General features: G+C 63.0%; 47 protein-coding genes, 2 pseudogenes and 1 riboswitch (2 of these 50 cut by a window edge). Of the genes and pseudogenes, 14 read left to right on the top strand and 35 right to left on the bottom strand.

Annotation, left to right across the window (positions count from 1 at the left end):
- On the top strand, window positions 1–174 hold the 3' end of the coding sequence (locus ACKFRT_RS07250; RefSeq protein WP_408924823.1) for a tetratricopeptide repeat protein. 2,598 nt of this gene lie to the left of the window's left edge; only the last 174 of its 2,772 coding nucleotides appear in the window; its start codon lies beyond the left edge, outside the window; its stop codon occupies window positions 172–174.
- 309 nt (window positions 175–483) lie between these two features.
- Here ACKFRT_RS07250 and ACKFRT_RS07255 read toward each other — a convergent pair whose 3' ends face one another.
- The 9 genes from ACKFRT_RS07255 to ACKFRT_RS07295 form a co-directional block, all read right to left on the bottom strand.
- Window positions 484–1,695 (bottom strand): acetate kinase, encoded by a 1,212-nt coding sequence (locus ACKFRT_RS07255; protein ID WP_296212299.1) that lies wholly within the window; start codon window positions 1,693–1,695, stop codon window positions 484–486.
- 142 nt (window positions 1,696–1,837) lie between these two features.
- On the bottom strand, window positions 1,838–3,220 hold the full coding sequence (gene pta, locus ACKFRT_RS07260) for a phosphate acetyltransferase (RefSeq protein WP_408926075.1): 1,383 nt from the start codon (window positions 3,218–3,220) through the stop codon (window positions 1,838–1,840).
- A 178-nt stretch (window positions 3,221–3,398) separates the two neighbouring features.
- The gene (locus ACKFRT_RS07265; protein ID WP_408924824.1) at window positions 3,399–4,412 is read right to left on the bottom strand and encodes a sulfite exporter TauE/SafE family protein; all 1,014 of its coding nucleotides are present in this window, start codon (window positions 4,410–4,412) and stop codon (window positions 3,399–3,401) included.
- A 48-nt stretch (window positions 4,413–4,460) separates the two neighbouring features.
- Window positions 4,461–5,189: a sirohydrochlorin chelatase gene (locus tag ACKFRT_RS07270; RefSeq protein ID WP_408924825.1), complete on the bottom strand. Its 729-nt coding sequence runs from the start codon at window positions 5,187–5,189 to the stop codon at window positions 4,461–4,463.
- Window position 5,190: 1 nt separating this feature from the next.
- The gene (locus ACKFRT_RS07275; protein WP_408924826.1) at window positions 5,191–6,450 is read right to left on the bottom strand and encodes a sulfate adenylyltransferase subunit 1; all 1,260 of its coding nucleotides are present in this window, start codon (window positions 6,448–6,450) and stop codon (window positions 5,191–5,193) included.
- On the bottom strand, window positions 6,450–7,364 hold the full coding sequence (gene cysD, locus ACKFRT_RS07280; protein ID WP_296212308.1) for a sulfate adenylyltransferase subunit CysD: 915 nt from the start codon (window positions 7,362–7,364) through the stop codon (window positions 6,450–6,452). The genes ACKFRT_RS07275 and cysD overlap by 1 nt, the downstream gene beginning before the upstream one ends.
- Window positions 7,361–8,161, bottom strand: coding sequence for a phosphoadenylyl-sulfate reductase (locus ACKFRT_RS07285; protein ID WP_296212310.1), 801 nt, complete (start codon window positions 8,159–8,161; stop codon window positions 7,361–7,363). Before ACKFRT_RS07285 ends, cysD begins: the two co-directional genes overlap by 4 nt.
- Window positions 8,162–8,409: 248 nt before the next feature.
- A complete protein-coding gene (locus ACKFRT_RS07290; RefSeq protein WP_408924827.1) occupies window positions 8,410–8,619 on the bottom strand; it encodes a hypothetical protein in 210 nt (69 codons plus the stop codon).
- Between the two features lie 4 nt (window positions 8,620–8,623).
- On the bottom strand, window positions 8,624–10,330 hold the full coding sequence (locus tag ACKFRT_RS07295; RefSeq protein WP_408924828.1) for a nitrite/sulfite reductase: 1,707 nt from the start codon (window positions 10,328–10,330) through the stop codon (window positions 8,624–8,626).
- Between the two features lie 397 nt (window positions 10,331–10,727).
- Between ACKFRT_RS07295 and ACKFRT_RS07300 the strand changes: the two are divergent.
- A pseudogene (locus tag ACKFRT_RS07300) lies at window positions 10,728–12,148 on the top strand (FAD-dependent oxidoreductase).
- 18 nt (window positions 12,149–12,166) lie between these two features.
- Window positions 12,167–12,757 carry a GNAT family N-acetyltransferase gene (locus tag ACKFRT_RS07305; protein ID WP_296212318.1) on the top strand — a complete coding sequence of 197 codons (591 nt, stop codon included), beginning with the start codon at window positions 12,167–12,169 and terminating at the stop codon, window positions 12,755–12,757.
- A gap of 14 nt (window positions 12,758–12,771) precedes the next feature.
- Here ACKFRT_RS07305 and ACKFRT_RS07310 read toward each other — a convergent pair whose 3' ends face one another.
- Window positions 12,772–13,704, bottom strand: a complete 933-nt coding sequence (locus ACKFRT_RS07310; RefSeq protein WP_408924829.1) for a rhodanese-related sulfurtransferase — start codon at window positions 13,702–13,704, stop codon at window positions 12,772–12,774.
- A gap of 16 nt (window positions 13,705–13,720) precedes the next feature.
- Entirely contained in the window at window positions 13,721–14,956 is a 1,236-nt protein-coding gene (gene purT, locus ACKFRT_RS07315; RefSeq protein WP_408924830.1) for a formate-dependent phosphoribosylglycinamide formyltransferase, read from the bottom strand.
- 155 nt (window positions 14,957–15,111) lie between these two features.
- Here purT and ACKFRT_RS07320 point away from each other — a divergent pair, with 155 nt between their 5' ends.
- On the top strand, window positions 15,112–15,546 hold the full coding sequence (locus ACKFRT_RS07320; protein ID WP_408924831.1) for a Rieske (2Fe-2S) protein: 435 nt from the start codon (window positions 15,112–15,114) through the stop codon (window positions 15,544–15,546).
- Window positions 15,547–15,621: 75 nt separating this feature from the next.
- Here ACKFRT_RS07320 and ACKFRT_RS07325 read toward each other — a convergent pair whose 3' ends face one another.
- The 3 genes from ACKFRT_RS07325 to ACKFRT_RS07335 form a co-directional block, all read right to left on the bottom strand.
- On the bottom strand, window positions 15,622–16,857 hold the full coding sequence (locus tag ACKFRT_RS07325; protein ID WP_408924832.1) for an ATP-binding cassette domain-containing protein: 1,236 nt from the start codon (window positions 16,855–16,857) through the stop codon (window positions 15,622–15,624).
- 79 nt (window positions 16,858–16,936) lie between these two features.
- The gene (locus tag ACKFRT_RS07330) at window positions 16,937–17,617 is read right to left on the bottom strand and encodes an energy-coupling factor transporter transmembrane component T (protein WP_408924833.1); all 681 of its coding nucleotides are present in this window, start codon (window positions 17,615–17,617) and stop codon (window positions 16,937–16,939) included.
- The gene (locus ACKFRT_RS07335) at window positions 17,614–18,408 is read right to left on the bottom strand and encodes an ECF transporter S component (RefSeq protein WP_408924834.1); all 795 of its coding nucleotides are present in this window, start codon (window positions 18,406–18,408) and stop codon (window positions 17,614–17,616) included. The genes ACKFRT_RS07330 and ACKFRT_RS07335 overlap by 4 nt, the downstream gene beginning before the upstream one ends.
- 465 nt (window positions 18,409–18,873) lie before the next feature.
- On the opposite strand from ACKFRT_RS07335, the gene metE reads away from it, so the two are divergent.
- Window positions 18,874–21,192, top strand: coding sequence for a 5-methyltetrahydropteroyltriglutamate--homocysteine S-methyltransferase (metE, locus tag ACKFRT_RS07340; RefSeq protein WP_408924835.1), 2,319 nt, complete (start codon window positions 18,874–18,876; stop codon window positions 21,190–21,192).
- Between the two features lie 140 nt (window positions 21,193–21,332).
- Here the strand turns inward: metE and ACKFRT_RS07345 are convergent, their stop codons facing one another.
- A complete protein-coding gene (locus ACKFRT_RS07345) occupies window positions 21,333–22,394 on the bottom strand; it encodes a nucleoside hydrolase (RefSeq protein WP_408924836.1) in 1,062 nt (353 codons plus the stop codon).
- 62 nt (window positions 22,395–22,456) lie between these two features.
- Here ACKFRT_RS07345 and ACKFRT_RS07350 point away from each other — a divergent pair, with 62 nt between their 5' ends.
- Entirely contained in the window at window positions 22,457–23,179 is a 723-nt protein-coding gene (locus ACKFRT_RS07350) for a TetR/AcrR family transcriptional regulator (protein ID WP_408924837.1), read from the top strand.
- Between the two features lie 61 nt (window positions 23,180–23,240).
- Here ACKFRT_RS07350 and ACKFRT_RS07355 read toward each other — a convergent pair whose 3' ends face one another.
- Window positions 23,241–24,008, bottom strand: a complete 768-nt coding sequence (locus ACKFRT_RS07355) for a histidine phosphatase family protein (RefSeq protein ID WP_408924838.1) — start codon at window positions 24,006–24,008, stop codon at window positions 23,241–23,243.
- 170 nt (window positions 24,009–24,178) lie between these two features.
- Between ACKFRT_RS07355 and ACKFRT_RS07360 the strand changes: the two genes are divergently transcribed.
- Genes ACKFRT_RS07360 through ACKFRT_RS07370 form a run of 3 tightly spaced genes read left to right on the top strand, consistent with a single transcriptional unit; the run spans window position 24,179 to window position 27,426 of the window.
- A complete protein-coding gene (locus tag ACKFRT_RS07360) occupies window positions 24,179–25,051 on the top strand; it encodes an SDR family oxidoreductase (RefSeq protein ID WP_408924839.1) in 873 nt (290 codons plus the stop codon).
- Window positions 25,052–25,058: 7 nt separating this feature from the next.
- Complete coding sequence (locus tag ACKFRT_RS07365) at window positions 25,059–26,321, top strand: acyl-CoA dehydrogenase family protein (RefSeq protein ID WP_408924840.1); 1,263 nt, start codon at window positions 25,059–25,061, stop codon at window positions 26,319–26,321.
- A complete protein-coding gene (locus ACKFRT_RS07370; RefSeq protein ID WP_408924841.1) occupies window positions 26,311–27,426 on the top strand; it encodes a phosphotransferase family protein in 1,116 nt (371 codons plus the stop codon). Before ACKFRT_RS07365 ends, ACKFRT_RS07370 begins: the two co-directional genes overlap by 11 nt.
- Here ACKFRT_RS07370 and ACKFRT_RS07375 read toward each other — a convergent pair.
- A complete protein-coding gene (locus ACKFRT_RS07375) occupies window positions 27,423–27,854 on the bottom strand; it encodes a pyridoxamine 5'-phosphate oxidase family protein (RefSeq protein WP_034987205.1) in 432 nt (143 codons plus the stop codon). The two genes, ACKFRT_RS07370 and ACKFRT_RS07375, sit on opposite strands and share 4 nt — an antisense overlap.
- Window positions 27,855–28,067: 213 nt before the next feature.
- On the opposite strand from ACKFRT_RS07375, the gene nrdI reads away from it, so the two are divergent.
- Window positions 28,068–28,511, top strand: coding sequence for a class Ib ribonucleoside-diphosphate reductase assembly flavoprotein NrdI (nrdI, locus tag ACKFRT_RS07380; protein ID WP_408924842.1), 444 nt, complete (start codon window positions 28,068–28,070; stop codon window positions 28,509–28,511).
- Window positions 28,512–28,569: 58 nt separating this feature from the next.
- Window positions 28,570–29,586: a class 1b ribonucleoside-diphosphate reductase subunit beta gene (gene nrdF, locus ACKFRT_RS07385; protein ID WP_408924843.1), complete on the top strand. Its 1,017-nt coding sequence runs from the start codon at window positions 28,570–28,572 to the stop codon at window positions 29,584–29,586.
- A 5-nt stretch (window positions 29,587–29,591) separates the two neighbouring features.
- Here the strand turns inward: nrdF and ACKFRT_RS07390 are convergent, their stop codons facing one another.
- Window positions 29,592–31,214, bottom strand: coding sequence for an AMP-binding protein (locus tag ACKFRT_RS07390; RefSeq protein ID WP_408924844.1), 1,623 nt, complete (start codon window positions 31,212–31,214; stop codon window positions 29,592–29,594).
- A gap of 155 nt (window positions 31,215–31,369) precedes the next feature.
- On the opposite strand from ACKFRT_RS07390, the gene ACKFRT_RS07395 reads away from it, so the two are divergent.
- Window positions 31,370–33,166: a choline/carnitine O-acyltransferase gene (locus ACKFRT_RS07395; RefSeq protein ID WP_408924845.1), complete on the top strand. Its 1,797-nt coding sequence runs from the start codon at window positions 31,370–31,372 to the stop codon at window positions 33,164–33,166.
- Between the two features lie 30 nt (window positions 33,167–33,196).
- Here the strand turns inward: ACKFRT_RS07395 and ACKFRT_RS07400 are convergent, their stop codons facing one another.
- Window positions 33,197–34,486, bottom strand: a complete 1,290-nt coding sequence (locus ACKFRT_RS07400; RefSeq protein WP_408924846.1) for an adenylosuccinate synthase — start codon at window positions 34,484–34,486, stop codon at window positions 33,197–33,199.
- A 173-nt stretch (window positions 34,487–34,659) separates the two neighbouring features.
- Between ACKFRT_RS07400 and ACKFRT_RS07405 the strand changes: the two genes are divergently transcribed.
- The gene (locus ACKFRT_RS07405; protein WP_408924847.1) at window positions 34,660–35,571 is read left to right on the top strand and encodes a hypothetical protein; all 912 of its coding nucleotides are present in this window, start codon (window positions 34,660–34,662) and stop codon (window positions 35,569–35,571) included.
- A gap of 7 nt (window positions 35,572–35,578) precedes the next feature.
- Here the strand turns inward: ACKFRT_RS07405 and ACKFRT_RS07410 are convergent, their stop codons facing one another.
- The 12 genes from ACKFRT_RS07410 to gcvP all read right to left on the bottom strand — a co-directional run bounded on the left by ACKFRT_RS07410 (window position 35,579) and on the right by gcvP (window position 53,019).
- Window positions 35,579–39,460, bottom strand: a complete 3,882-nt coding sequence (locus ACKFRT_RS07410; protein ID WP_408924848.1) for a Rib/alpha-like domain-containing protein — start codon at window positions 39,458–39,460, stop codon at window positions 35,579–35,581.
- A 167-nt stretch (window positions 39,461–39,627) separates the two neighbouring features.
- The gene (locus ACKFRT_RS07415) at window positions 39,628–40,863 is read right to left on the bottom strand and encodes an FUSC family protein (RefSeq protein ID WP_408924849.1); all 1,236 of its coding nucleotides are present in this window, start codon (window positions 40,861–40,863) and stop codon (window positions 39,628–39,630) included.
- A 10-nt stretch (window positions 40,864–40,873) separates the two neighbouring features.
- Window positions 40,874–41,818 carry an endonuclease/exonuclease/phosphatase family protein gene (locus ACKFRT_RS07420; RefSeq protein WP_408924850.1) on the bottom strand — a complete coding sequence of 315 codons (945 nt, stop codon included), beginning with the start codon at window positions 41,816–41,818 and terminating at the stop codon, window positions 40,874–40,876.
- 21 nt (window positions 41,819–41,839) lie between these two features.
- Window positions 41,840–42,340 carry a DUF3151 domain-containing protein gene (locus ACKFRT_RS07425; protein ID WP_408924851.1) on the bottom strand — a complete coding sequence of 167 codons (501 nt, stop codon included), beginning with the start codon at window positions 42,338–42,340 and terminating at the stop codon, window positions 41,840–41,842.
- 14 nt (window positions 42,341–42,354) lie between these two features.
- Complete coding sequence (gene fbaA / locus ACKFRT_RS07430) at window positions 42,355–43,395, bottom strand: class II fructose-bisphosphate aldolase (RefSeq protein WP_408926076.1); 1,041 nt, start codon at window positions 43,393–43,395, stop codon at window positions 42,355–42,357.
- A gap of 166 nt (window positions 43,396–43,561) precedes the next feature.
- Window positions 43,562–44,881 carry a glycoside hydrolase family 76 protein gene (locus ACKFRT_RS07435; RefSeq protein WP_408924852.1) on the bottom strand — a complete coding sequence of 440 codons (1,320 nt, stop codon included), beginning with the start codon at window positions 44,879–44,881 and terminating at the stop codon, window positions 43,562–43,564.
- 404 nt (window positions 44,882–45,285) lie between these two features.
- Window positions 45,286–45,969: a TrmH family RNA methyltransferase gene (locus tag ACKFRT_RS07440; RefSeq protein WP_408924853.1), complete on the bottom strand. Its 684-nt coding sequence runs from the start codon at window positions 45,967–45,969 to the stop codon at window positions 45,286–45,288.
- A 9-nt stretch (window positions 45,970–45,978) separates the two neighbouring features.
- Window positions 45,979–46,545, bottom strand: a complete 567-nt coding sequence (gene pyrE / locus ACKFRT_RS07445) for an orotate phosphoribosyltransferase (RefSeq protein ID WP_296212384.1) — start codon at window positions 46,543–46,545, stop codon at window positions 45,979–45,981.
- A 56-nt stretch (window positions 46,546–46,601) separates the two neighbouring features.
- Window positions 46,602–48,320, bottom strand: a complete 1,719-nt coding sequence (locus ACKFRT_RS07450; RefSeq protein WP_408924854.1) for a hypothetical protein — start codon at window positions 48,318–48,320, stop codon at window positions 46,602–46,604.
- 9 nt (window positions 48,321–48,329) lie between these two features.
- Window positions 48,330–48,713, bottom strand: coding sequence for a glycine cleavage system protein GcvH (gene gcvH / locus ACKFRT_RS07455; RefSeq protein ID WP_296212389.1), 384 nt, complete (start codon window positions 48,711–48,713; stop codon window positions 48,330–48,332).
- A 131-nt stretch (window positions 48,714–48,844) separates the two neighbouring features.
- Window positions 48,845–50,014: a glycine cleavage system aminomethyltransferase GcvT gene (gene gcvT, locus ACKFRT_RS07460; protein ID WP_296212392.1), complete on the bottom strand. Its 1,170-nt coding sequence runs from the start codon at window positions 50,012–50,014 to the stop codon at window positions 48,845–48,847.
- A gap of 53 nt (window positions 50,015–50,067) precedes the next feature.
- Entirely contained in the window at window positions 50,068–53,019 is a 2,952-nt protein-coding gene (gene gcvP, locus ACKFRT_RS07465) for an aminomethyl-transferring glycine dehydrogenase (protein ID WP_408924855.1), read from the bottom strand.
- A 67-nt stretch (window positions 53,020–53,086) separates the two neighbouring features.
- Window positions 53,087–53,199, bottom strand: a riboswitch (glycine riboswitch).
- A 227-nt stretch (window positions 53,200–53,426) separates the two neighbouring features.
- Here gcvP and ACKFRT_RS07470 point away from each other — a divergent pair.
- Window positions 53,427–54,296, top strand: coding sequence for an SDR family oxidoreductase (locus ACKFRT_RS07470; protein WP_408924856.1), 870 nt, complete (start codon window positions 53,427–53,429; stop codon window positions 54,294–54,296).
- A 6-nt stretch (window positions 54,297–54,302) separates the two neighbouring features.
- Here the strand turns inward: ACKFRT_RS07470 and ACKFRT_RS07475 are convergent, their stop codons facing one another.
- The 4 genes and pseudogenes from ACKFRT_RS07475 to ACKFRT_RS07490 all read right to left on the bottom strand — a co-directional run.
- On the bottom strand, window positions 54,303–54,761 hold the full coding sequence (locus ACKFRT_RS07475; protein WP_408924857.1) for a hypothetical protein: 459 nt from the start codon (window positions 54,759–54,761) through the stop codon (window positions 54,303–54,305).
- A gap of 46 nt (window positions 54,762–54,807) precedes the next feature.
- Window positions 54,808–55,410, bottom strand: coding sequence for a PTS glucose transporter subunit IIA (locus ACKFRT_RS07480; RefSeq protein WP_296212404.1), 603 nt, complete (start codon window positions 55,408–55,410; stop codon window positions 54,808–54,810).
- A gap of 11 nt (window positions 55,411–55,421) precedes the next feature.
- Window positions 55,422–56,309, bottom strand: a complete 888-nt coding sequence (locus ACKFRT_RS07485) for a sulfurtransferase (RefSeq protein WP_408924858.1) — start codon at window positions 56,307–56,309, stop codon at window positions 55,422–55,424.
- A gap of 17 nt (window positions 56,310–56,326) precedes the next feature.
- Window positions 56,327–57,671, bottom strand: a pseudogene (locus ACKFRT_RS07490) (sodium/glutamate symporter) (it continues 12 nt past the right edge of the window).

The following is a 57,671-nucleotide window of genomic DNA, read 5'->3' on the forward strand; positions in this document are numbered from 1 at the left end:
GCAAAGCGACGTGCAGCAGCGGCACCTTTATTCGACGTGCAGTTTACAGAGCGCGGCCTGCGTGCCGGCCTGGAAGCAAGCTTGCGCCAGCTGGCTCGCCAGGCTCCCTTCGCACGCCACCGCTACGACCTGGTGGACATGGCTAACCGCATCCGCCCCCGCACCTGGTTCTAGAGTTACCCCAGGCTCGCGAGACGCCCCTCACTACGCCCGTCCTTCAAGCCACTGCGCCCGTCCTTCAAGCGGAGAATGTCGGAAAAGTTGCAAAACGTGAAAAGGCAGAAACTGACTTCACCGAGCGCAGCCCCCTGACCTGCGACTTTAAATTAATGAAAAACACCACCATTAAGGAATTGCAACTTTTCCGACACTTCCGCCCAAACGAACACCAAACACACCGCCCACCGACGCACAGATTGCAACTTTTCCGACAGCTCGACCCCGCCAGGCAGCCCTTCTTGCTGCTGCGCGCCAGGCAGCCCCCTACTGCTGCTCGGCCAGCACCGTCGCCTGGCGGGCGATCGCCAGCTCCTCATTCGTCGGAACCACGAACACCTTCACCGTGGAATCGTCGGTCGAGATCTCACGTGTGCCCACGATCTCCTCGGAATTCTCATTCCGGGCCTCGTCGATCTCAATACCGAAGTTCTGCAGGTCAGCCATAGCATCACGGCGCACCTGGACCGCGTTCTCGCCCACTCCTGCGGTGAACACAATTGCGTCCACACCGCCAAGCACCAGCATGTACGAACCAATGAAGCGGCGCAGCGCGTGAATGTACACGTCGTAGGCCAGCTTCGCATTCTCATCACCGTCGTCTATCAAGGACTTCAGCTCGCGGAAGTCGTTCACTCCGGCCATCCCCTTCAGACCGGACTCGCGGTTCAGCAGCTTATCGATCTTGTCGACCGTCATCCCACCGGAGCGCGCCAGGTGGAAAATGATGCCAGGGTCAATGTCGCCGGAACGGGTACCCATGACCAGGCCGGCAAGTGGCGTCAATCCCATCGTCGTATCAACAGCCTTCCCGCCGCGAATCGCGGCGGCCGAAGCACCGTTACCCAAGTGCAGAGTGATCTGGTTGACCTCCTCGGCGGGCTTGCCCAGAAGCTCCGGCACCTTCGCGGACACGTACTCGTGGCTGGTGCCGTGGAAGCCGTAGCGACGAATGTCGTACTCCTCGGCAACTTCCTTCTTGATCGCATAATTTGCTGCGTGCTCCGGCAGAGTGGAGAAGAAAGCAGTATCGAACACAGCCACGTGCGGCACGTGTTCCAGCAGCGCACGGGCGTTTTCGATGCCGTCGATGTTGGCTGGGTTGTGCAGCGGCGCCAGCGGGATAAGCTCCTTGAGCTGCTCGATCACATCGTCGTCAATCAGGACTGGCTCTGTGAACGTTGCGCCACCGTGGACCACACGGTGCCCTGCTGCTACCAGGTCTAGGTCTTGGGGTCCGACGCCCAGTAGCGTCATCATGCCGAAGGCACGTTCTAGGCCAACAGAGTGGCTGAGGATAGGGCGATTGTCTTCCATCTTCGACGTTTCCGTCTGAATCTGGATATGCCCCTTCTTCTCCCCAATTTTCTCGACGATTCCGGAGACGAACGGATCCGCCGTAGCGTGCGCCTCCGGGTCGAGGACCTGGAATTTTATGGAGCTAGAGCCCGAGTTGAGGACGAGTACGTACTGGGTCACTGTTCTTGCCTATCCTTCTCTGTTTCTTCTTTGCTAGTGCTCGCATGTGTACTGGCAGGATTCTCCGGTGCCGATGATGCTGAAGCCTCGGCCACCCTGCCAGCACCTGCCGTTAGCGGATTTGCCGCTAGTCGGCCCGGTTCTAGTTGGCCTGGATAGCGGTGATCGCCACAGTGTTCACGATGTCCGGCACGGTTGCGCCACGCGAGAGATCGTTCACCGGCTTGTTCAGCCCCTGCAGGATCGGCCCCACGGCCAGCGCGTCGGCGGTGCGCTGCACCGCCTTGTAGGTGATGTTGCCGCAGTTCAGATCTGGGAAAACAAACACCGTGGCCTGCCCCGCCACAGCAGATCCCGGCAGCTTCTTCTGGCCGACGGATTCCACGACTGCAGCATCGAACTGCAGCGGTCCATCTAGTGGCAGGTCTGGGTTATCCTCCTGGGCCTTCTTCACGGCGGCCGCTACGGCCTCCACATCCGTGCCCGCTCCCGAGGTGCCGGTGGAGTAGCTCAGCATCGCCACCTTCGGCTCGATGCCGAACTGCGCGGCGGTCTGCGCGGACACTGCGGCAATTTCCGCCAGCTGGTCAGGGGTGGGGTTCGGGTTCACAGCGCAGTCGCCGAATGCCCACAACACGCCATCCATAACCATAAGGAATATGGAGCTGACCACCGACGCGCCCGGCGCGGTCTTGATGATCTGGAACGACGGCTTAATGGTGTGCGCCGTGGTGTGCGCAGCACCGGAGACCATGCCGTCGGCAATGCCCTTGTGCACCATCATGGTGGCGTAGTAGCTGATGTCCTGCATCGTCTCGCGAGCCTGCTCCACAGTGATGCCCTTGTGCTTGCGCAGCTCGGCAAACTCGGCAGCGAACTCCTCCAGCTGGTTGCCGTCGGTCGGGTCAGTCAGCGTGGCACCGGAAAGATCCAGCTCCAGCTCCTTGGCACGGCGGGCGATCTCATCTGGGTTACCCAGGATGGTCAGCTGGCACACCTTGGCGCTCAGCAGCTGGTCGGCGGCGGTAAGAATACGGTCGTCGTCGCCCTCTGGCAACACGATGTGTGCGTTCTTCTCGCGCGCTTTGATCAGCAGGTTGCGCTCGAACAGCTCCGGGCCGATAACCGGCTCCTTGGCGCCGGTATCACTTGCAGCCTCCACAATGCCTTCCAGCGCGATGTGGCGGATCGCCTCTCCCTCTGCCTCGACGGCGTTGGACGGAGCCGATGCGGAGGAGGCTGTGGCGTCTATAAAAGAAATACCGGCAGGCGTGCGGCCAGAGCGCACCAATTGTCCGGAGGCCAACTGCAGAGCTGTAGCGTCAGCCGAACTCCCCGCGAGCAAGTAGTGGGACGCGCCCGCGGCGGCGGCCAAGCGCGAGTCGAAGTTGATCTCGCCGGTGCCCAGCAGCACCGCCCCCGCGCTCGCACCATAGGCCGCGTCTAGGGCGGCGGCGAAGTCGGGTGCGGAGGGGCGGATGGTGTCGAAGATATCGACAGCCGTTGCCTCCCCCAGGGCGTCCACGATGTCGGGGCGACGCGCGGCGGCGCTCGCTATCGGCGAGATGACGGCGTTGGTGCCAGTTCCATTAGACGCGATAGACACAGCTCACATACCTTCCTCAATGGAGTTCTTCTTCATTTCCATTGTGCCTTGGTAGCCCCGCGCTGGCGAGGTGCGGGGCGGAAGTCGCGCCCTCGCCCTACCCCCTGGCGCGTTCTTTTTGACGCTCGGGAGTGGGGACTCGCTGTTCTTCGTAACCGCGCCTCCTCGCCCCCTCCACTACCTCTTCAGCATGGGCCTGCGCATCTGCTTGCTGCGACTTTGCGGGGGCATCGTCACCGGTCAGGGAGCGTTCCAACAGGGAGCGCTTACGGACGACAACCAGGGCGACGATCACGGCCAGGCCAATTAGGACGACGGCGACCACGCCGAGGAAGCCAAAATAGTTCACCAGGCGGCTGGAGTTCAGCAGCATCAGCAGGGCGCCAACAACGCCGCCGAGTACTTCTGGCTTCATAATCGTCACGATCCACGCGGCGATCGGGGCGGCGATGGCTCCACCGATCAGCAGGCCGACGACAGGCTGCCAGTTATCCGCCAAATCGGAGCCCATTCCGGCGACGAAGCCGGCGGAGGCGGAGACGGAAACCAGGAACTCGGCGGTGTTTACCGTGCCGATGATGCGGCGCGGCTCGGCCTTGCCCACGCTCATCAGCGTGGAGGTGGTCACCGGCCCCCAGCCGCCGCCACCGGAGGCATCCAGAAAGCCACCGGCCAGGCCCAAGCCGGCCAGGCCGAAGCGGGAACGGCGAGTGGTGGATACCGGCTGGGTATCTTCGTTCTTCTTCCACGGCACCGCCACGCTGCGCACCAGCACGTAGGCGCCGAGGAGTACCAGCAGGGTGGAGACGACTGGCTCGGCAGCCTCGGTGGATAGGTTACTGAGCACGTAGGCGCCCATAAATGCGCCGATGCCGCCTGGCACGCCGAGAGCCAGGACGGTCGGCCAGTGGACGTTTTTCAGTCGCCAGTGGGACAGGCCGGAGAACAGTGTAGTGCCGACCTCGGCCAGGTGAACGGCGGCGGAGGCGTGCGCGGGCCCCAGGCCAGAGAAAATCAGCAGCGTTGTTGCCGTGATGCCGAAAGCCATTCCCAGTGCACCGTCGACCAACTGGGCTACCACGCCGACTATGGCAAAAATCAAGATCTTCATGGGTTAGTCCTAGAAAGTTAAGTGAGGAAAGTGGTTGTGAGGTTAGGTTTAGGCCAACGCACGACAGGCGCGGTTGATGACGACCGGGGCGACCGCGGCACCGAGGTGGCGCGTACACGTCCGGCCGTGTGGCATTCGGTTCTTGGCCTTGTCCCACAACAGGCCGGGGCTGACGAACAGGGGCACGGTGACGGTGCGCTCGTCGGCGAAGTCCAGCAGTGCATCCGTATCGCAGCCCGGGTGAACCCCGGTGGCCACGAAAGCGCGGGTGCTGCGCATGTTCAGGCGGGCGCCGACGCGATCGGCGAACTCGGCGACGGCCTCGTTGGCACCGGGTTGGCTGGAGCCCACGGAATACAGTGCGAGTTTGTCGATGCGGGGAGCGTCCGCGAGGTACTGGGCCGTCACGTCGGCCACCAGCTCCTCCATGTCCGCACCGGTACCCAGACCATCAGCGAGGTGGAGGGTCAGGCCGGCGGATGCGGACAAGGTGGCGTCGATAGATTGGGCGGCCTCGGCAATGGTGGCAGGGACGTCGTGTCGGGCGTGAAAAGCCCTAGTGAACAGCAGCGGAACCACGACCACCTCCGTGTAGCCCTCCGCGGCAACGCGATGAGCGACGGTAGTGAGGGTGGCGGGGTGGAAGTCCAGGAAAGCGGCGAAAGCCGGCACCTCAGTGCTTGCAGAAATGCGATCGGCGATCTCGAAGACCGCCTTGTCCGCCTGTGGGTGGCGGGATCCATGCGCCAAGCAAATGATCGGTGCCGGCCGGGCCATGTTAATTCACCAGACCCGCAGTCAAGGTATCGCCACTGCCGGGGTTAACCAGTAGCAGGGAACCTACTCGGCCACCGCGGCGGTAGGTCTCGACGGGCAGCGGCTCGGCCACCGTTACGCGCACCTCCGCGATATCGTTCAGCGCCAGCTCATCGGCGCTACCGTGGGCGATCTCTTCGTCGCTACGGTTACGGCCGGAGATGTCTACGCGGCGGATGACCTCGTCCACGCGACCGCGTACCAGTGCGGTGCCGTAGCGCACCAGCACGTTGCCGCGCAGGCGCACCGGGGTTTCGGACAGGTGGAACACCGTGGCAGTGAAGGACTGTTGCGGCTCCGGCAGGTCATCAGCCGCGATAACGTCTCCGCGGGACAGGTCGATATCGCGATCCAGCCGCAGAGAGACGGACTCGCCGCGGGTGGCGGTCTGCTGCTCGCCCGCTGGGCCGTCGATGCCCTCGACTATCGCCTCGCGGCCGTCGGCCAGCACCTTGTCGCCAACAGAAATCTTGCCAGCGGTGAGACGACCGGCGTAACCACGGTAGTCGGTGGCGTGGTCGCGGATGACGATCTGGATCGGGAAGCGCAGGCCGCGTTCCACACTGTCGGCGTTCTTCGCTGGCTCGGTGGTCTCCAAGATCTCCAGCACAGACGGGCCGGTGTACCACGGGGTGTTCTGGCTGCGCTCGACGACGTTGTCGCCCAGGAGCGCGGAGGTCGGGATCACGTCGACGTGTACCAGGCCCAGTTCGGAGACCAGCGCGTCCACGTCGGATTTCACGTCGTTGAAGACCTGCTCGCTGAAATCGACCGCGTCGATCTTGTTGACGGCCACGATCACGTGGGAGATCTTCATCATCGCCGCCACGGTCAGATGGCGACGGGTCTGCTCGATCACGCCATTGCGGGCGTCGACCAAAACGATGACGAGCTCCGAGGTGGATAGGCCGGTGACGGTGTTGCGCGTGTACTGCACGTGGCCCGGGGTGTCGGCCAGGATGAAGCTGCGCTTGTCGGTAGCGAAGTAACGGTAGGCCACATCGATGGTGATGCCCTGCTCGCGCTCGGCGCGCAGGCCGTCGACCAGCAGCGACAGGTCGGGGTTCTCCAACCCCTTGGCGTTAGAGACGCGCTCTACGGACTCGTACTGGTCGGCCAGGATGGACTTCGTATCGTGCAGCAGGCGGCCCACGAAGGTGGACTTACCGTCGTCGACGGAGCCGGCAGTGCACAGGCGGAGGGTCGGCAGGTTGGTGGACATCAGAAGTAACCTTCCTTCTTGCGATCCTCCATGGAGGACTCACTGAGCTTGTCGTCGGCACGGGTGGCGCCGCGCTCGGTGGTAGTGGACTGACGGATCTCGTCGATCACGTCGTCGATGGTCGTGGCGGTGGATAGGACTGCGCCGGTGCAGCTCATGTCGCCGACGGTGCGGTAGCGCACGGTCTTCTCGACCAGTTCCTCGCCTTCCTTCGGGCCACCCCACTCGCCCGGGGTCAGCCACATTCCGTTGCGGTTAAAGACTTCGCGCTGGTGGGAGTAGTAGATCGCCGGAACCTCAACGTTGCGGTCGCGGATGTAGTCCCACACGTCGGCCTCGGTCCAGTTGGAGATCGGGAACACGCGGATGTTCTCGCCCGCCTGGTGGCGGCCGTTGTACAGGCCCCACAGTTCGGGCCGCTGGCGGCGCGGGTTCCAGCCGCCGAAGCTATCACGCACGGAGAACACGCGCTCCTTAGCACGGGCCTTCTCCTCGTCGCGGCGGGCGCCGCCCAGCACAGCGTCGTATCCACGGTTCTGGATGGTCTCCACTAGCGGCACGGTCTGCAGCGGGTTGCGGGTGCCGTCCGGGCGTTCCTGGATGGCACCGCTGTCGATCCAGTCCTGCACGGCGGCGACGTGCAGGGTTACCTTCGGGTCCGCGGCGATCCTGTCGCGGAACTCGATGACCTCCGGGAAGTTGTGGCCGGTATCCACGTGCACCAGCTCGAAGGGAACCGGCGCCGGGTGGAAGGCGCGCTTAGCCAGCTCCAGAACCACGACGGAATCCTTGCCGCCGGAAAACAGCAGCGCGGGGCGGTCGAACTGGCCTGCTACTTCGCGCAGGATCTCGATTGCTTCCGCCTCGAGGCTCGCCAGGTGCGGCGAAAGGGCGGTGGTGTTGTCTTTGCTCATGTGTGAAGTCCGCATTCTGTCTTGTTGGAGCCGGCCCAGCGGCCGGATCGGGGGTCCTGTCCTTCGGCAACCGGCAGGGTGCATGTCTCGCAGCCGATCGACGGGTAGCCCTGCTTGGTCAGGGGGTTGATGATCAGGTCGTGGTCGGTGATGTAGGCCTCCACGTCCTCGTCACTCCAGGCGACGATGGGGTTGATCTTCAGCCGTCCAGTGCGGTCCACGTCCAGCACCGGGGTGTTGGCACGCAGTGCGTTATCCACTCGGCGCACGCCGGTGATCCAGGCGTTGAAGGGGTTCAGCATTCGCGCCAGCGGTTCGACCTTGCGCATCCGGCAGCAGGCGGTGTTGTCGCGGGAGTACAGGCGCGGGCCGTAGACCTTGTCCTGCTCCTCGCGGCTTAAAACGGGGGTGATGTTCTCCAGCGGCAGGGTGTAGCGCTGCTGTACCTTGTCACGGGTTTCGAGTGTCTCAGCGAAGTGGTAGCCGGTATCCAGGAACACCAGCTCCGTGCGTTCCTTCGCCAAGCGTCCCTCGGCCAGTTCAGCCAGCACCGTATCCTGCATCGACATGGTGACGGCGATCTTGCCGGGCACGTGTTCGGCCACCCACTCCATGATGTCCTCGGCGCTGGCGCCCTCTAGCTTGTCGTTCCACTCGGCGACGAGCTGTTCGTTGGCTGCCCGCTCCTCGTCACTCAGCGGAGTGGTCTTGGTCGGCGCGCCCTTCGGACTCTCGGCAGGGTCTCGGTAGTCGTCCGAACTCCCGCCGAGCAGGCCGGTCGCATCTACCAGGCTCATGAGCTCCTCTTCTCGGGGTTGATGTTTTTGGGTTTTCGACGTGTGTCTTCTCAAGAACTCGGGGGAACTCTTGGATATTCCCTAGACAGACCGATCAGTCTGTTTTGGCTTTCCCCACAATAGACCAATCTGTCCACTTCTACAACCAAGTTCGGGATTTTTTGTGACGCCCCACCGCCGCGACCTGCACAAAGGCCACGAATGGCCCCTCAAGGGGTGGGGGCGAGGGGGCGTCAATAAAAGGCCAGTTACAACAGCTGTCCGTGGAACTTGACGGAGAAAACTCGCATACACTCGCGGCACTGCCACGCGTTGTCGGTCTCCCCGTCCGGGAACAGATTCTGGGACATGCAGTAGGGGCAGTTATTCACCGTCGCGCGACGAGCATTCGGGTGGCCCACACGGCCGCCAACCTGCTCGTTCACGCTCGGAAGGGAATCGGAATCTGGCACGCTCATGGGGCTACACCAACAGCTCGTCGTCGGCGCGGATAACCCAATCGCGGAACTCCTCACCCTCGGTGCGGTGAGATTTGAAGTTTTCCACCACACGCACCACGTAGTCGCCAAGATCCTTGGAGTAGACCTGATTTCCGCGCACCTTCTTGCCGAAGTGCGGCTCCAGGCCGATGGTGCCGCCAAGGTGCACCTGGAAGCCCTCCACACGCTCCCCCTCGTCGGTGGTGAGGATCTTGCCGGACAGGCCAATATCCGCCACCTGAGTACGGGCGCAAGAGTTTGGACAGCCGTTGAGGCTGATCTTCAGCGGCACATCGAGGTCGCCCAGGCGGTCTTCCAGTTCGTCGACCAGAGAGATAGCGCGCTGCTTGGTAACGACATGCGCCAGCTTGCAGAACTCCAGGCCGGTGCAGGAAATAATGTCGCGGCGGAAGGCCGAAGGCTTGGCGGACAGGCCGAGCTCCTCCAGGTCCGCAGCGAGAGCATCGGCAGCCTCGCGCTCCAGATCCAGGAACAGCAGCTCCTTATCCGGGGTGGTGCGGATGTTGGTGGTGCCATGCTTTTCCGCCAGGTCGGCCAGCTGCTGCAACTGCTTACCGTCGGTGTGCCCCACGGTGGGCTTAACCCCCAGGTAGAACTTGCCATCCTTCTGCTCGTGCAGGCCGACGTGGTCACGGTACCCCGGGTACTCCTCCGGCTCCGGGCCGTCCAATAGCGGGCGCTTGAGGTACTCGGTCTCCAGCACCTCGCGGAACTTCTCAATACCCCAGTCGGCGACCAGGAACTTCAGGCGGGCACGGTTGCGCATGCGGCGGTAGCCGTAGTCGCGGAAAATGCGAACCACGCCAGCCCAGACCTCGGGCACCTCGTCGATCGGCACCCACACTCCCAGGCGCTGGGCGAGCATGGGGTTGGTCGACAGGCCACCGCCGACCCAGACATCAAAGCCGGCACCGTGTTCGGGGTGCTCGGATCCAATGAAGGCGAGGTCCTGGATCTCGTGGGTGATGTCCTGGCGGGAGTGGCCCGAGATCGCGGACTTGAACTTGCGCGGCAGGTTGCCGAACTCGGGGTTCGGCAACAGTTCCTTCTTGATTTTCTCGATTGCCGGGCGGCCGTCGATGATCTCATCCTTGGCGATACCCGCCACCGGGGAGCCGAGGATCACGCGCGGCACGTCACCGCAGCCGAAGAAGGAGTCCAGGCCAACCTTTGCCAGCTCATCCCAAATGGTCGGGACGTCTTCGATGCGGATCCAGTGCAGCTGTACGTTCTGGCGGTCGGTGAAGTCCGCGGTGTTGCGCGCGTACTTCTCGGAGATTTCGCCGATGGTGCGCAGACCTGCGGAGCTGACCACGCCGCCGTCCAGGCGGATGCGCATCATGAAGTAGTTATCCTGCAGTTCCGCATTGGTCAGGGTCGAGGTCTTCTCGCCATCCAACCCCTGCTTGCGCTGGGTGTACATACCGACCCACTTGAAGCGCGGAGCAAGGTCCTCGGCGGGGATCGAGTCGAAGCCTTCCTTGGAGTAGATGTCGCGAATGCGCTGCATCACGCTGATGCCAGGGTCTTCCTGCTTCACGCGTTCGTCGTCGTTGAGCGGCTCGCGGCCATCTACGGCCCACTGCCCCTGGGGCTTGCGCTGCTTCTTGCGGCGCGGGCGCTCTGGCTTGTTGCCGGCGTTTGGTCCGGCGGTCGATCCGGTCGTCATCGTCTCTCAACCTCTGTCTAGACTGATCTGTCTGTCTACATTGTCCGGTTCAGACTAGATGGGATCCCTCACAAATTCAAGCGACTTCTTGATTTTTCTAGACAGAGTTGTCTATAGTTCGGGGAGTTACCCGCGGTGACCCGATGTAGTGACGCTGCATGGAATTTCGCTACATTAGACTGTGTTAATTCAATATCAGTTTGAACGCTTCGTGCGGGCTCCACATACGAGCTCAAAGCCCGAATTCAGTGCACGATTTCGACGCACGGTTTCGACACACGAGTTCAGCACTTGAATCGAACGCGCGAGTTCAATGCAAGAATTCAACGCACGAGTTCAGCACCGCGGTTTCCCCAAGACCGAACTACGACCCGAAAAAGAAGGATTTGCACCTGACATGCCCGAGAATCGCCCACTTCGCATTGCAGTCATCGGCTCCGGCCCGGCGGGCATCTACGCCTCCGACGCGCTGACGAAGTCTGAGGCCGACGTCAGCGTCGATATTTACGAGCGCATGCCGGCCCCTTCGGACTGATCCGCTACGGCGTAGCCCCGGACCACCCGCGCATCAAGGGCATCATCAAGTCCCTCCACAAGGTGATGGACAAGCCCGAGATCCGCCTGTTCGGCAACATCAACGTCGGCGAGGACATCACCATCGACGAGCTGAAGCAGTTCTACGACGCGGTAATCTACGCCACCGGCGCCACCGACGACCGCCCGCTGAACATCCCCGGCGGCGAGCACACCATCGGCGCTGGCGAGTTCGTTGGCTTCTACGACGCCAACCCCTTCTTCGAAGAGAAGTGGGATCTGTCTGCAGATTCCGTCGCCGTCGTCGGCGTGGGCAACGTCGGCCTGGACGTCGCCCGCGTGCTAGCCAAGACCGGCGAGGAGCTGAAGGTCACCGAGATTCCGGACAACGTCTACGACTCCTTGAAGGACAACCAGGCCAAGGAGGTCCACGTCTTCGGCCGTCGCGGCCCTGCACAGGCGAAGTTCACCCCGCTAGAGCTCAAGGAGCTCAACGATTCCGACACGATCGAAATCGTTATCGATCCGGAGGACATCCAGTACGACGAGGGCTCCGAGGAGGCTCGCCGCGCATCCAAGATCCAGGACATGGTCTGCACCCGTCTGGAGCAGTACGCCATCGCCGATCCGAAGGGCGCTCCGCACAAGCTGTACATCCACTTCTTCGAATCCCCGGTAGAGGTTAAAACAGACGCCGACGGCCGCGTGACCGCATTCGTCACCGAACGCACCGAGTTGAACGGCGACGGTTCTGTCTCTGGCACCGGCAAGCTCACCGAGTGGCCGGTCGGCGCGGTCTACCGCGCCGTGGGTTACAAGTCCGACGAGCAGCCTGGTCTGCCGTGGGACGAGCGCCAGAACGTGCTGCCAAACGTCGGCGGCCGCGTGCTGACCGAGGGGCCGACCGCCGACGGTATCGCGGGCGTTCCCGGCTCTGCCGACCCGGAGGCCGAGAAGCGCGAGCGCCTGCCTGGCGTGTACACCACCGGCTGGGTTCGTCGTGGCCCGGTCGGCCTGATTGGCAACACCAAGGGCGACGCGAACGAGGCCGTGGCCAACCTGCTAGACGATGCTTCCAAGGGCATTGGCTTTAACCCCGAGAAGCCGCAGCTGGAGGCCGTCGAGGCATTCTTGGACGAGAAGGGCATCGACCACACCACATGGGAGGGCTGGTACAGCCTGGACAAGCACGAGCGCGAGCTTGGCGAGGCCGAGGGCCGCGAGCGCAAAAAGGTGCGCGCCTGGGAAGAGATGCTGCACCACTCCAAGGGCAAAAACGCCTAATTGGGAGCACCTAGAACCGTGGCCACCACTCCCTCCCCCGCCACCGGTGCCGGATCCCCCGCCGGTGCCGGATCTTCCGCCGCCGATTTCCCGGATGTCCACTTCACTGGTCGCGCGCTACTAGCAATGCCCGCCCAGCAGTTGCACCCTCTGTACAAGCTGCGTGTGGATGTGTTCGTCCACGAGCAGAAAACCCCGTTCGCGGAGATCGACGACATCGACCCGCACCCGAACACCCACCACGTGCTGGCGTACATCCACCCTGGCAGTGGCCCGGAGTACCCCTTTGGCCAGCCGGATCCGGGTTCTCCCTTGCGCCTGGTGGGCACGGCGCGCGTGTACGGCCAGCCGGACGACCAGCACATAGGTCGCATGTGCGTAGCCCAGGACGTCCGCGGGCGCGGCATCGCAACCCAGATCATGGAGCAGGCCCTGGAGGTCTGCAAAGGGCGCGCCGCTGCGCTAGACCCGACCACCCAGGTTGCCCGCGTCTCACTGAACGCCCAGGAGCAGGTGCAGGGCTTCTACACGAAGTTCGGCTTCGAACCCGTCGGGAAACCCTTCGAGGAAGAAGGCATCCCTCACGTCACGATGGAGCTGGAGCTCTAGGGGCAATCCCGCCACTACTTCGCTACCATCCCCGCCGCGACCTCGGCGCATTCCTTACGCCCACACGTCGCACTTTCCGGGTCCGCGGCGCACTCGTCGCACAGCAGAATCTGCTCGCGGCACTGCTCATTCACGCAGTTGTGGAAATCGTTGGTCGCGTTCCCACACGCTCGGCAGCGGCCCAGCGTAGCGGCGTCATCACTAAATTCCATGTGCATGCGCCCGTCGAACACATACAGGGAACCCTCCCAGAGCCCCTGGTCACCGTACTTTTCGCCGTAGCGAACAATGCCACCGTCGATCTGGTATACCTCCTCGAACCCGCGGTTCTTCATCAACGAGCTGAGGATTTCGCAGCGAATACCACCAGTGCAGTAGGTGACGACTGGCTTATCCTTCAGGTGGTCGTACTTGCCAGATTCGATCTCGCCAATGAAGTCGTGCGTAGTGCGCACGTCGGGCACCACCGCGTTCTTGAACTTGCCGATCTGCGCCTCCATGGCGTTACGGCCGTCGAAGAAAACAACCTCGTCGCCACGCTCCTCTACCAGCTCGTTGACCTGCTCTGGCTTGAGGTGCACGCCACCGCCGACCACACCATTTTCGTCGACTTGCAGCTCGTCCGGGGCGCCGAAAGCCACGATCTCGTCGCGTACCTTCACGGACAAGCGCGGGAAGTCTTCGGCGGAACCGGCCGACCACTTGAACTCCATTTTCTTAAAGCCCGGGAACTCACGGGTGCGGCGCACGTACTGCTTACAGCTGGCCAGCGAGCCACCGACGGTGCCGTTAATACCGTGCTTGCTGATGAGGATGCGCCCCTTCAGCTCCAACTGCTCACATAGCGCGCGCTGCCAGAGCATCACCGCGGTCGGGTCGTCGATCGGGGTGAAGCAGTAGTACAGCAGAATTCGGGTTTCGTTAAGGTCGGTAGCGCTATGTCCCATATCTGGGATCTTAGGTCTACTGCCCGTTTTCTGCGAAAACCGTCGGGCGGATCTCGATGCAACCGGCGGCTTCCTCGGCGCGCTTCCGGGCCTGGTCGATGTTCTCGGCGGTGGCCACTGCCACTCCCATACGCCGCCGCGCGAGTGCCCGGGGTTTGCCGAACAGGTAGACGTTGGTTTCTTCTACGGCCATTGCCTTATCGACGCCCACGTATTCGATATCACCATCGTGCCTATCCTCGCAGCGGATAACGGCGGAGGCTCCCGGAGAGATCAGCGTGGTATCGATAGGCAGCCCCAGAATGGCGCGGGCGTGCAGGTCGAACTCAGAGAACCGTTGAGTGCCGAGCGTGACCATGCCCGTATCGTGCGGGCGCGGGCTGACCTCGGAGAAGTAAACGTCGTCGCCTTTCACGAACAGCTCCACGCCGAATACCCCGCGTCCGCCTAGGGCAGTGGCGATGCGGGCGGCGATGCTGCGCGCTGTATCCAGCGCGTCGTCGGACATCTGCGCGGGCTGCCAAGATTCCACGTAGTCGCCACGGTCCTGGCGGTGGCCGATGGGCTCGCAAAACCAGGTGGCCTCGCGGCCCGTGGCGGAGTCGATGGAGCGCACGGCCAGGATAGTGACCTCGTAGTCGAAGGGGATGTACTGCTCGACCATGACGCGCTGAACGTTGGTGCGGGAGTGCTTGAGTGCGGAGTTCCAGGCTGCCTCCAGTTCGTCTACTCCCCCGACATAGCTCTGCCCTGCGCCGGAGCTACTCATGACGGGCTTGACCACACACGGGTAGCCGATCTCCTCGGCCGCGCGAGCAAGCTCGTCGGCGGTGGAGGCAAAACGGAAGGTACTGTTCGGCAGGCCCAGCTTGTCGTGGGCGAAGGTGCGAATGCCCTCGCGATTCATGGTCAGGCGGTTGGCCAGAGCGGTCGGCACGACGGAGGCGACCTCGTCGGTCTCCAATTCCTGCAGCACGTCGGCGGGGATCGTCTCGGAATCCGGGACGACGAATTGCGGCCTGACCTCGCGGATCAGCTGGCGAATGGAATTTGCATCGTGGATGTCCAGCACGTGGGCCTTGTTGGCCACGTGGTGTGCGGGTGCACCCGCGTAGCGGTCGGCGGCGTGCACTTCCACGCCCAGGCGCTGTAGTGCAATGGCGAGCTCCCGTCCCAGCTCGCTGGCTCCGAGCAGAAGGACCTTCAGGGAGGAGGGAGTCAGTGGGGTACCAATGGCCTCGGGAGTGTACATAGTCCCTCACCTTACTTATGGCCGCATACTTACGCTGCGAACCTCACCCGGCACGCCAGCATTCAGTCCCCGACCGCGCCCAACGGCCTCGGCCCCTCCCCCTGGCCCCGCGCGGAGGCTTGTCGGCCATGCAAGGTGGTGGAAAGATCGGTTTTATGAGTGATATGCAGCCGAATCCCCAGCGTCACAGCTCCCTACCCTGTTCCCGCCGCTCCTTCCTTCGCGGAGTGGCCGTCGCCACCGCCGCCACTGCTTCTGGTGCGCTGCTGGCTGCCTGCGCCAGCGAGGAAGTCGTCGCCCAGGCCGATGCCGCGGATCTAGAGGTCGGCGGTGCGACGATCCTGGACGGCTGGGTTCTCTCCCGCCCCAGCGAGAACGAGTACCAGGCGTTCTCCACCACCTGTCCCCACGCTGGCGGCACCATCAACTCCATCGAGAAGGCCGGAGACACTACCGTGGCGGTCTGCCCTAAGCACATGTCCAAGTTCGACGTCGCCACCGGCGACGTCGTGGAGGGACCTTCCCGTGATCCGATGACTCCTGCCAAGAAGGTCGAGCGCAACGGCGACTCGATCGAGGTCACAAACTAACTGACCTTCGCCCTGCTCACCTCGGGCCGCCCTGCCCCGCTGCCGCCCTGCTCACCTCGGGCCGCCCTGCCCCGCCTACGGCGCCATATCCAGGCGGAGGTCGCTGACCTGCGCCGCGAAGTCCGCGTCGTGGCAGGTCCACAGCACCGTCGGCGCGCCCGCTGCCCCGGTTCCACGTACGCCGTGGCTGCCGCGTCGACGGTTCGCTTGAACCCGCCCGATCAGGCGCGCATACTCTCCATCGACATAGCGGTGCATGAGCTCCGCCAACTCGCGGTAGCCCGGCGCGTCAAGCCCCACGGTTGGTTCGTCCAGCATCACCAGTTCCGCCCCGCGCGCCATAGCCGCCGCGACCAGTACAATCCGCCGCTTCGCCGCGGGCACATCCAGCGGGTGCGTGTTCGCCCATCGGCCCAGCCCGGCAAAATCAATGGCGGCGGTGGCGAGCTCCTCCCCCGCACCCACGGCCAACTCGTCGGCCACAGTGCGGCAGGTCACTGCCTGATCCATCTGCGTGGGCGCCCAGCCCTTCACTCCCTCTGCGCGCAGCGTCCCGCGGTACTTCACAAGCCCCAGCACTCCCAGGAATAAGGTCGTCTTTCCGCACCCGTTTGGCCCCGCCAAGTGCACTAGCCGACCTGCGGGCACCTCCAGGTTTATGGGGCCCACGCCACCTCGGCGGAAAACCACCTCGCGTGCCAGCAAGGCCGCCCCTGTGTTGCCCTGGGCGCTTGCCTGCGGAGTTCCCGCAGCTGCCGCTCCTGTAGCCGCCGCGCCGGTAGCCTCCACTCCCGTGGCAGGCTTCGGCGCGGGTGAATCGGTCAGGGTGCCATCGGGTAAAAGGCGCTGGTGCGAGGGGGCATCCTCACTTAAGGGAGAACCCGCGCGATCGTACACGGTGACGGGGCCTGCGAAATCTGCGATGGCGCGGCGCAGGGTGGCTACGGCGGCGGCATCCAGGCCATCGAGGGGGCAGTCCAGCACCAACTCGGCGGGGCGTGCGAGCAGCGCTGCGGCGATGGCCACGCGACGGGTCTGGCCAGTGGACAAGGTGGCGGGGTGTTGCTCCGCCTGCCCCTCCAACCCCCACAGGCGCAGGGCGGCCTCCACCCGTCGCTGCATCTCGGCGCGCGGCACCCCGCGCTGCTCCATGGGGAATGCGAGTTCTTCAGCAACTGTGTTGCGCAGCAAGGAGATGTGCGCGCTGGCCTCGTTGCCGACCCACGCCGCACCCGTCTTTTCTGCATGCGCCCAGGCGTGTTCGGATAGCCCGACGCCACTGTCTCCCCAGATGTAGGTACTCAAAGGCATTGTTCACGCAGGGTCTTTCTGGTCGTTCGCTCGTGCTTGTGCTCTCTAATGCGTGTGTTGGCTGGTGCCCACAGTCCAGCTAGTGCACTGCCCACCAGCATCCCACCACCAGAGCGACGATGGCCAGCAGACGGACGGCCCAGTCCAGAACCGTATCCGGGACGGGACGTAACACGGTACGCGGGCCAGGTTCGCCAATGCCCGTGCGCTGCAGCGGGCGGGCGCGGGTGGCGGCATCGTCCACCATCCCGACGATCAACGGCAAGATCATACGGCACTTCGCACCCACGGTGGAGACGTCCACCCCACGGGAGGCACGGACCTGTTGGATAGTCAACCAACGGGCGCGAGCCAACGGCAGCAGCCGGGCGGTTGCACCGACCACATACACCAGCTTGGCGGGAAGGCGCGGCTGTACGGTGCGCATAAGCTGGTCGAGGTTGACGAAGCTGCCGATGGTCAGGCCGATGGTGGTGGCGGCCAGGAAGCGGCTGCCCAAGGAGAGGGCGATCTGCAGGCCGTCGCGGGTGATGATCCACCAGCCGGGCTCCTGGCCGAAAGGAGCGTACATCAAACCAAAGCCCAGAAAGGCCGGTAGACCCAGGAGGTTGGCTGCGAGGAAGGGGCGACGGGGCGTGGAGAAGAAAAGAGCCACAACGGCGCACAAGCCCCACGCGGCGGCGGACACGGCGAGGCTATCGGCGACGAGGACAAAGATCACCCCGCTGGCGGCGAGGGTGAGGTACGTCAGTGGGTTCATGCAGCCTTGTCTACAGCAGCGGCCTGGTCGGCATTGTCGCTAACCGGAGCGAAGGTGCGGCGGGTGCGCTGCGGCAGGGCGCGGATGACAAGGTAGATGATGGTAAACACGATCAGCTTATCGATCGGGTCGGAGGTCCAGGACTGCAGGAACACGGCCGTCATCGGCTCGAAGCCCAAGGAGCGGTACGCCGTGACCAGCAGACCCGTGCCCGTGCCCGCGGTGCCGCCGAAGATGAAGGAGGCAATGGGGGCGGAAAGAAGGGCTGTTAGGAAGCCGACGACCAGGGCAGACAGGGCGATCTTCCAATATGCGCCAGTCCACCACTTACGCAGCAGGCCGGCGCACACACCAACGAAGGCGTATGCCGCGGCGAATCCCACCACGGTCGGGTTAAACGTGCCCCACACCAACGCAGACAGCACACCCGTGACCAGACCTGCCCACGGACCGGCCAGGGCGCCGACCAAAACGGTACCGATGGAATCCAGGTACAACGGCAGAGGCAGGCCCATGTTGCCGATGATGTGGCCGAGAATGACGTTGATGGCCAGGGCGACTGGCAACAGGGCAAGGGTGCGCACGGGCAGCCGTGGAATCACGGCGATGAGCGCCAGGATGGCGGGGACGACGAAGCCGACCAGGGCGATGGTGGAGCTCTTGGAGTCTGCCAGGGACTCGTAATTGGAGTCGCTGGGTTGCCAAATAACGAGGGTCAGCCAGGTGGCGATAATGATGACCGCAGCTAGACCGAGTAGTACATAAGTAGCTTTTTGTGACAGAGGGCGCATGGGGTGGAACCTCATTTTTCGCAGGGGCCAGCACGGGCGGGGTGGGACGTCTATGTCACCTCGACGCTTCACCCACGCACTACCCGGCGTGGCCAGTGGTTTTAACGTTCGTCTAATGCTTACAGCTTGCGGCAACTTTGCACAAATCGCAGGGGTTTTGCGGGCTGATTCGGCGAATATCGGCGTGCGGGGGCGGGGTCACAGAGACCCGATTTTAGTGAGCTAGTTGACAGACTAAGCTGTCTATTCTTAAATGGTTGAGCAAGCGTCCCGCGCATCGGCGACGGCTTTTCGCCCGCCGCACAGGTGTACCTTCTGGAGCCCCGGGAAAGGCGACACCGCGCAGGAAACGCACTGGCAAAAACTCCATACAGCTTTAATGCAGCTTTGATACAGCCTCGCTTGGCGAGGCCAAGACAAAGATCTCAACCAACTCGGAAAAGTTCAAGGAAGACAGGAAAGATAATGACTTTCAACGCAACCGTCGCCGGGGTACCGCGCATCGGACCCGACCGCGAGCTGAAGAAGGCTCTAGAGGGCTACTGGCGCGATAACTCCACCGGCCGCAACCTGGCTACCACCGCAACTCGCCTGGTCAACGACTACACCGACGAGCTGCTAGCCGCAGGCCTGGATTCCGCAGCCTTCGCTGGCCGCTCCTTCTACGACGCAGTGCTGGATACCACCGCCCTGCTGGGTCTGCTGCCCGAGCGCGTCGCGGACATCGCGGACCACGACAACGACGGCCTGCCGCGCTTCATCGACCGCTACTTCGCCACTGCCCGCGGCACCAAGGAGCTGCCAGCTTCTGCGATGACGAAGTGGTTCGACACGAACTACCACTACATCGTCCCGGAGCTGGCCAAGGACTCCCGCGTCGAGCTGGACGATTCCGCGTTCCTTGAGGACATCCGCGACCAGGTCACCCGCGCTGGCGAGGCCGTCCGCCCGGTTCTGGTTGGTCCGCTGACGTACCTGGCCCTTTCTCGTACCGTCGATGGTTCTAATGCCTTCGCGCACCTCGAGGAAATTTTCGACGCCTACTCCCGCCTGCTCAAGCGCATCGCCGATCGCGGCGTGAAGTGGGTACAGTTCGACGAGCCGATTCTGGTTACCGACTTCGCTTACGCTGATGCGGCCGCCAACGAGGATCTGCTGAAGCGCACTCGCGCTGGCTACGAGAAGCTGGTTGAGGCTGCGGGCGCTGGCGATGAGGGCGTCCAGCTCCTCATCCAGACCTACTTCGGCGACGGCAACGCTGCGATCGAGCTGCTCGGCGGCTCCGGCGTGGCTGCCTTCGGTGTGGACCTGGTTACCGGTGGCGCTGCCGCTGCCGAGCTGCCCGCCTGGACCGGCAAGGAGCTGCTGGCTGCCGGTGTTGTGGATGGCCACAACGTCTGGCGCACCGACCTGGACGCAGCGCTGAAGACTCTGCAAGGCCTGCAGGAGCGCGGCCCGGTGGCCGTCTCTACCAGCTGTTCCCTGCTGCACGTGCCGTACTCCCTGCAGCGCGAGCAGAACCTGAATGCCGAAGTACAGAAGTGGCTGGCTTTCGGTTCCGAGAAGATTCGAGAGGTCGCCGCCCTGTCCCGCACACTGCGTGGCGAGCAGACCGAGGCGGACGAACAGCTGTTCACCGAGACTCGCGAGGCCATCGAGAACCGCAAGAACTCCACCCTGACCCACAACGCCGCGGTGCGTGAGCGCCAGGATGCAGTAACCGACGCTGACCGTCGCCGCGATTCCATCGAGGCTCGCCGCGAGGCGCAGAAGGCAGAGCTGAACCTGCCGCCACTGCCGACCACCACGATTGGCTCCTTCCCGCAGACCACCGAGATCCGCCAGGCGCGTGCGAAGCACCGCAAGGGCGAGATCGACGATGCGGCCTACACCCAGGCCATGAAGGACGAGGTCGCGGACGTTATCAAGCGCCAGGAAGAGCTGGGCCTGGACGTGCTGGTGCACGGCGAGCCGGAGCGTAACGACATGGTGCAGTACTTCTCCGAGCAGCTGGATGGCTACCTGTCCACCGAGCACGCATGGGTACAGTCCTACGGCTCCCGCTGTGTACGCCCGCCGATCATCTTCGGTGACGTTTCCCGCCCGCACGCCATGACCGTGGACTGGTACAAGGTTGCAGCCGACCTGACCGACAAGCCGGTCAAGGGCATGCTGACCGGCCCGGTAACCATGCTGGCCTGGTCCTTCGTGCGCGACGACCAGCCGCTGGGTGAGACCGCCGACCAGGTTGCTCTGGCGCTGCGCGACGAGATCGACGACCTGATCGCTGCTGGCGCTCGCGTGGTGCAGGTGGATGAGCCTGCCATCCGCGAGCTGCTGCCGCTGCGTAAGGAGCAGCAGCCGGACTACCTGAAGTGGGCCGTTGGCTCCTTCCGCCTGGCTACCTCTGGTGCGGAGAACAAGGTGCAGATCCACACGCACATGTGCTACTCCGAGTTCAACGAACTGATCGACACGGTCTCTAACCTGGACGCCGACGTGACCTCCATCGAGGCCGCCCGCAACGGCATGCAGGTTCTGGCTGCGCTGAAGGATGAGGGCTACGAGCTGGGCGTTGGCCCGGGCGTGTGGGACATCCACTCCCCGCGTGTGCCGAAGCAGCAGGAGGTCGATGACCTGCTGACCGCTGCCCTGGATTCCGTGGATCCCTCCCTGCTGTGGGTTAACCCAGACTGTGGCCTGAAGACCCGTGGCTGGGAAGAGACCACCGCCTCCCTGGAGGTTCTGGTGGCTGCTGCCAAGAAGGCACGCGAGCGCGTCTAGTTTCCGCCGGTTAGCTGACTAGTCGCCAGCTCTACCGGCCGCGCATTCGCCGCATACCCGCCGCGTCGGTGACTCCTCGAAGTCCCGGCGCGGCGCGTCTGCTTTCTCAAAGCCCTCGGCTACCGCCTTTCTAACCTTGACTACTCCCCTTCCAGCTGCCGTCCACACACCACTCGCTCGAACTCCGCAAAAACCTCGGCCGGGTCCAGGGACTCTAGAATCCGGGCATTGGCCGGGCGATTCCAGTATGTGCCTCGCGCCTGCGCAACCCGGTCGGCCACGGTGGTGCCGCGCATGAGGGGGGAGTCTGCCTCGACGTCCACGGTGGCGTCATAAAAAGAACAAGGAACACGGCGCAACATCACCATGGCCGCGGCGAGGTCGTGGATCTGCGCGCAATAGCCCACGCCGACCGACTGGTGGAACTCGAAATAGAAGCGGAGGGCATCGCCAAGCAGGGCAGCCAGCCCCGGTCGCGTAGGCTGCAGTACGTCCTGCCACCTGTGCAAACGATCCGGGTAAAGCAGTACTTGCTCGGTGACGTTAAGTGGGCAAATCGTGGGGACGTGGCGGCCGCCACCCCGGCCAGCACCGGCACCAAACACCTGCTTGAGTGCGTGCGGATCCACCCAGGCATTCCACTCAGCGGTGGGAGTGGTGTTGCCGGGGTAGTTGAAAGCGCCGGTCATCAGGGTGACGGCAGCTCCCGCCCCCACAACCTCGGGTGCGTGCTCCAGAGCCCACGCCAGGTTCGTCGCCGGGCCGGCGATCAGGAGATGCGACGCCCCGCGCCACGCATCCACCGCAGCCCGCACATCAGAGCGCACCGCAGCCCCCACATCAGCCGACACGGTCTCCACATCAGCCGACGCGGCCTCCGCCCAAACACCGGGCGAATAATAACCTAAACCTTTTTCCCCGTGAGTCTCAGGGGTCGTCGTCAACGGGAGTTTCAGGGGTGCTTGCGCTCCCGCAACAACCGGCACTTCCGCGGCCCCAGCCAGCCGCAAAACCTCCGCCGAATTCACCGCCGCCTGCTGTGCCGTTGTGTTTCCCGCACTGGTAGTAACCACCAAATCGATCTCACCAGCGGATTGCAGCGCTGCCAAATAGACCAGCGCCAGGCTGTCGTCGATCCCGGTATCCACGTCCGCAACCACACGCGGCTTCCGCACCCCCGCAACAATTGAATTTTGAATCATAAGAGTTCCAAGAAAGCCGTTTTAGTTAGTTAAAGAGTGTTAAATCCTATATGATGTAGCTCATGGTGCACGACAATAATAACCAGAACGACGCTTCAGCCGAGCCCACTGAGCCCACGAACGAGGCCAAAGCTACTCGCCCCAAGGGACGTCGCTCGTCCAAAGCCGAGGCTCGCCGCAAGGCCATCCTGGATGCCGCACGCCAAGTGTTCACCCGCGATGGTTACCACGACACTAAGCTGACCAAGATCGCTGAGGTTGCTGGTTGCTCCGTCGGTACCCTCTACACGTATTTCGAAGACCGCCAAGATCTGCTGATGAACGTGCTAGATGCTGTCGAGAAGGACATGAGTCCCGCCATCGACGACAATTTGCTGAGTGTTGATAACGCCCGCGCTACGATTCTACGCAGCAACCGTGCATTCGTGCGCTTCTACGCAGACAATGCCGGAGCGATGAACCTGGTTGCCCAGTCTTCCCAGTTCAGCCCGGAATTAGCCACTCGCCAGATGCAGATTGCTAAGCAGCTGGTCGGCCGTAACCGCCGCATGCTGGAGGCGCTGATCGCTAATCACATGATCGATCCGGTAGACGATGTCGAATACACCGCTGCCGCCATTGCTGCGATGTACACCCGCTTCTGCCATGCCACCTTCGTGGAAGGCTTCTACGAGGTCACCGATGAGAATCGTGACGAGATCGTCGACCGCGTAGTCGAGACCCTAAGCCTGATGACTTTCCGCATGGTCGGCATGGAAGATCCCAAGCCTGGGGAAGAGATTTAACGGCTAGGAATCGCTAGCAATACCGGCCACAACGGTCGCCCCCTCCTACCCAGCACCATCCCTAACGGTAGCGGCGCAGCGGGCGGCTCCCCGATATGTCCGGGATGTCCAGGTGCGCATGTTCATTGAAGCTCAGCAGCTGGGCTTTGCCCGCACTCCGGACGCTAAACACACTCACCGAAGCTGTGAAGATATTGTTGATCAGCCGGGTCCAATCGGCACCAATGAGCTCGGCCGCGCACATGGAGATCGGCCCGCCGGAGGTAACTACCACGACTGGTTGATCGCCCGCGACAAGGGACGTGGCGTCCGAAAAACCATTCTTGACCTGCGCGGTGAAAGAGTCGAATGCCGGGGTGAGGCACCACTCGCGTAGGGCAGCGTCGATGGCACGGCCGAGCAGGCGGTTGTGCTCCTTCACCCCCCGGGGGTCATCGCGCGAGGCCCCGTAGGCCCGGCGGATCTCCGCGAGTTTGTCGGGGTGGGCGCGGAAGTACGGAGCCAGCACGTCATCGGAGCTAAACTCGCGCCACTGCTCCACAGTGCGAATCGCCTGCGGCTCCAGGCCAGCCGCCTCCAGTTCCGCATGAATCCCCTGAGCCGTGCTGAGCTGCCTCCCCAGCGGACCGGACAACACCACCGGTCGCGCCGCACTCTCCCCTGCCCCACCAATGCGCGCAGCCAAGCTGCGTCCGGTCGCTACAGCCTGCTCGTGTCCGAGGGGTGTCAGGCGGTCGTAGGTTTCCTCCATGGCACCGTCTGCAACGTCGCTGGTGTGCAGCCCCCCAGAGTTGGCCTGCCCATGACGCACCAAGTACAAGATCCCCATTTTCTAGAACTCCAAACTTTTCTAAGCCTTAGGCCAGTGTCCCTTACTCACACCCAAAAGTCTTTAGTTTTGCGATCCTTCATATATGCAGCCCGCCACCTGCTTATGATGCAAGTCACAACCCAAACCCAATCCCAACTCCCGTACCAAACCCCGCAAAGGACCCCTGAATGAGTAAGTACGATTACGCCGGCCTGACCGCCATCGTCACCGGCGGTACCCGCGGCATCGGGCACGCCACCGCGCTGCAACTCGCGGCCAGTGGCGCGAACGTGGTCATCACCGGCCGTAAGCCAGAAACCGTCGGCCCCGCCGCCGAGGAACTACAGGCAGCCGCCCGGGAACAAAACCCCGACGCTGGTCGTGTGATCGGCATCGCCGCCCACGTTGCGGACCCCGAAGCAGCGAAGAAGGCCTGCACCCAGGCGATCGAGGAATTCGGCCGTCTCGATGTACTCATCAACAACGCGGGCACGAACCCCGCCTTCGGACCCGTACACAAGCAGTCCGCGGAAATCATGGCGAAAGTCTTCCAGATCAACACCATCGGGCCAGTCATCTGGACCAGCGCTGCCATAGAGGCAGGCCTCGGCAAGGCCACCCGCAATAGCGGCCCCGCCGGTGCGGTCGTGAACGTCTCCAGCATCGGCGCCCTGACCATGGAGGATTACATCGGCGTGTACAACGCCTCCAAGGCCGCCCTACTGCACCTGACCAAGCAGATGGCCCGCGAACTGGCGCCACGCATCCGCGTGAACAGCATCTCCCCCGGCGTGGTGCGCACCAAGCTCTCGGAGGCGCTGTGGAAGGAAAACGAAGACTCTACTTCCACCCTGATCCCCGCTGGCCGCATCGGCGAGCCAGAGGACATCGCCGATGCCATCGCCTTCCTGGCGGCCCCCACCAGCTCCTGGCTCACCGGCGAGAACCTCGTGGTCGACGGCGGAATGCTCGTGGGCAACAAGACCGTTGACGTGACTACCCCCGGGAATTCCAGCGCTCAGGATAAGTCCGCTGGCGGACAATCTGGCGTCGAAAGGTAAGAAAACAGTGGACTTCCAGCACAGCGAACGGTCCTTGGAGTACCAAGGCAAGCTCACCGAATTCATGGAGGAGTGCATCTACCCGGCCGAAGCCGTGTACGAGCAGCAAATGCGCGAATCCGGCGACCCGCACCACTTCCCCGCCATCCTCGACGAGTTGAAGGCCGAGGCGAAGAAGCGCGGTCTGTGGAATCTCTTCCACCCCCATCGCGGAGCTGGTGGCACTGGCGGCACAAGCGGCACTGACGGCGAAGGGGAAGACAGCAACCGCCCGGGCCTAACCAATGCCGAATACGCGCCTCTGGCGGAGATCATGGGCCGCTCCATGCACCTGGCCCCCGAAGCCTGCAACTGCAATGCCCCGGATACCGGCAACATGGAGGTCTTCGAGCTCTACGGCACCGACGAGCACCGGGAGAAGTACCTGGAACCCCTGCTCAGCGGTGAAATCCGCTCCGCGTTTGCCATGACGGAGCCGGGCGTGGCCTCCAGCGATGCCACCAACGTGCGCATGAGCATGGAGCGCACCGACGGCGGCTACGTGCTGAACGGCCGCAAGTGGTTCACCTCCAACGGTATGCACCCGCACCTGAAGGTGATGATCGTGATGGGCAAGACCAGCCCGGATGCGGAGACCCACCGCCAGCAATCCATGCTCGCCGTGCCCGCGGACGCACCCGGCGTGACGATCGTGCGCAACCTGCCGGTGTTCGGTTACCACGACCGCGAAGGCCACGCGGAGGTCCACTTCAAGGATGTTTTCGTACCGGATAAGGACATCCTCGGCGGCGAGGGTATGGGCTTTAAGATCTCCCAGGACCGCCTGGGCCCGGGCCGCATCCACCACTGCATGCGCGCCATCGGAATGGCCGAGCGTGCCTTGGAACTCATGTGCACCCGCGCCCTGTCCCGCACTGCTTTCGGCAAGCCTCTGGCTAACCGCGACAACATCCGCGATCAGATCGCCCAGGCTCGTATCGACATCGAGCAGGCGCGTCTGCTGACGATGAAGGCCGCCTGGATGATGGACACGGTTGGAAACAAGGCCGCCCGCCAGGAGATCGCAGCCATCAAGGTAGCTGCCCCGACGATGGCGCTACGCATCGTTGACCAGGCGATTCAGGTTCACGGCGGGGAGGGCGTTACCGACGACACTCCCCTGGCCGCGATGTGGGCCGGCCTGCGCACCCTGCGCCTAGCCGACGGCCCGGATGAGGTGCACCGCATGACCATCGCCCGAGCAGAATTGAGGAAGTATCGTGACCAGTAACTCTAGCCCTTCCGGCGCTGCTGGCGCCCCTAGCCCTTTTTCTGACGCCCACCTGGCCAGCTGGCTGCACGACGTAGCCGGACTGGAAGGCGGCGCGGATGGCATCTCCCTACAGCGCATCGGCGCGGGGCAATCGAACTTGACCTATCTGGCCACGGATTCCCAGGGCAAACGCGTAGTTGTGCGCCGTCCACCCCTGGGCACGCTGACCGCCAGCGCCCACGATGTTGTCCGCGAGGGCAAGATAATGGCCGCGCTGGAAAACACGGATGTGCCGGTGCCAAAGATCTACGGCAGCTCGACGGACTGGGAGGAAGGCCGCGGTGAAGCTCACGGCGAAGGCAGCGAGCAGGTAGCCGACGTGCCAGTGATCGCCATGTCCGCCATCGACGGTGTGACCGTCAACTCCATGAAGGTTGCGGACAGTATTACGCCCGAGGTGCGCGGCAAGATCGCCGACGGACTGATCGACGCGATGGCGGCGATCCACAGCGTGAATCTGAAGTCTGTGGGTTTGGACGACTTGGCGTCCCACAAGCCCTACGCCCCACGGCAGCTACGGCGCTGGACGGGCCAGTGGGATAAGACGAAGACCCGCGAGCTGCCGGCGCTGGACGAACTGACGCGGCTGCTGGTGGCGAAGATTCCGGAGCAGGACGAGACCGTGCTGGTCCACGGTGACCTGCACATCGGCAACATCATTGCGGAGCCGGATACCGGGAAGATCAACGCGGTGGTGGATTGGGAGTTGACAACGCTTGGCGACCCGCTGTCGGACATCGGCTCCCTAATGGCGTATTGGCCGGTCAAGAATGGCCTGCAGCTGCCTGGCTTCGAGGCCGCGCTGGCCGACGGTTTCCCCACCCCGGAGGCGCTGGCGGAGCGCTACCTGCAGAAGGCCGGGAAGGATTCCGACCGCGAACGCCAGGCGCTGGCCTACTGGCACGTGTTAGGCCTGTGGAAGGTCGCCATCATCGTGGAGGGCGTGGTGCGCCGCGTAATGAATAACCCCTCCAACCAGGCCATTTCCGGCGCCCCGACGCAGGAGATGGTGGAGTGGATCGTTAACCAGGCGGCTATCACCGCCCGCGAATACGGTTTTTAGTCCACCATCAGGGACTCGTCATCGCTGGCCAACAACCGGCCAGCATTCTTGCCGAGCATGAGGGTGTAGATCTGCTCGATGTGGATCAGCACCGCCATCTTCGGCGGATTATGCCCCTTCTCCTCAGCGAACTTCACCGCTGCTTCCCACACCGGCCCTTCGTGGAACAGTTCTGCTGGACCGATAAACCGGTACCCGTCTAGCTCTGCCCAATCCACGACCGCCACAGCGGCCTTTGAACCGGCCCGTAGGTTTTCCAGGTGTTGCCGGCCGGTGTTTTCGTTATAGATCAGCGTCTCGTCATCCCACACGCGCAAGCTGCGCTTCGGACCGATGTCCGGCAGTAGAGTCTCGCCGTCGGTCACAGTCGCCAGGTACGGCAGCTGTGCATCGATCATGTCTTTCATTTCTTGGGTTAGCTTCGCCACGAGCTTTTTCCTTTCTTCTCTCTGACGTATTCCGCACTACGCAGCCGCGTACGCGGTGTGAACTTGGATACACCAGGCACCCTACACAAAAGTTCAATGCCTTGTTGTTGTAAAGTTCGTGTCATTGAACTTTTGGAAGCTAGTGTTATGGATATTTACCCCAACGAACAACCAGCTCCAACTAGCAACAAGCTGTAAAGGACCTCTCCCCCAATGCAACCAATCGCGGTCTCGCAGCCGCGCATCGTCTACTTCTCCTCTGCCTCCGAAAACACCCGCCGATTCGTCGACAAGTTGGACATTCCCGCCCGCCGCATCCCCTTGCGGCGCAAGGAGGCGGAGCTCATCGTCGACGAGCCCTATGTGCTCATCACCCCAACCTATGGCGGAGGTGACCCGCGGAAGGCGGTGCCCAGGCAAGTCATCACCTTCCTCAACAATTCACATAACCGCTCTCTCATCAGGGGTGTGATCACCAGCGGAAACAGGAATTTCGGTACGGCATACTGCTGCGCTGGACCAACAATCGCCGCCAAGTGCCGGGTGCCGGAGCTCTATCGCTTTGAATTGCTCGGCACGGCCCGCGATGTTGCCCGTGTTCGGGAAGGCATCCGGGAGTTCTGGAATCGGACTGGCGGGAAGATGTGGCGTCCATAAGACAGAGCAATAAGACACAAGCAGAATGACACGATCGAGAACAATCAGAAAGGAAACAATGAGCTACCTCACGCGCTCCCAAACCCCACCCCAATGGCCGCACGACCCCGCCCGGCCGCTACGGCCGGTGAATTGGAACCGGCTGGACGACCAGAAGGACCTGGAGATCTGGCAGCGGCTGACCAGCAATTTCTGGCTGCCAGAGAAAGTACCGCTGTCCAACGACCTGCCAACCTGGAACGCACTGACGGACGCAGAACGCGAGCTGACCACCAAGGTATTCACCGGGCTCACGCTGCTGGATACTGTGCAGGCGACCGTTGGTGAGATCAGCCAGATCCCGGATGCCCGCACCGAACACGAACAAGCGGTCTACGCAAACATCGCCTTTATGCAGGCCGTTCACGCGCGCAGCTACAGCAGTGTGTTCAGCACGATGTGTAGCAGCGAGGAAATCAACGCCGCCTATACCTGGGCCATCGGTAACCCAGCCCTGCAGCGCCGAGCGACGGCCGTGATGCAGCACTACTACGGGGACGACCCACTCAAGCGGAAGGTCGCCGCCACGCTACTGTCCTCCCTGCTGCTATACGCCGGGTTCTACCTACCGCTGTGGTTTAGCTGCCGTGGCACGCTGATGAATACAGCCGACATGATCCGGTTGATCCTGCGTGACAAGGCCGTCCACGGGTACTACTCGGGATACAAATTCCAGCGAGGGCTGGAGGCCCACCCGGAGCGCTCGGCGGAACTCGAGGAGTTCACATTCTCACTAGTGGAGGAACTTCTGGAGTTAGAGAAGGAGTACTCCGGAGATCTGTACGGCGAAGCTTTAGCCGACGAGAAATCGCTGATCGACGGCGTGATGGCCTTCGTGCACTACAACACGGATAAGGCGCTGATGAATCTGGGGTACCCACCGCAATACGAAGAAGAAGCGGCGAAAACGGAGCCGGAGATCATCGCCGCCCTGGCGCCGGATTCCAACGAAACACACGACTTCTTTAGCGGTTCCGGATCCTCCTACGTGATCGGGCGGGCGGAATCAACGGAGGAGGATGACTGGGATTTCTAGCGCCGCTAGGCCTTAGCTGCCACGGGCACGTTCTTCAGATCCTTGCGCAGGATCTTGCCCGTGCTGGACTTCGGGATCACGTCAATGAATTCGACCATGCGGATCTTCTTGTACGGAGTCACGCGCTCGGCGACCCACTCCATGAGCGCCTCTGCGCTCACGGCCGGGTCGTTCGGGTCCACTCCCTGCTGCAGCACCAGGAATGCGCGTGGCAGTTCTTCGCCGTCGGATTCGCGCAGGTAACCGACCACGGCTGCGTCGGCGATGGCCTCGTGGGTCATCAACAGCGCCTCTAGCTCGGCCGGGGCGACCTGGTAGCCCTTGTACTTAATCAGTTCCTTCATGCGGTCGACTACGTAGGCATTGCCCAGGTGGTCCAGGTTCGCAATATCGCCGGTCCGCAACCATCCGTCGGGGGTGATGGTGTTGGCGGTAGCTTCCTCGTTGTTGAGGTAACCGAGCATGACCTGCGGGCCGCGCACCCACATTTCACCTTCGGAGGAACGCTCGCCCTCGTTCGCAGGCGGGTGGATCTCCTCGAGGTCTTCTGTCGTGATGTCCACGATCTTCACCTCCGTGTTGGAGACCGGCAGGCCGATGGAATCCAGTGGCGTAACTCCGACATCGCTCACGCTGGTGACGGGGCTGGTTTCCGTCATGCCGAAGCCCTGCAGGATGCGCACGCCCAGGCGGTTGGCTACCGCGTTTGCAAGCTGCCCATCCAGGGCCGCCGCGCCGGAAAGCACGGTCTCCAGGGAGCCGATGTCGAACTTGTCCACCAGCGGGTGCTTGGCCAGCGCCACGGCGATCGGCGGGGCGATGAAGGTAAACGTGATGCCGTGCTTCTGATGTGCCGCCAGGAACTTCTCCAGGTCGAAGCTGGGCATGGTTACCACGTGGGCGCGCACGTACAGGCAGGAGTTCAGCAGGACATTCATGCCGTAGATGTGGAAGAACGGCAGCACGCACATCACCACGGAGTCGCGGTCCAGGCCGTTGGGACCGAGCCGCACGCCGATCTGCAGAATGTTCGCCACGAGGTTGCGGTGGCTCAGACGCACGCCCTTCGGCACACCCGTGGTGCCCGACGAGTACGGCAGCACCGCCACGTGAGTCGCCGGGTCGATGGTGACCTCCGGCGCGGGGCGACGCTCCCCCACCAGCGCCTTCAGGCCAGTTGCTTCGTCGGTGAGGTCGATGATGTTGCTCGGGTCGATCCCTGCTTCTTCTGCACCTTGGACGCCCGCTTCTCCGAGTAGCTTCGTAGTCAGCACATACGTCGCACCAGAGTCCTTAAGCTGTTTTGCCACGTCGTGGGCGTTCAGCAATGACCCCAAGGTAGTAACAGTCGCCCCGGCACGGAGAATGCCGTGGAAGGCGACCGCGAAAGCGAGGCTGTTCGGGCAGTGCAGCCCGACGACCGTACCTGGCTTGACTCCGCGTTCGGCCAATGCGCCCGCGAAGGCGTCAATAAGAGCCTTGAGTTCCCCGTAGGTGGTTTGCGAGCCCGTGGCGTCGTCCGTGATGGCGATGCGACCGAGGTCTTCCTCGGCGATGTTGCCGAATAGCACGTCGTAGATTGTGCTGTTCGGGATGTCGATTTCCTGCTGTGGGCTCTGGATTGGCATGGTTTCACTCCTCGTAACCGGGGCCTGTGCTTGCGAATGTAAGACAAACCTTAAGTGAGTGACGTGCGTCACGTTGCCGAATAGGTATTTTCCTTTTAAAAATATTCAGATCTTTCCGGCAATCACCCCCGTGGCTCCTCAGTAGACTCGAGGTCATGCAGGATAATCGCTCACACCTCAAGACCCTTCCCGTTCCACCGCTAGGCGAAACGCTGCCTACGCTTCGCCATGCGGTTTCCGCCGTGGTGGATGCTGAAACTCTAGCTGCCACGGATCGGGCTATTGAGGATTTCCAGGCAAACCAGGGACCTGCCCTGCAGACTGAGCTGGAGGCCTTCGCAGCCGACCGCGATGCCGCCGATAGCAGTTGGCTGGCCGACCGTTGGCTCCGCGATTACCTCACCGTCCGTACCCCGCTGCAGACCACCACCAACGTGGGATTCCAGATCAACCTGCACACCGAGACCACGGGTCTGGATCGCGCTGTAGACATCGTGCGCGCCCTGGCTGCGGTGCATCTGCAGCAAGCCGACGGCTCCATGCCGGAGGAAGTCGACGGTCGTGGCAACCCCATCGATGCTAACCAGTGGCTGTGCTTCAATGGTGCGCTGCGCATCCCCCGCCCCGAGTGCGACGAGGTCACGTTCAGCGAGCGTGGCTCCGAATCTCGCAGCATCGGCGTGATCGTGAGGGGGCATATCTTCGACCTGCGCATCACAGACGAGCAGGGGCGTCTGGCCTCACGGGAGCAGCTGCACGCCACCCTGCGGAACTTGCGCGCGGGCGCAACCGCCGACGCGAACACTCACGCAAACCCCCACGCAACCTCCGCCCTCGACACTCGCCTGTCCTACCTCGGCTCGGCTGCCTTGGCAGCACTCTCCTTCTCCGACGACACTCTAGCCATCTTGCGCGACCAGCTCTTCGGCCTGCACCTCGTCGACGATGCTCAGGCCTCCGATGCCACCCTGCTGTGCAACCTCACATTCCAGCCCGGCCATGCCTGGGTGTACAAGCCACTGACGTATGAAATCAACCTGGCCAGCAACTTCGTAGCCATGCACGTGGAGCACTCTACCGTCGATGGAGCCACCCTGGTCGAGGCTATGCGCCGGGTGCAGGAAGCTGTGGATAATGACGCCCCTACGGCCGCAAACGCCGACGCGGATGCCACCCCAGCCGATGTGACCCCACTGGAACTTTCCCCGGTCGCCCGCGTTGATGGTTCCAGCGCCGCGCCAGAATCTGCACCCGAGCCTGCATCCGCGCCAGCGGGCGACGAATACGCCGTAGAAATCATCGAGGTCCCGAAGCTGGCGAAGGAGGAGCTGCCCTTCAAGTTCAGCGCCGATGCCATGAGCCAGCTGATTCTCTGCATTGCTCAGCAGCTGACCTTCGGCCGCATCCGCGCGGTGTACGAGGCCGTGGATATGCGCGAGTACAAGGCCGGCCGCACCGAGTGCTTGCGCGCGGTCACCCCGGAGGCCGTCGCCTTCTCTAAGAAGCTGGCCACTGCAGCCGAGGCCGGCGAGGGCGCCGGCGCCGGCACCGAACAGCCGACCGTCGAGAACCTGCAGGCCGCATTAAACGCCCACCGCAACTGGGTGATTGGCTGCAAGACTGGCCGCGGCATCGATCGCCACCTGTGGGCACTGTCGTTCACGGCAGAGAAGCAATTCGGCGCTCCCCTGGCGCTGCTGGAAGATCCGGGCGTCAAGGCCGCCCGCACAGACTTCCTGTCCACCACCTCGATCGGCAGCGACGCGCACATCATCCGCTACGTTTTCGCCCCCACCATCCCCAATGGTTTCGGGGTGAACTATACCCCGAAGGCCACCAGCATCGAGTACTGCCTGACCTTCGACCGCACCAAGGCGGAGCAGCCGGAACAGTTCCAGGCCAACCTCACCCGTGCGGCGGAACTACTGGCTGACTTCCTACGCAGGCTCTAGCTAGCACCGCCTATCGCCGCGGCGACAGCCCTAGCTCTCCGCAACGTCATTGATAACGATCGTCTGGTCGCGGCCCGGGCCCACACCGATGTAGGAAATGCGGCAGCCGGAAAGCTCCTCCAGGCGCTTGACGTAATCCTGTGCCTTCTGCGGTAGTTCCTCGAAGGTCTTACACCCCGTAATGTCCTCGTCCCACGCAGGCATGGTTTCGTAGATCGGGGTTGCGTGGTGGAACTCAGTCTGCGTCATCGGCATCTCGTCATGGCGCACGCCGTCGACGTCATAGGCCACACAGATCGGGATTTCGCCAATGCCGGTCAGCACGTCCAGCTTCGTCAGGAAGTAGTCGGTGAAGCCGTTCACGCGGGAGGCGTAGCGGGCGATCACGGAGTCGTACCAGCCACAGCGGCGCTTACGACCGGTGTTCACTCCCACCTCACCGCCAGTGGTCTGCAGGAACTCGCCCCACTTGTCGAATAGCTCGGTCGGGAACGGTCCGGCGCCCACGCGGGTGGTGTAGGCCTTGATGATGCCCAGGGATGCCGTGATCCGCGTCGGCCCAATGCCACTGCCCACGCAGGCGCCACCGGTCGTGGGGTTCGAGGATGTCACAAAGGGATACGTGCCGTGGTCCACGTCTAGCATCGTCGCCTGGCCGCCTTCCATCAGCACGGACTTACCGGCGTCCAAAGCCTTATTCAGCTCCGTCGTCGCATCGATCAGCATCGGCTTAAGGCGATCGGCGTAGGAGAGGAAGTACTCTACTACTTCGTCCACGTCGACGGCGCGGCGGTTGTAGATCTTCACGAGGATCTGATTCTTCTGATCCAGTGCGGATTCGATCTTCTGGCGCAGGATGGATTCGTCCAGCAGGTCCTGGGCGCGGATGCCCACGCGGGAGACCTTGTCGGCGTAGGTCGGGCCGATGCCGCGGCCGGTGGTGCCGATGGCGCGCTTGCCTAGGAAGCGCTCCGCCACGCGGTCGATGGCCACGTGGTACGGCGCCACCAGCTGTGCATTAGCGGAAACGCGCAGGCGGGAGGCGTTCGCACCGCGGGCCTCCAGCCCGTCGATCTCCTCGAACAGCGCCTCCAGGTTCACCACGCAGCCATTGCCGATGATGGGGGTTGCGTTCTCGGACAGCACCCCTGCGGGCAGCAGCTTGAGTTCGTACTTTTCGCCTCCGACGACGACGGTGTGTCCGGCGTTGTTGCCGCCGTTGGGCTTGACGACATAATCGACCTTCCCGCCCAGAATGTCGGTAGCTTTGCCCTTACCTTCGTCGCCCCACTGGGCACCCACGACAATGATTGCTGCCATGAAAACTAAAACACGTCCTCTGCTTGTGTACTGATGTACTCATGGTTGTAGCCCCGCGCCATGCTTCTTCCCCCGCATTTTGGCAAAGGGTCGGGAAGATCGGACGGGGCACTAAGACGTTTCCCCATTCTAGTACTTCGCCGGTGGTTGTGGCACGGCTATGGTGGGTTTCTATGTTGTTTATGTTGCGTTGCGATGTTCCCGCCAGCGATCGGCTGCGCGATCCCGTGCTGCCGGGCGAGGCCGTGGAGTGCCTGGATCTGTCTGCTGTGCCGAAGCGTAAGGAGCTGCGGTTCCTGGATGATCTGGAGCGGTTCGTGGTGGGTTCCACCCCGTCGCTGGAGGAGATGATGCAGCGCCCAGACGCACCGCATTTGGGCGCCCCGCAGCCTGACCCGCACCAGGTCAGCGAGCGGGTGCGGGTGATTGTGCAGGGCAGCGATGCCGCCATCGCCGCTGTGGTTTCTAAACTGATGCGGATTGATGCCCTGTGGGTCGAGGTTGGGTTTATCCCTTCTGGTTCTTCGGCGGTCGCGCTTTCGTGGGGTCTAGACGCCACCTTCTCCCCCGCCGAGCACCTCACCTTCGCACTGGCTTCCCCGGCTGTGCCGACTCCGGTGATCCGCGACGACCACGGCGTGGTGACGTTGGGCGTGGCGGAGGTGGCCGGTCCGACTGCCTCCGCTGGGAAGCCGGGGAAGGGGAAGGAGGAGGCAGGAGAGCTCGCAGAGGCGAAAGAGCCCGAGTCTTCCGAGATGATCGGTGAGGTCATCGTGGATTCCGAGGTTCTGTACGAGCAGGCCAAGGCCGGAGCCAGTGTCTTTAACAACGGTGTGCGCATGGTCCCCACCCCGGATGCTCCGGGTTTGGCGGCGGTGCAGCGGCCGCCGCTGCCGCGGAGGGGCTGGTTTGGACGCATAAAAAAGCCCCGCAGTACCGTCTCTCCGACGGTGCTGCGGGGGCGGGCCTTACAGGCCGGTGGGGTGGATCTGGCGGTCACCCGTGATGGGGTGCGCCATCCCCGCCCGTTGAAGTCGGTGACGTTTTACCGCCACCTGCGGGATGGGCAGTTCGTACGCAATTAGCGCGCTTTTAGTTGATAAAGCCGTTGGCGCGCGCCCAGTTGTGCAGGCCGACTAGGCCGGCACCGACGGCGAGGATGCCGAAGATGATGGCGAAGATCTTGCCGGCCTTGCTGGAGCCGGTGGCACCGGTGGAGCTGTTACTGGAGCCGGAGCTGCCGGTCGGCTTGTCTTGCATCTCGATGTTCACGGTCAGATTCACGGTGGAGGTCGATCCGTCCGGGTAGGTGACGACGACCGGGATGTTGTAATCACCCGGCTCGACGTCCTTGCCCGGCTTCAGGGTGACGGTGCCGTCTTCGTTGACGGTCGCCCACTTCGGTGCGCCCTCGCCAGCGGTGAACTTAGCGCCCTCGCCGGTATCGCCCGGAACCTTGGAGGTCACGGTCTCACCCTGCTTCACGGAGACATCCGCGAAGGAGGGGTTGTGGATCTCGTTGGCGGGCTTCACGGTGACGGTGATGTTCACGGTCGCATCATCACCGGAACCGTCCTCGTAGGAGACCTTCACCGGAACGGTGTAGTCACCCGGCTTAACATCCAAGCCCGGCTTCACAGTCACAGTGCCGTCCTCGTTAACGGCCGCCCAGGCCGGAGCACCCTCACCGGCTGCGAACTTCGCACCCTCAGCCACGTCTTCCGGCTTCGCAGCGGTCTGCTCATCACCCTGCTTCACGGTCACATCCGTGTACTGCGGGTCGTGGATCTCGTTGGCGGGCTTGACTGTGACGGTGACGTTCACAGTCGTGTCATCGCCGGTGTTATCCGGGTAGGTCACCTTCACCGGAACGGTGTACTGACCACCTGCGACATCCAAGCCCGGCTTCACAGTGACGGTGCCATCAGCGTTCACGGTTGCCCAGGCCGGAGCATCCTCACCGGCTGCGAACTTCGCGCCTTCAGCCACGTCGGTCGGAGCAGGTGCGGTCGCCTCGTCACCCTGCTTCACGGTCACATCCGTGTACTGCGGGTCATGGATCTCGTTGGCAGGCTTCACGGTAACGGTGACGTTCACAGTGGTGTCATCGCCGGAGTTATCCGGGTAGGTCACCTGCACCGGAACGGTGTAGTCACCCGGCTTAACATCCAGACCCGGCTTCACAGTCACAGTGCCGTCCTCGTTGACGGTCGCCCACGCCGGAGCACCCTCACCGGCTGCGAACTTCGCACCCTCAGCAACGTCTTCCGGCTTCGCAGCGGTCTGCTCGTCACCCTGCTTCACAGTCACATCCGAGTACTCCGGATCATGCAGCTCGTTAGTCGGCTTCACGGTGACGGTGACCACGGCGTTAGTTCGATCTGCCGAGTCATCTCCATAGATGACCGTCACCGGGATCTGATAGTCACCCGGCTCGACATCGAGCCCCGGACGTGCTTCGATGCTGCCGTCGTTGTTCAGAGTGACCCAATTCGGAGCGCCTGCGCCCAAGGCGTATTCGGCGTCCGCAGTGCTGTCCTGAGGAGCCGCAACGGTGCCGGTCTCAGTCTGCTTAACCTCGATCGGCGCATAAGTCGGATCATGCACCTCGTTGATGGCGCGGTCCGTGACAGTGACCTTCAGCGTGGCATTGTCAACGGTTCCATCCGGGTAGGTGATGGTGACTGGTACGTCGTAGTTCTGCGGAGGAACATCGCCATCTGGGTTCAGCCGAACAACGCCCTGGTCGTCGATTGTTGCCCAGCTGGGAGCCTCCTCTGCCAAGGAAAACTTCGTGCCCTCTGGCAGTCCTTCGATAGCGGGGGACTTTGCAGAGCGGTTGGCCTGCACCGTGATGTCGCCAAGTTCCGGAGAGTAAATCTGGTTATCCGGCTTCTTGGTGACAGTCACCGTAGCGGTTACATCGTCCGTGGAACCATCGGTGTAAGTAGCAACAACTGGGATCTGGTAATCGCCAGGCGCGACCTTCAGGTCCGGCTTAACAGTAATGGTGCCGTCCGCGTTGACGGTCGCCCATGCAGGAACACCCTCGCCAGCAGCGTACTGCGTGCCCTCGGCAGCCCCCTCCGGTGCAGCAACTGTCGCGTTGCTCTCCTGCTCCACCTTGGTAGTGCCGGTGTACTGCGGATCGTGAATCTCGTTCTTCGGCTTCACAGTAACGGTAACGTTCACAGTGGTGTCATCGCCGGACTTATCCGGGTAGGTCACCTTCACCGGAACGGTGTACTTTCCCGGTGCAATATCCAAGCCCGGGTTCACAGTCACAGTACCGTCAGCGGCAACCTTTGCCCACTCAGGAGCACCAGCACCAGCAGCAAACTTCGCACCCTCAGCAACGTCCTTCGGAGCCTCGACGGTCTCCGTATCCTGCTGCTTCACGGTCACATCCGCATACTGCGGATCGTGGATCTCATTATCCGGCTTCTTCGTGACGGTGACCTTCAGCTCCGTCTTATCGGAGGACTGATCCGGGTATTTAACAACAACCGGGACAGTGTAATCGCCCGGCTTAATCTCCAGCCCCGGCTTCACAGTCACAGTGCCGTCCTTGTTGACCGTCGCCCACGCCGGGGCACCCTCACCGGCTGCAAACTTCGCACCCTCAGCCACGTCTTCCGGATTCGCAGCGGTCTGCTCGTCACCCTGCTTCACAGTCACATCCGTGTACTTCGGATCGTGAATCTGATTATCCGGCTTCTTGGTGACAGTCACCTTAGCGGTCAGATTGTCCGTGGAACCATCGGTGTAGGTGGCAACAACTGGGATCTGGTAATCGCCAGGCGTGACCTTCAAGTCCGGTTTAACAGTAATGGTGCCGTCCGAGTTGACGGTCGCCCACGCCGGAGCACCCGCTCCAGCGGCGTATTGCTTAACCTCACCAGCCCCTTCCGGTGCAGCAACAGTCACGCTGCCCTCCTGCTCCACCTTGGTGGTACCGGTGTACTTCGGATCGTTCAGTTCACTCTTCGGCTTAACAGTGACCTTCACCTTCACCACGGTGTTATCCGCGGAGGTATCCGGGTATGTAACAACAATCGGGACAGTGTAATCGCCCGGTTCAACATCCAAGCCCGGATTCACAGTCACCGTGCCATCAGCGGCAACCTTCGCCCACGCCGGCGCATCAGCACCCTTAGCATAGGCGGTGCCAGCCGGAGCGGCGGAAGTATCTGTCGAGGTCGCCGTATCTTGCTGCTTGACCTCAATGTCCGCGTACTTGGGTTCATTGACTTCAGCGAATTTTCCCACCTGAGTAGAGCCCAGGGGCTTGAACTGATCGGTCATGCAGGTGACCTTCAGTCCTGGGGTCTTCAAAAACAATTTGCCAGCGATACCTTGCCCCCAAACCATGTTGCTTGCGCTAACACGCCCCAGGTTATCCAGCTTCGGGTACTTCTTCGGGGTCTGGACTGCAAGGGTCCCCGAGCTCTTCGCCTTGAGCTTAAGCTTGAGCTCCTGGTAGCTAATCGTAACCTTGCTACCAGACTTGCTGGGCTGCATCATCCCATAGACTTCCAGGAGGCGACCATTCAGCGTGGTTCCCGACAGATTGGACTCGACCAGTTCTGCGTCTGCGGAAAGAGCGAAACGAATCCTATTCGCCTTGGTATTACCTTCCTCAAAGCTAGGCTGTCCGGGCACCAAACCAGCCTGTTCGTTTACGATAGACACCGGATCGATCTTGATCGAAACATCAAATTCCTCGCCCAGGGCAACGCTCTCAGGCATTGTCACGTGCATGCCAGTCGAAATGTCATAGTTCACGTTTCCCTTACCGCCAGCGGCATAGACGTTACAGCGGAAATCCAGGTTCGTATCCTGCGTCTTGTTGGCGGTCGCGGCCTGGGCAGCGGATGGGGACAGTGAAGATTCTGGAACCGCAGACACGGTCAGGATCATGCTGGCCGATGCCGCGACAGCGATCATTGCGCGGCGAGAGCGAAGGTGCATCATAAGTGCTTCCTCAATTTAGAGTGAGTCAATCCGAAAGCATGACGCGACAGAAGCGTCATTCATTGCTGAATTTACGCCCACCCCCCAGGAAGTTCCACCTGTATTCATATTCACTCTTAATCTATTACTAATTTCTACCCCCATTTCCTTATCAACCCCCATTCCCACTACTCCTCTTCGTCCCACACCTCCGGCGGCTGCCACGGCCTATCCACCGTCGGCCGCAGAAACGCCATAGCCGACTCACGCGAGTAACCGCAGACCTGCAGGGCGTCCACAATAATCGAGCGACACTGCGCCAACACCACCGTGCCCGACAGGCCCGTCCCATCCGCAATACGCAGGTCCGCCGCCGCCCCGAGCTTCTGCAGGGCGCGCACGATCTCTGGGATCTCCACCGCCTCGTCGCGCGTACCGCGCGTGCCACCCTCCGCGAACAACGCGCCCAGGTGGCCCAGCTCGTTAGAGATCCCACGCATCAGCTCAATCATCTCCCCCGGCGGCTCGATCTCGTCGTTCATCATGATCTCCGCCCGGCGCGCTAGCACGCGCGCATTGCGCATCACGTTATCGACGGGCACCAGAATGCGGTTCATAGACTTCGCATGCCGCCTAGCCGTCCAGTAGATCGGCGAGACCGCCACCACCTCCGACCCGCCGCCCACGTTCGTCAGCAGCGCATTCACGTATGTCTGAGTGCCGCGGGCGATCTCCAGGGCCTTGGTGATCTTCTCGGGCTTGCGCTCCTCCATCCCCTGCGCCACGTCGTCCAGCACCAACGATGCCTTGGAGATCAACGTAGAGACCTCCCGGCGGGCCGGGCGCAACGGCGAATTCGGCACCAGCGCCAGCACCAAAATGCCGATCACGCCACCAATCAGCGCGTCGATCATGCGGTCCAGCGCACCCGAGGATCCCGGCGGCAGGATCGTTGCCACCAGCACCGCAGAGCTCGCGGCCTGGAACGCCACGGAGACCGACTTATCCACAAACGTCGCCGCCAAAATAGCGACCAGCACCACCACCGACACCTGCCAATAACCGCTGCCGATGTTGCCTATCACCAGGTCGCCGATGCCCACTCCCACCGAGGCGCCCAGCACCAGCTCGAACCCGCGGCGTAGGCGCTTGCCAGCGCTCACCCCCAAGCTCAGCACCGCTGCGATGGGAGCAAAGAAAGCCTGCTGGTGGTCGAAAATCTGCTCCGCGATGAGCAGCGCCAGGCCCGCGCCGATAGCGCACTGGATGGCGAAGACCAACCCCTCGCGCACGCGGATTGCACCCTGCACCGGCGCGATACGCCGCAGGTTACGTGCGGCTGCGCGCACGCCGGGGCGCAGGCGGTTGGCCGGCTCGCCCCACATCTCTTTCGCGGTTCGTGGCCGCCGTTGTGGTTCTGCCATGCCCGCCAGTTTAGGTGGTCACGTCCGCCCACACCGCCAGATGATCGGTACCGATAATACGCTTCGTGCCGCCACCCAGACATTCGCCAGTGGTCATGATGTGGTCCAGCCGAATCACCGGGAATACCGCCGGCCACGTCGGCGTGTGCGCCAGGTGCCCGGTGCAGTCGCTGAGCTCAAAATCGCGGTAGCGCGGGTGGCTGCGCGTAGCGTTGAAGTCGCCAGCCAGCACCAGATGGCGCCGGGAATTGGCCCAACCACTCAAGTTCGCCAGGTCGCGCTCCCACGCCGTACGATCCTCTTTGATCGGCGCCACTGCGTGCACACCCACGAACTCGCTGTTGCCATGCAGTGGCGCGTTCACCCGGGGTGTTTGGAAATGGGTAAGTTCGCGCACCATGTTGCCGTGCGCCCCTGTTTTTTCTTTATATGACGCCGACACCAAGCCCACGACATTATCCGCCCGATCGTTGCCAGGTCGCGGCTTGGTCAAAGGCAGATAGCCGGTTTCCTCCGCCACGCTATCCACTTCCTCTTCATTCGTTTCCAAGAGGAAGACGACGTCGGGTTTAAGTTCCTCAATCGCACGGGCGATTCGCTTATCGTCAGCTTTCCCCCAGTATGTGTTGAGGGAAAATACTCGAGTGGAGTTGTGGGCGTCCGAAAAATTGGGGGCAGGTACGCGCGGGACGATCAAGACCGCCAGCACAGCGAGCACCGCGCACAGCGCCGCGCGGCGTATAGAGCGCAGGATGCCGATGCCCGCCGCAGCGAGCACCCCGGCGACCCAAGCGCTGGCTTGGATTTCCGCAACAAAGGGCCACGATGCGGTGGTTTGTGCGGGCCAGAGGATGCTGGACATCCAGACGATCGCCACCACGACTGCGGCTATGCACAGGTTGCGGTGCGCCACCGGGTGGGGCGTCGGCTGGGAGAAAGAACGGCGTTTGTTCAATGTCCTATTGCAGGGGGATCACTAGCGCTCAGTAGAAGAGGCAGCGGCACCATCCAGCCCCAGGGCCGGAGCCGCTGCCGGGTCGCAGTCGTGCAGTAGGTTCAGGCAACGCACGACCTCATCGTCCTCACCGAGGGCGCGGGCAGTCTGCACCAACGCGCCGATGGCACGCAGCACGCCCTGGTTCGGCTCGTGGCTCCACGGCACCGGCCCGGTGCCACGCCAACCATTACCGCGCAGGGCATCGAGGCCGCGGTGGTAACCGGTGCGAGCACAGGCGTAAGCCTGCACGGGCTGTCCTTCGGCCAGTAGAACCTCAGCCAGGGCGGCCCAGGCACCGGAATCCTTCAGGTTTTTAGAGACCGCGGCCTCCAGCGACTCCCGCGACTGTGCAGTGCCTGCACCACCGCCAGCACCTGCAGCACCTTCCACTGGAACGGAGCTGGCCAGTTCCTGCGGCAGGCGCACCTCCGGGTGCTCTGCGCCGAAGAGATCTCGACTGTGACGAATTTGTTCTGCCATGGCTCCAGCGAGGCTTACTTTGCGACGGAGGTGCCGGCGGAGTGCAGGTCGTTGCAAGCCTCCACCACGCGGACGGACATCGCTTCCTCAGCCTTCTTCAGGTAGGAGCGCGGATCGTACACCTTCTTGTTTCCGACCTCGCCGTCGATCTTCAGCACACCGTCGAAGTTGGTGTACATGTGACGTGCAACCGGGTTGGTGAACGCGTACTGGGTATCCGTATCAACGTTCATCTTGATCACGCCGTAGCGCAGCGCCTCCTCGATCTTCTCCTTCTCGGAGCCGGAGCCACCGTGGAAGACGAAGTCGAACGGCTTGTCGCCCTCGGCCAGACCCAGCTTCTTCACGGCAGCCTTCTGGCCCATGTCCAGAACCTCCGGGCGCAGCTTCACATTGCCGGGCTTGTACACGCCGTGGACGTTGCCGAAGGTTGCGGCCAGCAGGTAGCGACCGTTCTCGCCGGTGCCCAGAGCATCGACGGTCTTCAGGAAGTCCTCTTCGGTGGTGTACAGGTTGGCGCCAGCCTTGGCCTCCACGCCATCTTCCTCGCCGCCGACAACGCCGATCTCAACCTCGAGGATGATCTTCGCAGCCTGCGCGTCCGCCAGTAGCCCCTTGGCGATCTCCAGGTTCTCGTCGATCGGAATAGCGGAGCCGTCCCACATGTGGGACTGGAACAGTGGGTTCTCGCCTGCCTCCACGCGCTTGCGGGAGATCTCCATCAGCGGGCGAACGTACTCGTCCAGAACTTCCTTCTGGCAGTGGTCGGTGTGCAGAGCAACGTTCACGCCGTAGTGCTTCGCAGCCTGGTGGGCGAAGGCAGCCAGAGCCTCCGCACCAGCAACCATGTTCTTCACAGCCAGGCCGGAACCGAACTGGGCACCGCCGGTGGAGAACTGGATGATGCCGTCGGACTCCGCATCCGCAAAGCCCTTCAGAGCTGCGTTGATGGTCTCAGAAGAGGTGCAGTTGATGGCGGGGTATGCGAAGCCGTTCTCCTTCGCATTGTCCAGCATGTCGCGGTAGACGTCGGGGGTTGCAATAGGCATTTCGATGCTCCTTCGAATCCTTGGGTAAGGCAGGTTGGTCTCCGCCAACAATTATGCCGACAAATCCCACGCCGTGCAGTCACTCCGCCAAGGTCTCCCCCTTCTCCCCCGGCGCAACCGTCCTCCTCCCGGCATCCGCTCCGGCGCAACCGACAGCCGCCTCCGGTCCGGCCTAACCGTCAGCCGTGATGGTGCGCGCCGCCGCCTCCATCAGCATCCACCCGGACAACTGCACGGACAGATCCCGCTCCGCAATGTCGGAGCTGGCCACCGCCCCCGCAATCGTTGCCCCCACCAAGCCGCCGGCCTGCGGCATGGTCGCATCCTTCGACCAGTCGGCAGAGAACACCGGCAGCCCATCGACCTCTAGCCGGTAGCGCCACACCTGGTCGGCTGTCGCCAACACAATCCGCCGAGCCATGGCCACAGATTCGGCGCCATGCCGACCGGGCGTTGGCAAACACTCAACAACCAGAGAAAGATAACGCGCAAGAATGCCATTAAACAGTCCGCCATCGCCCCCGCCAGTGCGCACGCTAATCGCGCCGCCGCGGTCGGTCAGGTGCGCCTCAATCGCGCGAAGCAGGCCATGGATACGGGTTATTTCTTTGACGCCCACTTCCGAGATCGCCTCATCGCCCGCCCCAGCGGCACGCCTGCGTGCGAGGGCAAGCTCCACGAGTGCACCGATCATCACGCCCTGACAATAAGGATGCACCGCCGTCGCGGGCTCCGGGCCGGCCATACGCATGTGGATACCGTCCATGACCAGGCCGTCTTCGTTGATGAGGTTGTCGAAGGTCCAGTCGATCAGGCGCTCGGCAACCTCAATGTCGCCATTGCGCGCGGCGAGGATAGCAGCGGGGCCGTTGGTAGGGACGTTATAGAAGGTCTCGTGCGTGCGCCAGGGCAGCACGCCCGTGAGGCTATCCACGCCCTCGAAAATGTTTTCTACCAGCGGTTCCAAGTCGCGGGGCGTGCCGAGCTTCGCCTGAATCTTGGGAGTGTTTGCCACGCGCTGCAGAGCCAGAGCCAGCCAAGCTTTGTCGTCGTAATAGTGGTTGGCGGTCAGGCGGCTGAGGTTACGGATGCGCATGGCCCGGAGGTGGCGGCGGATCGCATAAATCCGGGAGTGCGTGGGGCGGCGGATGGCAGCATCGATGAGGTTGTCGATGTAGTGCGCCTGCCACCAGTAGTGCCAGCGGACAAACATCCGGTCGCGGGTGGTCGGCGGCCAGGCGATGATGCCCAGCGTGGTGCGCGGGATTCCCCAGAGGCGGCTGGCGTGACGTTCATACACCGCCTGATAGGCGAGGTCAGCGCGGTGATCCCAGCGATCCCTGAGCTCCTGGTTGGGATTGGAGGATCCTGCTGGCGAGGCTTCAGCGGCCTCTGCTGCCTGCCCAGCCACAGTCCCCTGCGCCGCCGCAGAAATGTCTACTACCTGCGACGACTTGCTACCCCGCTTCTTTTTGCCGGGAAGATTAAACACTCTGCACACCTCACTCGGTTCTAGCGCTCTGCAAAACAGTCTAGCCCTCCTCCGGAACTGCGCTGCCCGCCAGCCAAATCCCGCAGCTCATCTCCCACATCCCGCTTCCCACTACCCAAAAACCGCGGCTCAGCTACCAAATGCCGTTACCCAGCAGTCAAATGTCGCAAAGCTTGCAATTTGTTAATGGCAATACTTTCTATTTACGCAAACATGCAGGTCAGAGAGTTTTTACAGTTTGGAGGCTAATGCCCAAATTCACGAATTACCACTTTTCCGACACTTACGGGAAAACACAGTCCGTAGGGCAGCAAAGCCTAGCCCCCTCCCACCTTCCAGGCTCACGAAATCCCCACATTCCAGACCTGGAGACACCTCATTTACCAGACCTGGAGACACCTCATTTACCAGGCCTGCGACAAGTCCGCGTGCTGGCGGATCCACGCATGCATCGCAATTCCCGCAGCCACACCGGCGTTAATGGACCGCGTCGAACCAAACTGAGCAATGGAAACCGTCATCCGCGCAGCCTCCTGCGCCTCCTGGGTCACACCCGGCCCCTCCTGGCCAAACAACAGCAGGCATCGCTCGGGCAGCTCCGCCGTCTCCAGCGGCACGCACCCCGGCGTGTTATCCACCGCCACCACAACCAGCCCCTCCCGGGTGGCGAATTCCAGCACCTCCCCGACCGTCGCGTGGTGCTGTAAGTGCTGATAGCGGTCGGTAACCATCGCTCCCCGCCGGTTCCAGCGCCGCCGTCCGACGATATGCACGGTATCCACCGCGAAGGCATTCGCAGTACGCACGACGGTGCCGATATTCGAGTCGTTTTCGAAGTTCTCTATGGCGATGTGCAGCGCATGCCGGCGCGTATCAATGTCTTCGACAATCGCCGACTGTTTCCAGTACCGGTATGCGTCCACCACGTTGCGCGTGTCCCCGGCATCCAGCAGCTCGGGGTCAAAGCGCGGATCAGTTGGTCGGGGCTGGTCGGGGTGTTCATCCTCCCAGCTGCGCACTCCGCGGGGATGCTCCAGCCACTCCGTCGGTCCGGGCTTGTCGTGTTGTTCGGGGGAAGTGGGCGTCATCAAAAATACCTAGGAAAGCCCCAGGTCGGACAGGCCCAGCAGCGAGCGGTACTCGACTCCCTCGGCCTCGATAACATCCTTGGCGCCGGTCGCGCGATCCACAACGGTGGCCACGCCAACCACGGTTGCGCCAGCCTCGCGCGCTGCGGAAACGGCAGTCAGCGGAGAGTTACCAGTCGTGGTCGTGTCTTCCACGATCAGCACGCGCTTGCCTTCAATGTCCGGCCCTTCGATGCGGCGCTGCATGCCGTGCTTCTTAGCTTCCTTGCGCACGACGAAGGCGTCGATGGTACGCCCGGCAGCCTCGCCAGCGCCAGCCGACCCTGCGTGCATAATCGCCGTCGCCACCGGGTCCGCACCAAGGGTTAGGCCGCCAACGTGCGCGTAATCCCAGTCGGCGGTCAGCTCGCGCAGCAGCTCGCCGATCAGCGGGGAGGCCTCATGGTGCAGCGTCGCGCGGCGCAGATCAACGTAGTAGTCGGCCTCCTTGCCGGAGGACAGGGTCACGCGCCCGTGCACCACGGCCAGCTCCTTGACGAGCTCCGCGAGGCGCTGCTTCTTAGCTTCATCGATCATTGCGGTTTCTCCTTCTTGTCTATGCCTTATCTGTGCACTGCGTCTACGCACTGCTGTTACTTCTGGTCGTCCTCGACGACCTCGCCGTCGACGGTTTCGTACTCGATCGGTTCGATGGGTTCGGGGCGGGCGTGGCGTGCTTCTGGTGCCCGATGACGCCCACCGCTTCGCCGCCGCTGAGTCACAGGAGACAGGCGCACTGCAGTGGACTTGGTCTCCTCGACTTCCTCGAAAATGGTGGCCTCTTCCGCATCGACGCGGATCACCTGCGCATATTGCGAAGAGTGCGAACTCATGTGCTCGGGATCCTCACCCAAGCGAGGAATGCCCCCGTCGCGACGGCGCCGACGGCCCGTGCGGAGGTCGTCATCCTCCGTCGGATCGTCGTAGTCGCCCACGGCGAAGCTATCGAAGCTGTCCGTATCGCCGCCCTCCCAGCGCGTGTGCGTACGGGAGGGAAAGGCCACCGGCTCGGCAGGGCGGGTAATGTCCGGGCGCTCCGGATTGGGCACTTCCGCGTGCGCAGCGACTTCCTCGGCGGTGGCGCTGGCATCACCGCCGTCCGTGTAAGCAGCAGTTTTCGATTGCGCTGGGGTACCAGAATCCGCATCCGCGCTGCCGTCGGGCACTGCTCGCAGGTGTGCCGCGCGGCGAGAGGACGTCTCGGCAGCCTGCTCCTCGATCTCCTCCTGGTTCACCGGATTGTCGGTGTGCACTTGCAGCGGACCACCCGGCAGGGGGCGCAACTGGTCTGCCACCAGCATCTCCAGCGGTGCGCTGGTCTGGGCCGGGGGCAGCACCATGGCGGCATCCACCAGGGAGCGCAGCTGCGGCAGGATCTCCTCCCACACGTGGAAGTCGAGCTTGCGGGAAACGCGCACGACCGTCCAGTTCTGCCCCCACGCCACATCGCTTGCGACCTGCGACAGTGCCGCCAGCGCGTCCTCCACGCGGGCATCCAACATGCGGTCCAGTGCGCGGACGTCGGTGGTGTACGCCGCGAATGGTGGCTGGTCCAAAAGGTCGGTGCGGCGCATGCCTGCCGGCTGCGCACCGCCAGAGGAATACAGCACCTGAACTGGGGATTCTTCCACTCGGCGCATCGCCATTAGCGTGGAGGAGCCAAGGTCGCCGATGTGTACCTGGTGCCCGTCGACAAAGCCGCTAACGACCTCGCGCAGCGTCGGCCCACCGCGCTGGTGGTCGCCGGTGATGGCGATGGGCCAGGCTCGCGCGACCTCTACGTCTTCCTTCGTGTACTCGAAGCCGTTGTCGGCCGCCCATTGGCGGCGCCGCCTCCGGGGAAAACCGAAAGCAGCCATTCCTGAAGCGGAGCTTTCGGGCTCGAGCCTCGGCGCCGAATTCTCGGTGGCGCCTGCACGCTGGGAGCCTTCAAGGTCGGCGCTGGCAAAGCCGCCACCTTCCGGGGTGTCGCCCTCCACAGCGCCTGCCTCCTGGGCAGACTCGGCCTCCTCGTAGTCCCAGTCCTCAGACCAGCCCTCACCCAGCTCGTCGTACTGAGAGTTAGGCCCTTCCTCGACCCCGGACCACCCATCAAACTGCGGGCCGTCCCATTCCGCGGACCATCCCTCCTCAGAGATACCGGCGCCTTCAGCGTGCCCGGCACCTTCGGCGATTTCGGCGCTTTCGGCGCGCTCGACTATCTCACCGGAGCCCACACCTGCGCCTACGTCCGTTTTTGCGCGCAGCAGCAACCACGCGGCGAGGCCCAGCAGGGCCAGGCCGAGGATTAACGCGAAAATGGAACCGACCAAGGGCCTGTTTTACTCGTTAGCGGCCTGGTAAGCCTCAGCGTCCATCAGGTCGCCAGACTCGGTCACCTTAACTTCGTACAGCCAGCCCTCGCCGTAGGGGTCCTCGTTGATCAGACCAGCGTTGTCTTCCAGCGCCTCGTTCACAGCGACAACCTCGCCGGAAACCGGTGCGTAGATGTCGGACACAGACTTGGTGGACTCGACCTCACCAAATGCCTCGCCAGCCTCGACCTCAGAGCCAACCTCAGGCAGCTCGACGAAGACGATGTCGCCCAAAGCCTCGGCGGCGATGTGGGAGATACCCACGCGCACGGTCTCGCCCTCCACTACAGCGGAGGTGTTAACCCACTCGTGCTCCTCGGAGTACAGAAAATCAGTCGGCAGTGCAGTCATTGTTCTTGGCCTCTCTTATAGAACCTTCTGTGGTTGTCTGCCCAAACTTTACACCAGCGGGCAGACAACCCCTTTCGTGTTACCTTGCGTTGCTTTCGCTACGTGCGAGTTTCCCGCACACGGGCTCGCGCTTACTTCTCGCGGGAATAAAACGGCAGCGCAACGACCTTGTATTCGAAGCGCTTACCACGGATATCGACCTCCACAGTCGCGCCTTCGGCTGCCGCACCGGAGTTCACGGCAGACTTCGACACATATGCCATGGCCACCGGGTGGCCCAGCGTCGGCGACAGCGCACCAGAGGTCACGGCACCAATGGCCTTCTCCCCGTCCGCGGCGAACACCTCGTATCCTTCGCGGGCAGCACGGCGACCTTCACCCACCAGCCCGACCAGGGTCTGCTGGGTGCCCTTTTCCTTCGCGGAAACAATGGCGTCGCGCCCCACGAAAGAGTCCTTCGACTTCGTCGCCGCAAGAATACCCAGGCCAGCATCGACCGGGGTCAGCTTCAGCGACAGTTCGTGGCCGTACAGCGGCATGCCAGCCTCCAGGCGCAGGGTGTCGCGGCAGGCCAGGCCACATGGTAGGCCACCCAGCTGCGCTGCCTGATCCATCGCCTTGGTCCACACAGACTCCGCACCGTCGTTATTGACGATCAGCTCGAAGCCGTCCTCGCCGGTGTAGCCCGTGCGCGCAACCAACACGGGCTGGCCTGCGGCAATCCCCTGGAATGCCGCGTAGTAGCCCAGCCCCTCGATGGCCTCTGCCACGGTCTCGCCCGCGCCGGATGCCTCGGGGGCCTCTACCACGTTGTCCACGATCTCCAGCATCGCCGCTGCTGCCTTCGGGCCCTGCACGGCGATCATGGAGGTCTGCTCGGACTCGTTGTTCAGCTCCACGTCGAAGCCTGCAGTGCGGCCCTGCAGCGCGGAAACTACGTTGTCCACGTTGCCTGCGTTCGGCACGATCAAGAACTCGTTATCACCCAAGCGGTAGGTAATCAGGTCGTCGATGATGCCACCGGATTCGGTGCAGATCATCGAGTACTTGGCCTTGCCGATCTTCACGGCCGACAGCTTGGAGATCAGCGCGTGGTCCAGAAACTCCGCCGCCTGCGGACCGGTCACGCGAACCTCGCCCATGTGGGATAGGTCAAAAACACCCACGGCCTTGCGCACCGCGTGGTGCTCGTCCAGCTCACTGCTGTACTTCAGCGGCATGTCCCAGCCGCCGAAGTCGGTAAAACGCGCGTCCAGCTTCTGGTGCACGCGGTTCAGCGCGGTCTTTTTAAGTTCGGTCATATCTCGTTCTCCTTCTTCTCGTCTTTTATGGACGCCCCTAGCGCCAGCTATACCTAGTCTTCATTGATCGCGAAGTCTTCCAGGGGCGGGCAGGTGCACACGAGATTGCGGTCGCCATAAGCATTGTCGATACGACGCACGGGCGTGAAGTACTTGGTGTGTCGCAGGCTGGCCACCGGATATGCGGCCTTGGCACGGCTGAAGTGACCACCGGATACAGCTTCCTCGAAGTCGTCCCGCACAACAGAATAAGCGGTAAACGGCGCGTGGCGCAGAACGGACTGCTCGGCGGTGACGTCGCCGTCGATGACTTCCTGGATCTCGCCGTGGATGGTAACCATAGCCTCGATGAAGCGGTCCAGCTCTTCCTTGTCCTCCGACTCGGTGGGCTCCACCATCAGGGTGCCGGCGACGGGGAATGCCAAGGTTGGGGCGTGGAAACCGAAGTCCATCAGGCGCTTAGAAACGTCTTCGGCAGTGATGCCGGAGGCCTTCGTGAGTTCGCGCAGGTCCAGGATGCACTCGTGAGCCACCAGGCCGGTGTCGCCCTTGTACAGCGTCGGGTAGTACTCCTCCAGCTTGCGGGAGACGTAGTTGGCGTTGACCAGAGCCATGCGGGAGGCCTCGGTCAACCCCTCGTCGCCCATCAGCGCAATGTAGGACCAGGTGATCGGCAGCACACCGGCCGAGCCGTACTGGGCAGCGGAGACCGGCTGGCCGGTCTGCAGGGCGGCCTCGCCCTCAATAACGTCGGCGTTCGGGTCGGTCGGCAGGAACGGGATCAGGTGCTCGGCCACGCAGACCGGGCCGACACCCGGACCGCCACCGCCGTGCGGGATGGTGAAGGTCTTGTGCAGGTTCAGGTGGGAGACGTCGCCGCCGAACTCGCCCGGCTGCGCCAGCCCCACCAGGGCGTTCAAGTTGGCGCCATCGACGTACACCTGCCCCCCGGCCTCGTGGACCTTCTGGCACACCTCGCGCACTTGCTCCTCGAACACACCGTGGGTGGAGGGGTAGGTCAGCATAATGGCGGCGGTCTGTTCGCCGTACTTCTCCAGCTTGGCCTCCAGATCCGGGACGTCGATGGAGCCATCCTCGGCGTTCTTTACAGCCACGACCTTCAGACCGGCCAGCGCAGCGGAGGCGGCGTTGGTGCCGTGGGCGGAGGCCGGGATCAGCACGATGTCGCGCTGGTCATCGCCGCGCGCCTGGTGGTAGCGGTGGATAGCCAGCAGGCCGGCGAACTCGCCCTGGGAGCCCGCGTTCGGCTGGACGGAGACCTTGGCGTAGCCGGTGATCTTCGCCAGGCGTTCCTCCAAATCCTCGATCAGCTCCAGCCAGCCCTGAGCCTGCTCGGCGGGGACCTGCGGGTGAATGCCCGCGAAGCCCGGCCAGGTGATCGGCTCCATAGAGACGGCCGCGTTCAGCTTCATGGTGCAGGAGCCCAGCGGGATCATGGTGCGATCCAGCGCCAGGTCGCGGTCTGCCAGCTTGCGCATGTAGCGCATCATCTGGGTCTCGGAGGTGATGGCGGTAAAGATCGGGTGGGTCAGGATCTCCTCATCAGCCGCGCGCAGCACGCCGGCCTCGCCCAATGCGCCGGCAGTCACGTCGAAGCCGGCGGAGGAGACCTCGCCGGTGCGGGAGCCCAGAACCTCGATCAGCGTGGCGATGTCCTCATCCGTGGTGGACTCGCCCACAGAGATGCCGACGTAGGAATCGTTGACCTGGCGCAGGTTATAGCCTGCCTCTGCCGCAGCACGCAGAGCCGAGGGGGCGTCCCCAAGAGAAGAACCAGACACGTCAACGGTGACGGTGTCGAAGAAGGTATCGTGCGCCAAGGTCAGGCCAGCCTCGGAGAGGCCAACAGCCAGAGCGGTAGCGCGGGCGTGCACTCCCTCGGCGATGGCGCGCAAGCCCGCCGGGCCGTGCCAGACCGCGTAGAAGCCTGCGACGACGGCCAGCAGAGCCTGAGCGGTACAAATGTTACTGGTGGCCTTGTCGCGGCGAATGTGCTGCTCGCGCGTCTGCAGAGCCAGGCGGTAGGCCGGGGTGCCCTCGGCGTCCACGGACACGCCCACGATACGGCCCGGCAGCTTACGCTGCAGTGCCTCGGTGCAAGAGATAAAGCCGGCGTGCGGGCCACCGAAGAACAGCGGCACGCCAAAGCGCTGGGCGGAACCAACGGCGATGTCCGCACCCTGGGAGCCTGGGGAGGTCAGCAGTACCTGAGCCAATAGGTCGCAGGCGACTGTGACCAAAGCACCGGCCTTTTTCGCAGCGGAAATCAGCCCGGACACGTCGCGCACGCGGCCGGTGGAGCCCGGGTTGGATAGCACAACGCCGACCAGGTTCTCGTGCGCCTCGATCTCGGCGGCAAACTCGTCGTCACCCAGGTCGGCAACCTCCACTGGAATGCCTGCGGCCTCGGCGCGAGCCAGGGTAACGGTGATGGACTGCTGGTGCAGGGAAGAATCCAGCAGCACCACGCCGCCCTTCTTGAAGGCCTTTGCGTTGCCACGGGCCATCAGCTGCACGGCCTCGGCCACGGCGGTGGCCTCGTCCAGCAGGGAGGCACCGGCGACCGGCAGGCCAGTCAGATCCTGCACCATCGTCTGGAAGTTCAGCAGCGCCTCCAGGCGGCCCTGGGAGATCTCTGGCTGGTAAGGGGTGTAGGCCGTGTACCAGCCCGGGTTCTCCACCACGTTGCGGCGAATGACGGCCGGGGTGATCGTGTCGTAGTAACCGTTACCGATCAGCTGCTGCTTCTGCACGTTCTTGTCGGCATAGTCGCGCAGGGCGGCCAGGGTGTCCGTCTCGTCCAGCGCCTCCGGCAGGCCGATCGAGCCGGACTGGCGGATGGACTTCGGAAGGGCATCGTCGGCTAGCGCGGCGGTGGATTCGTAGCCCAGGTAATCGAGGATCTCCCGGGTATCGTCCTGGTTCGGGCCGATGTGGCGCTGGACGAAGGGAGCGGAATTGCGGCGAGTAGCTGCAGTAGACATGGCTTGTTAGGGACTTTCCGGTCGTAAATGCACGGTCGTTGCACAGTGCACGGTCGTTACAAGGAGCCCTCCCCACTCTGTCGCTTGTGCCTGAGAGCTTCACCCGGGGATGTACCCGGCTTTTCTCCTTCGGCGCCCGCGTGCACACGACTGCGCGCAGGTCTTTCCAGAGTTGCCTCACTGCGACGGTACTTGGGGCCTGAGAGTGTCCCGGGGAGGAATTGCTCCGTCGGCGGCCGGCGCGTGGCTAGCACCGAGCCTCTCCCACCACAGCTACAAGCGGCAAAAACGTATGCAGTTTTCCTTCACATCATAGCGGGCGTGTGCCGGATCACTAAAGAATCCTGTTAATGGGGAAAATCTTATTCCGACCCCCATCCCCCGGCCCAGCGGCCAAAATAATATGCATGGCAAAAATTTCCAGCATTCTCCCCACCCCGCTCAGCTTTCACAGCCCGCTGCCCGCCATCGAGGGGGGAGTGGCGATTGTCACCGGCGCCTCCTCCGGCATCGGCCGCGCCACCGTAGCCGCGCTCGCGGAGCTCGGCACCCATTCCCGCATCATCGGCACCAGCCGCAACCCCGACACCATCACCGACCCCATCGAGGGCGTAGACTACCTCCCCCTCGACCTCGCGGACCCCGCCAGCATCGACGAGTTCGCCACCCGCGCCTTAAGCTTCGGCCCGCCAACTGTGCTGGTGAATAACGCAGGCGAAAGCCAATCGGGCCCCCTGGAGGAGCTCCCCGGCGATGCCCTGCGCCGTCTGTTCGACATCAATGTGCTGGGACAAGTGGGCGTCACCCAGAAAATCCTTCCCGCAATGCGACAGCGAGGAGCCGGGCGCATCGTGATGGTCGGCTCCATGTTGGGCAGCTTCCCCTTGGCCTACCGCAGCAGCTACGTCGCCTCCAAGGCCGCGCTCAAGGGATTCGCCTTCGCCGCCCGGCGCGAGGTCTGGCCGTTCGGGGTGGGCATGTCGGTTGTCGAGCCCGGGTCCATCAACACCGGTCTGTCCGCGCGCCGCACGAAGTACGTGGATCTACGCGGCCCCTATGCCGCCGAGTTCGCCACCATGCTGAAGAACCTAGACAACAACGAAGCCAACGGCATCCCCGCCGAGCGCGTGGCCGAGGAGATCCTCAAGCCCATCACCGCCACCTACCCCAAGCCGCTGTATGCAACGGGTTCGATGGCGCCGGTGGCGTTCCCGCTCTCCCGCATTGTGCCGACGGCGGCGATGCACTGGCTAATCAACCGCAAGCACGGCCTGTAGACCCGCCTAGGCCCTAAAACTCTTGTCCCACACGTCCTCTACCGGCTCATCGTTGCGTAAGAAGAGATCATCGTCCACGTCTCGTCCCCGGCGGGTGGACCAGTCATCCCACGGGGCGGCGAACAGTGCCAGCACGCCCGCGCCGACGATCCCCAGAATCATCAGCGAGCCCGCCAGAATCACCAGCCAAATCGGCGAATACCGGTAAAACACCACCACAAGCAGCACCGTTCCCACCAGCCCGATGCTGCCCAGAAGGGTGTACAGGCGATTGACGGGGTGGCGCCGGTGGCCGTAGCTATTGCGCTGCGTATTCACCAGCGGCCACAGTTGCAGCCCCACCAGCACCGGGAAAAACACCCCGGCAATGTTCTGCAGCTGCTGCGGAGTAAACACGTCCACCACGCGCGACAGCGCCAAAACCATGCCGATGACCGACAGGATGCTAAAAACCCTGCGCACCATTGCCTGTCCCTCCTCCTTACGCCTCTTTACTCCTCCTTACACCTCTTTACACCCAGAACAAGTTGTCGCCGCCCATCACGGGCTCGCCGGGGATCACGTCTATCTTTATTTCAGACGCCCCCATCTGCAGCCCCAACACCATCACTATCGGGTCGAACCCCATCCGGCCCAGCTCCCGGGGAGTGTAGGTGCACACGGGGGTTCCCTGGCGCACAATATTGCCCTCCTGCACGTGGACGTCGAAGCCCTGCCCGTTCAGGCGCCCCGTATCCACCCCCAATTGCATAAAGATCGATGGCTGGTCGGCCAGCATTTCGGCATGCCGCCCGTCGACGGCGTGGGTGCCGGAATCGGGGCGCACAGCGGTGGGCAGCGGCTGCGTCTGGATCACGAACATGTTCGGTGCCACGCGCTTAACCACTCCCCCAATGGGCGCCAGCACCTGCACGACCTCCACGCCCGCGTCCGGAATAACGGCCACACCAGCACCGATGGTGCCAGTGGCTAAGACGGGGTCGGGGACGGAGCTCAGGCTAACGGCGGTCCCCGCCAGCGGGGTCACAACGGGATACTGTGCTGAAGGATACTGTGCAGACAGTTCACGCTGCAGGCCGGGCCTACGGGGATCCTGGGAAGAGTGCGGATCCATACCCCCGCATTTTAGTCACGCTCGATGGGGCGCGAGGAGGAAGCGGACCATTGAGACCAACCTCCTACAAAGTTCTTAGCCCCGGGCAGCCCCGCGTGCTCCATGGCGGCAATGAACAGCGAAGAGTGCAGGCCCGAACCGGAGTACACGCACACATCCTCGCCGCTGGTCACGCCGTAACCGGCGAGCACCTGGCGGATCTCCTCCGGAGTCTTGACCATGCCACTGGCGCTGCTGTCGCGCTCGCTGTGGTGGTTAAACAGTTCCTTGACTGGGATGTTGATAGCCCCCGGAATACGGCCGGCCTGATGGTCGAAGCGTTCCTTCTGGCCGGTGTAGCGGGAGTTTTCGCGGGCATCCACCAGGACGTGCTTCTCGCGCCACTGTTCAACCTCGTCGAGATCCAGGGTGGGCAGGCTGCCCGGGCGGACCTCTACGTTGCCGCGCCCACGCAGCGCGCCGATGCCGCCTGCGACATCGCCGCCCGCAGCCTCCCAGGCCCCGGTACCGCCGTCGAGGATGCGGACGTTCTGCACACCTGCCCAACGGAAAACGAACCATGCGCGAGCCGCATAGAGGTTGGCGCCGGCGTCATAAATGTAAACAGGGCGACCATCCGTAATTCCCCAATCGTTGAAGCTCTTCTGTAGCCGCTCCGGCTCGGGTAGAGGGTTGCGCCCCTTGCTGCGGGACGGGATAGATGCCAGGTGCATCAAGGGGTTGCAGAACATGGCGCCGGGGATGTGCTGCCCCACGTAGGCTTCCCAGGCGCTGTTTTCGGTGCGCGCCCAGTGCGAGTCGATCACGGTCATTCGTTCGCCCCGCTGGAAGGCTTCCAGCATCTCTTTGCCGGAGATGAAGGGGCTGGCGGGCTGCTGTTGGGCAGAAGAGTTGCTCATGGTTGCTAAGTGTAGAACTAAGCGCCCGCCGTCGCCTTTCCTGGCCGTCTACCCGTGCGCTCTGGGAACCATCCCCGTATCGCCGCGAAGGCGATAATCGCTATGGCACCCACGGTTGCGATGCCGCCGATTCCCCAGGCTAGCCCGGCTATCACAGCAATGGGAGCCACGATGTTCATGCCGATTTCGAAGGGCGCGAAGCCCACATAGGCAATGCCGTATTCGTTCATGGTGCCAGACTTCAGATCCGGATCCACGATCTTCAACAGCGCAATACCGGTGGCCACGGCCGCGGTGGCCCAGCCCCAACCGAAGATGCCGCGCTCGAGCCACTGGTCGCCGAAGAACAGCGGAGCCAAGACGAAGAAGAACAGGCAGCAGTAGACAATGCCTAGTACGAACAGGATCAATAGCGGCACCAGGTAGTCCGCCACTGCGTCCGGCTTAATAGAGGCGATACCGAAGGCGATCATAAAGTCCGTCGACGCGCCGGAGATGGACTTCACCGTCTGCTGGTCCAGGTACTTCGGTCGCTTGATGACGTGCAGGAATACCTTGCCGCCGATACCCACGACGAAGGCCAGGGCAAACAGCGGCACGGACACATCCGGGAAGAAGTGCCCGATGATCTGCTGACCGATGTAGGCAAACATGACGGTCACTGCAATGAAGCCCGCGTGTAGGGCCAACGGCTCGATCGAGGAGGGGTTTGTGGTGGCCCGACCGATCGAGGGCTGTTTTTCCTCGTCCTCAATGTGACCCGAACGCAGTTCCCATGGCAGCTTCTCCGGCAACGTGGACGTGCGACCGGTTCGGATGCCCCCAGTTCGCGAAGATAATTCCACCAATGATGGCGGCCAGTGTGCCAACGGTGGCGGAGGTAAAGCCCAAGGACATGGCGGCGTCCGCACCATGATCCCCAAACGCGCCGCCGACAGCCGCAGCAGTACCGAATCCGCCTACGAAACCGACGGGCAACATCATGCCGAACCACTCCGGAGTGTCGAAGAGCGGACCGAAGATGAAGATGCCTAGCAGAATGAATAGCCCCCGCTGGCCGAGGAACATGGAGGTGGAAAAGCCCCACATGTTCTTCGCTTTCGACGCATCGTTCGACGCAAAGGTCATGCTGTACGGCATGGAGGCGAACACAACGGCGATCAGCAGCGTGGAGTAATCTCCCAGCGCGCCGGAGAAGGGCATCAAACCCAGCACCTCAGGACCGAAGATCAGAGCCAGCAGCCCCGCAGTAATCGGCGCGGGAATCAGCAGGTTACGGAACCATTCGAAGTGGCGCCTCATAAACGTGCCGATAATCAGCAGCACCGAAATCATGCCGACATCCATCAGCAGGTCAAAGAC

This window comes from Corynebacterium jamesii (assembly GCF_046097395.1).
In the GTDB taxonomy this organism is placed as follows: Bacteria; Actinomycetota; Actinomycetes; order Mycobacteriales; family Mycobacteriaceae; genus Corynebacterium.

Coding starts and splice junctions, on each gene's coding strand:
- gcvT (WP_296212392.1), bottom strand. CDS start 50,014: ATGACCGAACTTAAAAAGACCGCGCTGAACCGCGTGCACCAGAAGCTG.
- ACKFRT_RS07360 (WP_408924839.1), top strand. CDS start 24,179: ATGAGTAAGTACGATTACGCCGGCCTGACCGCCATCGTCACCGGCGGT.
- ACKFRT_RS07415 (WP_408924849.1), bottom strand. CDS start 40,863: ATGGCAGAACCACAACGGCGGCCACGAACCGCGAAAGAGATGTGGGGC.
- ACKFRT_RS07440 (WP_408924853.1), bottom strand. CDS start 45,969: ATGACGCCCACTTCCCCCGAACAACACGACAAGCCCGGACCGACGGAG.
- ACKFRT_RS07270 (WP_408924825.1), bottom strand. CDS start 5,189: ATGGCCCGGCCGGCACCGATCATTTGCTTGGCGCATGGATCCCGCCAC.
- ACKFRT_RS07395 (WP_408924845.1), top strand. CDS start 31,370: ATGCAGGATAATCGCTCACACCTCAAGACCCTTCCCGTTCCACCGCTA.
- gcvH (WP_296212389.1), bottom strand. CDS start 48,713: ATGACTGCACTGCCGACTGATTTTCTGTACTCCGAGGAGCACGAGTGG.
- ACKFRT_RS07345 (WP_408924836.1), bottom strand. CDS start 22,394: ATGATTCAAAATTCAATTGTTGCGGGGGTGCGGAAGCCGCGTGTGGTT.
- nrdF (WP_408924843.1), top strand. CDS start 28,570: ATGAGCTACCTCACGCGCTCCCAAACCCCACCCCAATGGCCGCACGAC.
- ACKFRT_RS07470 (WP_408924856.1), top strand. CDS start 53,427: ATGGCAAAAATTTCCAGCATTCTCCCCACCCCGCTCAGCTTTCACAGC.
- ACKFRT_RS07325 (WP_408924832.1), bottom strand. CDS start 16,857: ATGCCTTTGAGTACCTACATCTGGGGAGACAGTGGCGTCGGGCTATCC.
- purT (WP_408924830.1), bottom strand. CDS start 14,956: ATGTACACTCCCGAGGCCATTGGTACCCCACTGACTCCCTCCTCCCTG.
- ACKFRT_RS07405 (WP_408924847.1), top strand. CDS start 34,660: ATGTTGTTTATGTTGCGTTGCGATGTTCCCGCCAGCGATCGGCTGCGC.
- ACKFRT_RS07400 (WP_408924846.1), bottom strand. CDS start 34,486: ATGGCAGCAATCATTGTCGTGGGTGCCCAGTGGGGCGACGAAGGTAAG.
- ACKFRT_RS07290 (WP_408924827.1), bottom strand. CDS start 8,619: ATGAGCGTGCCAGATTCCGATTCCCTTCCGAGCGTGAACGAGCAGGTT.
- ACKFRT_RS07320 (WP_408924831.1), top strand. CDS start 15,112: ATGAGTGATATGCAGCCGAATCCCCAGCGTCACAGCTCCCTACCCTGT.
- ACKFRT_RS07330 (WP_408924833.1), bottom strand. CDS start 17,617: ATGAACCCACTGACGTACCTCACCCTCGCCGCCAGCGGGGTGATCTTT.
- ACKFRT_RS07285 (WP_296212310.1), bottom strand. CDS start 8,161: ATGAGCCTGGTAGATGCGACCGGCCTGCTCGGCGGGAGTTCGGACGAC.
- ACKFRT_RS07265 (WP_408924824.1), bottom strand. CDS start 4,412: ATGAAGATCTTGATTTTTGCCATAGTCGGCGTGGTAGCCCAGTTGGTC.
- cysD (WP_296212308.1), bottom strand. CDS start 7,364: ATGAGCAAAGACAACACCACCGCCCTTTCGCCGCACCTGGCGAGCCTC.
- ACKFRT_RS07335 (WP_408924834.1), bottom strand. CDS start 18,408: ATGCGCCCTCTGTCACAAAAAGCTACTTATGTACTACTCGGTCTAGCT.
- ACKFRT_RS07275 (WP_408924826.1), bottom strand. CDS start 6,450: ATGTCCACCAACCTGCCGACCCTCCGCCTGTGCACTGCCGGCTCCGTC.
- nrdI (WP_408924842.1), top strand. CDS start 28,068: ATGCAACCAATCGCGGTCTCGCAGCCGCGCATCGTCTACTTCTCCTCT.
- ACKFRT_RS07350 (WP_408924837.1), top strand. CDS start 22,457: ATGGTGCACGACAATAATAACCAGAACGACGCTTCAGCCGAGCCCACT.
- pyrE (WP_296212384.1), bottom strand. CDS start 46,545: ATGATCGATGAAGCTAAGAAGCAGCGCCTCGCGGAGCTCGTCAAGGAG.
- ACKFRT_RS07295 (WP_408924828.1), bottom strand. CDS start 10,330: ATGACGACCGGATCGACCGCCGGACCAAACGCCGGCAACAAGCCAGAG.
- ACKFRT_RS07355 (WP_408924838.1), bottom strand. CDS start 24,008: ATGGGGATCTTGTACTTGGTGCGTCATGGGCAGGCCAACTCTGGGGGG.
- ACKFRT_RS07390 (WP_408924844.1), bottom strand. CDS start 31,214: ATGCCAATCCAGAGCCCACAGCAGGAAATCGACATCCCGAACAGCACA.
- ACKFRT_RS07475 (WP_408924857.1), bottom strand. CDS start 54,761: ATGGTGCGCAGGGTTTTTAGCATCCTGTCGGTCATCGGCATGGTTTTG.
- ACKFRT_RS07310 (WP_408924829.1), bottom strand. CDS start 13,704: ATGGGACATAGCGCTACCGACCTTAACGAAACCCGAATTCTGCTGTAC.
- ACKFRT_RS07480 (WP_296212404.1), bottom strand. CDS start 55,410: ATGGATCCGCACTCTTCCCAGGATCCCCGTAGGCCCGGCCTGCAGCGT.
- ACKFRT_RS07485 (WP_408924858.1), bottom strand. CDS start 56,309: ATGAGCAACTCTTCTGCCCAACAGCAGCCCGCCAGCCCCTTCATCTCC.
- gcvP (WP_408924855.1), bottom strand. CDS start 53,019: ATGTCTACTGCAGCTACTCGCCGCAATTCCGCTCCCTTCGTCCAGCGC.
- metE (WP_408924835.1), top strand. CDS start 18,874: ATGACTTTCAACGCAACCGTCGCCGGGGTACCGCGCATCGGACCCGAC.
- ACKFRT_RS07410 (WP_408924848.1), bottom strand. CDS start 39,460: ATGATGCACCTTCGCTCTCGCCGCGCAATGATCGCTGTCGCGGCATCG.
- ACKFRT_RS07425 (WP_408924851.1), bottom strand. CDS start 42,340: ATGGCAGAACAAATTCGTCACAGTCGAGATCTCTTCGGCGCAGAGCAC.